Origin of the sequence: Bradyrhizobium sp. ISRA436 (assembly GCF_029910015.1) — a bacterium.
Taxonomy (GTDB): domain Bacteria; phylum Pseudomonadota; class Alphaproteobacteria; order Rhizobiales; family Xanthobacteraceae; genus Bradyrhizobium.
The window spans coordinates 3,514,885-3,571,821 of sequence record NZ_CP094519.1 but is presented as its reverse complement, the minus strand read 5'-3'; the positions used below and the strand labels follow the sequence as shown (position 1 = coordinate 3,571,821).

Here is a 56,937-nt window from a genome sequence, read left to right as displayed (position 1 = left end):
TTCGGATTGGCGAACAGCTGGTTGTAGATGCGGATCTCCGCCGGCTTCGACTGCGCGGCCGGGAGCCAATGCATCGTCGCCTTCACCTTGCGGCCGTCGGGTGCATTGCCACCCTTGGTCGCGGGATCGTAGGTGCAGCGCAATTCGACGATCTCGCCGGCGTCGTTCTTCACTACGCCCGTGCACTTGATGAAGTAGGCATAGCGCAGCCGCACCTCATTGCCGGGCGACAGACGGAAGAACTTCTTCGGCGGGTTCTCCATGAAGTCGTCGCGCTCGATATAGAGCTCGCGTCCGAACGCAATCTTGCGGGTGCCGGCCTCCGGATTGTCCGGATGGTTAATGGCCTCGATCTCCTCGACCTGCCCTTCCGGATAGTTCTCGATCACGACCTTCAGCGGCCGCAGCACCGCCATGCGGCGCAGCGCGGTGCGGTTTAGCTCCTCGCGGATACAGAATTCGAGCATGCCGACATCGACCACGCTGTTGGCCTTGGCGACCCCGATGCGCTTGATGAATTCGCGCACTGCGGCCGGCGGCACGCCGCGCCGCTTCAGGCCGGCGATGGTCGGCATGCGCGGGTCGTCCCACCCCGAGACATGGCCGTCGCGCACGAGCTGGGTCAGCACGCGCTTGGACAAGAGCGTGTAGGTCAGGTTCAGCCGCGCGAACTCATACTGATGCGGCTTCGACGGCACCGGCAGCTTGTCGAGCAGCCAATCGTAGAGCGGCCGGTGATCCTCGAACTCCAGCGTGCAGATCGAATGGGTGATGCCCTCGATCGCATCCGACTGGCCGTGCGCGTAGTCGTAGCTCGGATAGATCGACCATTTGTCGCCGGTGCGCGGATGGTGGGCGTGCAGGATGCGGTACAGCACGGGGTCGCGCAGGTTGATGTTGCCGGCGGCCATGTCGATCTTGGCGCGCAACACCCGGGTGCCGTTCGGAAACTCGCCGGCCTTCATGCGGCGGAACAGGTCGAGGTTCTCCTCCACCGAGCGGTCGCGGAACGGCGAGTTCTTGCCCGGCTCGGTCAGCGAGCCGCGCGAGGCACGGATCTCCTCCTGCGACTGGTCGTCGACATAGGCATAGCCGGCCTTGATCAGACCCTCGGCCCACTCATACAGCCGCTCGAAATAGTCGGAGGCAAAGAAGAGGTTGGTCCCCCAGTCGTAGCCAAGCCAATGGACGTCGGCCTGGATGGAGTCGATGTATTCCTGCTCCTCCTTGGTCGGATTGGTGTCGTCGAAGCGCAGGTTGCACTGGCCCCCGAACTCCTGGGCGATGCCGAAGTTGAGGGCAATCGACTTGGCGTGGCCGATGTGCAGGTAGCCGTTCGGCTCCGGCGGGAAGCGCGTCACAATCCGGCTGTGTTTGTGGGAGGAGAGATCGGCCTGGACGATGTCGCGGATGAAGTCGCGCCCTGCCTCTGCCGTCGCCGTATCAGTCGTCATCTATGGGTTCCCTGGAGGAGTCTGGCGGACCTTCTGCCAAATTCGCGCCGCCCGGCCAAGCCTGGTTTGGGCGGCCGGAGGCCCAACCTAGGCTTTAGTTATGTCCGGTTCCTGCTATACACCACCGCCGTTCACGCATACGCCTCGTCCGACCATGACCGAATCCGTCGTTACCCGCTTCGCCCCCTCGCCCACCGGCTTCCTCCACATCGGGGGTGCCCGCACCGCGCTGTTCAACTGGCTCTATGCCAAGAAGCGCGGCGGCAAGATGCTGCTCCGGATCGAGGACACCGACCGCGAACGCTCGACCAAGGAGGCGATCGACGCGATCCTGGACGGCTTGAGGTGGCTCGGGCTCGATTGGGACGGCGACGTCATCTACCAGTTCAGCCGCGCCGCCCGCCATCGTGAGGTCGCCGAGAGCCTGCTTGCCTCGGGCCGCGCCTATCACTGCTACGCCACCCCGGAGGAGCTGGCCGCGATGCGCGAGAAGGCGCGCGCCGAGGGCCGCACCCGCCTCTATGACGGCATGTGGCGCGACCGTGATCCTGCCACGGCGCCGGCAGGCATCAAGCCGACCATCCGCCTGAAGGCGCCGCAGACCGGCGAGACCGTGATCGAGGACCAGGTGCAGGGCCGCGTGGTCTGGCAGAACGAGAACCTCGACGACCTCGTGCTGCTGCGCGGTGACGGCACCCCGACCTACATGCTTGCGGTCGTGGTCGACGACCACGATATGGGCGTCACCCACGTGATCCGCGGCGACGATCACCTGATCAATGCCGCGCGTCAGAAGCAGATCTACGACGCGCTCGAATGGAACATCCCGAGCATGTCCCATATTCCGCTGATCCACGGTCCCGACGGCTCGAAGCTGTCGAAGCGCCATGGTGCGCTCGGCGTCGACGCCTATCGCGCCATGGGCTACCTGCCCGCCGCGTTGCGCAACTATCTGGTCCGGCTCGGCTGGAGCCACGGCGACCAGGAGATCTTCTCGACCCAGGAGATGATCGACGCGTTCGATCTTTCCGGCATCGGCCGTTCCGCCGCGCGGTTCGACTTCGCCAAGCTCGAGAACCTTAATGGCCACTATATCCGCCACAGCGACGACCAATCCCTCGTGACCCAGTTCGAGAGCGTGCTGGACTACGTGCCCGAAGGAGCCGCGCTGAAGGCCAAGCTCAACGACACCACGCGCGCGCAACTGTTGCGTGCGATGCCGAGCCTGAAGGAGCGCGCCAAGACGCTGATCGAACTGATCAGCGGCGCCTACTTCATCTTCGCCCCTCGCCCGCTCGCGATCGAGCCGAAAGCGGCCGCGCTACTGACGCCGGAAACACGGGCGTTGATCGGCCGGCTGCGCGCGGCGCTGGAAGCGGTGAACGACTGGACGGCGCAGACGACCGAGACCGCCATGCGGAATTTCGCCGAGCAGAACAATCTGAAACTCGGTGCCGTCGCCCAGCCGCTGCGAGTGGCGCTGACGGGCCGTACAACGTCACCGGGCATATTCGACGTTCTGGCCGTCCTGGGCCGTCAGGAGTGCCTTGCCCGCCTCGCCGATCAGGCGGCGTAATCCTGCATGGACCCCCTCCAGGGTCCATCTTGCAGCGCACATTGCAATAAGCTACCCATCTTCGGACGCTTTCTAGCCAAGCCGTCCCGCACCGCCATGCGCCGCAAAATTGCGACGGGGCAAGGTCGGATTATTCAACGAATTCATCGGGGATATCACGATGGACGCAAAATCCAGCAAGACAGCCACACTCACCATCGGCAACAAGACTTATGATTTCCCGATACTGAGCGGCACCGTCGGGCCTGATGTCATCGACATCGCCAAGCTCTATGGCCAGGCCGGGGTGTTTACCTACGATCCTGGTTTCACGTCGACCGGCAGCTGCCAGTCCAAGATCACCTACATCGACGGCGACGCCGGTGTCCTTGAATACCGCGGCTACCCGATCGAGCAGCTCGCCGAACATGGCGACTTCCTCGAGACCTGCTACCTCTTGCTCTACGGGGAGCTTCCGACCCCCGAGCAGAAGAAGAAGTTCGACTACACGGTCACGCACCACACCATGGTGCATGAACAGATGGCCCGCTTCTTCCAGGGCTTCCGCCGCGACGCTCATCCGATGGCGATCATGGTCGCAGCGGTCGGCGCGCTCGCCGCGTTCTATCACGACTCCACCGACATCAACGATCCGCAGCAGCGGATGGTCGCCTCGATCCGGATGATCGCCAAGATCCCGACGCTGGCGGCGATGGCCTACAAGTACACCGTCGGCCAGCCCTTCGTGTATCCGAAGAACCCGCTCTCGTTTGCCGAGAACTTCCTCAATATGTGCTTCGCGGTGCCCTGCGAGGAGTACAAGATCAATCCTGTCCTCGCCGACGCGCTCGACAAGATCTTCATCCTGCATGCCGACCACGAGCAGAACGCGTCGACCTCGACCGTGCGCATCGCGGGCTCCTCGGGTGCCAACCCGTTCGCCTGCATCGCGGCCGGCATCGCCTGCCTGTGGGGTCCGGCGCATGGCGGCGCCAACGAGGCCGCGCTGAACATGCTCTACAGCATCGGCAAGGTCGAAAACATTCCGGACTTCATCGCCAAGGTGAAGGACAAGAATAGCGAAGTCCGCCTGATGGGCTTCGGCCACCGCGTCTACAAGAACTACGACCCGCGCGCCAAGATCATGCAGAAGATGTGTCACGCGGTGCTCAAGGAGACCGGGCACGGCGACGATCCGATGCTCAAGGTCGCGATGGAGCTCGAGAAGATCGCGCTCAACGACCAGTACTTCATCGACCGCAAGCTGTACCCGAACGTCGACTTCTATTCGGGCATCACGCTCAAGGCGATGGGCTTCCCGGTCTCGATGTTCACGGTGCTGTTCGCAGTTGCCCGCACGGTCGGCTGGATCAGCCAGTGGAGCGAGATGATCGAGGATCCGCAGCAGAAGATCGGCCGTCCGCGCCAGCTCTACACCGGTGTCGCCCGCCGCGACTACGTGCCGATCGACAAGCGCAAATAAGCCTCCTCGCTCACGGTTCCAAGCGGCGCCATCATTCGCGATGGCGCCGTTTTCGTTTCCCCCGCGCGACTTCGGTCGCGAGCGCATCGAGGCGCGGCAGCCAGAACGCCCTCAACCTGTCGAGCAAGTCGTCGACCTCGCGCAGCCGTCCGGGACGACGATATCACCCGAACTGTGCTCACCGGTCGCGAGCAGTTCCAGGTCGAGAGATGCTCCAGTTCCAGGCGCGTTCCCTGGAGTGAGATGTTTCCTAGCCCGAGCGCTGGCTCATCGTCGCCAGCACGATATCGGCGGCGCGGACGCTTGGCGGCTGGTTGCCGGTCGACATTTTCGCATCCAGCGTCCCGAACGCCACGAGTTGCCGCAGCCGCTCCGGGGAATCCGCGAGCACGTCGCCGAGCGCTTGCGCGAGCTTCTCCGGAGTGCAGTTCTCCTGCAGGAATTCCGGGATGATCTCGCTGCCGATCACGAGATTGGCGAGGATCACCGACGACACCCGGATCGCGCGGCGCAGGATGAACGCCTCGGCGGCGCCGACACGATAGGCCGTCACCATGGGGATGCCCGACAGCGCAAGCTCCAGCGTCACGGTGCCCGACTTCGCCAGCGCGGCGCGCGCGATGCGGAACGCCGCGCGCTTCTCCGTTTCACCGACCGCGATCCTCGGCACGATCGGCCACGACGCCACGCCCTCGCGCACCATCGTCTCGAGATGCGGTATGGTCGGAAGCACGAGCTCGAATTTCAATCGCTCGCCGAGCTGACCAAGCGCCGCGCCGAACAGCGCGAGATGATGCCTGATCTCGCCGCGCCGGCTGCCCGGCAGAACCAGCAAGACCGGCGGCTGGGTCTCGCGCCGCTTTTGCTCCTCGGCGTTGGGCCGGAGCGAGGCCAATTGCTCGGTCAGGGGATGGCCGACATAGCTGCAGGGTGGTCCTTCCAGCTTGCGATATTCCTCGGGCTCGAACGGCAGCAATGCCAGCACATGATCGACATAGCTGCGCATCGCGCGCGCCCTGCCGGGTCGCCAGGCCCAGACCGACGGCGAGACGTAGTCGACAATCGGGATGTTCGGATTGCGCGCGCGGACGCGGCCGGCGACGCGATGGGTGAAATCGGGGCTGTCGATGATGACGAGCATGTCGGGCGCCTCATCGAGCACCGCATCCGCCGTGCGGCGGATCAATTGCAGAATCTTCGGCAATTGCTTCACGACCGCGGCAAAGCCCATGATCGACAGCTCTTCGATCGGGAACAGCGGGGCGATGCCTTCGCTGGTCATCTGCCGGCCGCCGACGCCGGAGAACCGCACGGTGTCGCCGAGGCGCTGGCGCAGCACCTTCATCAGCGCGGCGCCGAGCCGATCGCCGGATTCCTCGGTCGCGATGAGGAAGACCTTCCGGACAGTGGCGGGGTTGCTCGCCTGCATCGTCAGCCGGCCAGACCGACGACGAAAAGCCGCTTGGCGTCGGCGGTCTCGATGAGCGCCTGCGGCTCCGCGGCAAGCGTATTGCCGGCGACCACGGCGATCCCTGCGATGCCCGCCGCGGCCGCGCCCTCGACCGTCCGCGGGCCGATGGTCGGCAGATCGAAGCGCAGATCCTGCCTGCTCTTGGGCGCTTTCACCAGCACGCCGCGCCCTGGCTTGGCGCGGATGCGGCCCTCGGCGCGCAGGCGCGCCACGCGCGCCAGCAGCCCGTCGGTGCCCTCGATGTCCTCGACCGCAACCACGTGACCGTCGATCACGACAGCCGCCTGGCCGATGTCGAACGGACCGAGCGCGTCAAGCGCGCCGCGTCCCCGGGCAATGTCGGCAAGCGCGCTGCCGTCGGGAACCGCGCGCGTGATGGCGCCTTCCGGCATCAGCAGATCGGGCGCGACATCCTTGATTCCGACCATGCGAAATCCCTGCTGCTCGAGGATCCGGCCGACGCTCGACAACAGGTGATCGTCACCGCCGCGAAACGCGCGCACCACGTGGCCGAGCAGACGCAGCGTGCCCCAGTCGAGGCGGATCTCGGACAGCGCCGGCCGCACCAGGGTGCCGATGAAGATCAGGTCGCGGCAGCCCTCATCGCGGAACAGCCTGGTCGCCCGCCCCAACTGGCCGACCGAGATCCAGCGGTGACGAAACCGCTGGGCGCGCGCGGGGTCGCAGGCGCCACGCAGCGCGAACAGCACCGGCGTGATGCCGCGCGCGACCAGCGAGTCCGCCACCGCAAACGGCATGGCGCCGCCGCCGGCGATCACGCCGACCGGCGAGGAGAGCGAAGGCGCCGCTGACGTTATGCTGGCGGCCATGCCGTGCTCAGTTCGTGTTGGCGGGAAGGCAAAGCGCGCGGTGCTTGCCGCCGTCGATGAAGGCCAGGATCTCGGCGATCGCGGGATCCTCGCTGGCCAGCGGCTGCACCGACGCCAGCCGCTCGGCAAAGATGCCGGGGCCGTGGAACAGCTTTTGATAGAACCCGCGCACCGTCGCCAGCCGCTGCTTGGTGAACTGGCGGCGCTTCATGCCGATGATGTTGAGCCCCTCGAGCACGGCATACTGACCGTTGGCGAGCCCGAATGGGATGATGTCGCCGCGCACGCCGCAGACGCCGCCGATCATCACCTGCGGACCGACGCGCGTGAACTGGTGCACCGCCGACAGACCGCCGATATAGACGAAGTCGCCGATCTCACAGTGGCCGCCGAGCGTCGCCGAGGTGGCGAAGATCACGTTGTTGCCGACGATGCAGTCGTGACCGACATGGCTGTTGTTCATGAAGAAGCCGCGATCACCGACGCGCGTGAGCCCGCCACCCTTGACGGTGCCGATGTTCATGGTCACGCCCTCACGGATCGTGCAGGCCTCGCCGATCTCGAGGCGGGTCGGCTCGCCGCGATAGCTCAGGTCCTGCGGCGCACCGCCGAGCGCGGCAAACGGCGAGATGACGCAGCCGGCGCCAATGGTCGTATGCCCACTAACCGTGACATGCGCGATCAGCTTGCAGTCCGCGCCGATCACGACATTGGGGCCGATGATGCAGTATGGACCGATCTCGGTGCCGGCTCCGATCACGGCGCCATCCGCAATGCGCGCAGTGGGATCGATCATGCTCATGGAGGTCTGGTCCGGAATTCGTTAACGGCGCCAAGGCGCTAAAGTCTCGGGTTTCGCGGTCGTTAGCGCGACTTTGCCCACTCTGTCCAGTGACGTATCATCACCGGCTGTTGCAAAGCGACAGGAGCGCAGCCGATCCATGGTCCGTGCCGCCGCGCTGATCTTCAGCCTGCTCTCGGCGCCGATCGGCCCCGTGACGATCGACACTGGCAATGGCGCTACTCTCGATCTGTCGACGTTCGACTGTCGCGAGATCGATCGCAGCACGATCGTCCAGCGCGTCTGCTACGACGCGGCACAGCGTGCGCTGCTGGTCGCCGTCAGGGGCAGTTACCAACACTATTGCGGCGTCCCGCCGCGACGTTCGACGCGCTGATGAACGCGCCGTCGATGGGCCTGTACCTGTGAATCCTGTGTCCGGATCGCCGGAGCAGACGGCCGATACGCCTACAGAACGTAGCGAGCGCGCCGGCTCAGTCCGTCAACATGGCGCCGACATCGGCCTCGGCAACGACCTGCCCGTCGACCTTGGCATCACCGTGAAACCACCACATCGCCTTGCGCCGCCCGATCGAGCGCATGTGGTACTCGATGGTATCGCCGGGCAGCACCGGCTTCCTGAACTTGCACTTGTCGATGGTGAGGAAGTAGACCGCGCGCGGCTTCTCGGTGCCCTCGACCGACTTGATGCCGATCACGCCCGCGGTCTGCGCCATCGCCTCGATCATCATCACGCCGGGATAGACGGGACGCTCGGGGAAATGCCCCTGGAAAGCCGGCTCGTTGAAGGTGACGTTCTTGATGCCGATACCGCTGTAGTCGGTGCGGATCTTGATGACCCGGTCGATCAGCAACATCGGAAAACGGTGCGGCAGCGTCTTCAGGATATCGTTGATATCCACGAGCTCGAACCTGACCGGTGCCTCCTCCATCACTCCTTCCCCTCACCCTTCGTTTCGCTGTCGCGCACCAGGCGTTCAACCGCGATGATTTCCCTGAACCATTGCTTGGTCGGCTTGGCAAAGTGCCCGCCCCAGCGGCCGTTGGCCGGGATATCGTCCTTCACCGCGCTCATCGCCGTAACCTGGGCGCCGTCGCCGATCTTGAGATGGTTGTTGATGCCCACCTTGGCGCCGAGCGCGACATTGTCGCCGATCGTCAGACTGCCTGCGAGCCCGATCTGGGCCGCCAGCAGGCAATCACGGCCGATGGTCACATTGTGGCCGATCTGGACCTGGTTGTCGATTTTGGTGCCCTCGCCGATCACGGTGTCGCGGAGGGAACCGCGATCGATGGTCGAACCGGCGCCGACCTCGACATTGTTCTGGATCAGCACGCGGCCGGTCTGCGGCACCTTCACATGGCCCGCCGGCCCGAAGAATATGAACCCGTAACCGTCCTGGCCGATATTGCAGCCGGGGTGGATCAGGACATTGTTGCCGATCAGCGCGAACTGGATGGTGGTCTTGGCGCCCACATTGCAGTCCCGGCCGATCTTGACGTCGGCCCCGATCACCGCGCCGGCTCCGATCACGGTGCCCGAGCCGATCTCGACCCGGGGGCCGATCACGACCAGCGGATCGACGACGACGCCGTCTTCGAGCTGCGCGGTGGGATCGATGATGGCCGATGGCGCGATACCGTCGGTGCCGAACCAGGATTGCGGCCGCAGCGCGTCGGAATGCCATTCGCGCGCGATCTGGACAAAGGCATGGAACGGCTTGGCCGCACGCAGCACGGCAACCCCCTTGGGCACCTGCGCCTCGAAGCGCTGGCTCACCAGGCACGCACCGGCCTTGGTCGCGGCGAGCTGATCGACATACTTCAGGTTGTCGAAGAAGGCGAGATGCATCGGACCGGCCTCGTCGAGCGAAGCCAGCCCCTTGATCTGCTGCGCGCCCCTCGCGGGGTCGACCAAATGCGCCTTCGTCAGCGCGGCTATCTCAGCCAGCGTTGACGAAGGGGGAGTCTTGAAGAAGATCGGCTGCGCCATTCCATCCGTCGCAGTCCGGCCGGCAAACGATCTTAGAACGTTGTACCGCCACCAAACCGGAATTCTTGCACGCGGTCAAACTGCCCCTTGGTGAGCGGGACGGCGTAGTCGAAGCGCAGCGGACCGAACGGCGACTGCCAGATCAAGCCGACACCGACCGAGGTACGGACCACCTTGCTGTCGTCAAACTGCAGGCCAAGGCAGGTTCCCGGAGACGGCGGGTTCTGCGTCGGCTTGATACAGCCGGGCGTGTTGACTTCGCCAGTTGCCGCCCACGAAGTTGGCCCCTGGTAGTCGTAGAGGCCGCCAGCATCGGCATAGACCGCGCCCTTGAGGCCAACTTCCTTCGGCAGGAACCAGAACGGCATCTGCAGTTCCGCCGACACGCCCCAGTACTTGGTGCCGCCGATGGCATCCTGGGTGCCGAAGGGATTGATGTCACGCGGACCGATGCCGTTCGGCGCAAAGCCGCGGACCAGGTTCGGGCCCATCTGGAAGTGATCGAGCATGCGCAGATCCTGGCTGCCCATCTTGTTCAGGATGCCGCCCTGGGCGTGGATCACGCCGACGATGTCTGCAACCAGCGGCGTGTAGTACTTCGCATCGATCGCCGTCTTGATGTAGCTGACGTCGCCGCCGACTCCCGCGAAGTCCTGCTTGAAGTCGATCAGCAGGCCGTCGGTTGGGTTCTTGTTGTTGTCGAGGGTGTTGTAGTTCAGCGTGTAGCCGAGCGCCGAGGTCAGCGCCCTGCCACCCGCCAGTTCCTTGCGGACCGGCAGCGAAGCTTCACCGTCGCTAAAGCAGCCCAGGCCGTTCGTCGATACCAAGCTGATACCGTTAAGCGCTGCGAACGCAGGGCTTGGATTGAACGCGGGATTGGGCGTTCCATCCGGCAAGAACTGCTGGTTGTTACAGTTGTCGAGCGTCGAGGGCAGCGTGATTTCCTGCTGATAGATCGAGTAGCGCAGCTGCAGCGACAGATCTTCGCGGAGGCTGAAGCCGAGCCGCGGGCTGAAGCCCAGCGTCTTGGTGCCGTACGCGATGTACCTGTTGGATAGCTGCTGGCGCTGATACAGGTCGAGGCCGAGCGCGACGCGGTAGTCGAGCAGATAGGGCTCGACGAAGGACAGCGAATAGCCGCGCGCGTACTGGCCGTAGGTCACCGACGCTTTCGCGAACAGACCTCGCCCGAGCAGGTTGCGCTCGGAGACGCTGACTTCGGCCAGCGCACCGTCGGTGGTCGAGTAGCCGCCCGAGACCGAGAAGTCGCCGGTCGATTTTTCCTCGAGATCGACGACCAGGATGACGCGGTCGCTCGAGGATCCAGGTTCCGTGGTGATCTTCACGGTCTTGAAGAAGTCGAGGTTCTTCAGCCGGCGCTCGGCGCGGTCGACTAGCGCGCGGTTGTAGGCGTCGCCCTCGGAAATGTCGAACTCGCGGCGGATCACGTAGTCACGCGTGCGGGTGTTGCCGCGGATATTGATGCGCTCGATATAGGTGCGCGGTCCTTCGTCGACCGCGAAGGTGATCGACACCGTGTGATTCTCGAAATTGCGGTCACCACGCGGCCGGACGATCGCGAAGGCGTAGCCGCGGCGCGACGCCTCGATCTGCATCTCCTCGACCGACTTCTCCAGCGCCTCAGCGTTATAGAGCGAGCCGACGCTGACGCGCGAGAACGAGCTCAGCGAATTCGGATTGAGCGTTGCGATCGACGACGTGTAGTTCACCGATGCGACGCGGTACTGCTGGCCCTCCTCTATCTTGAAGGTAACCAGGAACCCCTTCTTCTCAGGGTCGTATTCGGTCAGCGCCGCCACCACCTGGACGTCGGCATAGCCATTCTTGAGATAGAACCGGCGCAGCAGGTCACGGTCCGCCTCGACACGGTCGGGGTCGTAGACGTCGTTGCCGCCCAAGAAGCTGAGGATGTTCGATTCACGCGTCTTGATGACGTCGCGCAGGCGCGACGCCGAGTACGCGTTATTGCCGATGAACTCGATCGACCGGACGCCCGTCTTGACGCCTTCATTGATCTCGAAGACCAGGTCGACGCGGTTGTTCGGCTGCTCGATGATCTCCGGATTTACCCGCACGTCGTAGCGGCCCGAACGGCGGTAGATTTCAGCGATTCGCAACGCATCCGACTGAACCATCGGACGCGAGAACGTGCCGCGCGGCTTGGACTGGACTTCGGCGGCCAGCTGCTCGTCCTTGATCTTCTTGTTGCCCTCGAAGGCAACGCGGCCGATCACCGGGTTTTCGACCACGACCACGACCAGATGCCCACCGCGCTGGTCGATATGGACGTCCTGGAACAGACCGGTCTCGATCAGGGCTTTCAGGCCATCGTCGATATCGGCCTGGCTCAGCCGGCCGCCCGGGCCGGCGTGGAAATAGGAGCGGATGGTCTCAACTTCGACGCGCCGGTTCCCCTCCACCGTGATCGAGTTGACATTCTGAGCGGCTGCAGGCGCAGACACAGCAACGGCCGCCAAGGTGGCAGCCACCGGCACGGCGAACATGACCAGGGCAGCGAACAAGCCCCCCCTCACTCGCATTCCAAACATCATGCGCAACGCGCCCTTATCCTTCCGATGCCGGGTCGTTCCCCAACGCCCCGACAGATTCCCAACCTTCCGCCCAGCTTGTAGCCAACTTTGCCATGGGGGCAAACTTACTACCGCAGTGCATTTCCATTTTCGTTCCAAGACGTTGCCCAATAGCAACGCCTCAAAAAAGCCTACTTCAGGACGCGGCCAGATGCAGGATGTCGTTGTAGGTAGCAAAGACCATCAGCATCAACACCAAACCCAGCCCGATTCGGAACCCCATTTCTTGAGCCCGCTCCGACAGCGGGCGGCCGCGGATGGCCTCGACGGAGTAAAACAAGAGGTGCCCGCCATCGAGGAGCGGAACCGGGAACAGGTTCAGAAGGCCGATGGAGATCGAAAGGACGGCTGCCAGGTGGATCAGGGCGGCCACGCCGATGGTGGCAACCTGCCCCGAGATCTGGGCGATTCGGAGCGGCCCACCGACCTGATCGGCCGCCTCCCGCCCGGTGAAGATACCGCCGATATAGGCCAGGGTTCGGTCGATCACGAACCAGGTTTCCTTGACGCCCAGCCCGAGCGCGGTCACCGGATCGACCTTCTCAGTCACGGCATCGCCAGGCGCAGTCGCCCGTGTGATGCCCATCACACCCATCCGGTGGGTATTGCCGAAGGGATCCTTCACCTCGCGCAGTTCCGGGGTACCGCGGAGCTGCACGGTTGAATTGCCCCGCTTGACCGTGAAGGTCAGCGCGTCGCCGGCATTGATGCTGACGATGCGCTGCATGTCCGAGAAGCTGTCGATCTTCGTGCCGTCGATTGCGGTGACGATGTCACCGATCTGGAACCCAGCGGCGGCGGCGGCGCTGTTGGCTTCCACCTTGTCGACCCGTGCCGACGTGCTCGGCTTGCCGAAAAAGGTGAACAGGCAGGTGAAGATCGCAATGGCCAGGATGAAGTTGGCAAACGGACCGGCCGCGACGATCGCGGCGCGCCGTCCGACACTCTTGTGATGGAAGCTGCCCTGCCGCTCCTCCGCGGTCATCGCGGCAAGCGTCGCCGCAGCAGGCGTCGACGCCTCGGTGTCGTCGCCGAAGAATTTCACGTAGCCGCCGAGCGGAACCGCGGAAATCTTCCAGCGCGTGCCGTGCCGGTCGTTGAAGCCCACGAGCTCCGGCCCGAACCCGAGCGAGAAGGTCAACACCTTCACGCCCGCCCAGCGCGCGACGAGGAAATGGCCCAGCTCGTGAAAGAAGACGACAATCGTCAGGACAAACAGGAAGGGGACGATGTAACCCACGAGCCCATGGCTCAACGTATTGAAACTATGCAGAAAAAACTCGGGCATTCGTTTCCCCTCGACAAGAGCGAAAGGCTCCGCCCCCAACCCTCTAGGTTGCCTTTAAGGCAATTTGAGGCAATAGGGCGGCAGCTCTATTTCGCGCAGTATGGTCAACGGAAATCGTCTCATCCGCCGATGCCAGCGGTGCCCGATTCCCTGACCGCATCCAATCATTGATGGTCGCCTCGACCAGACGCGCGATCGCGCCGAACTTGATCTTGCCCGCGATGAAGGCGGCCACCGCGACTTCATTGGCAGCGTTGAAGACGGTCGTCGCGCCCCGTCCGGTCCGCAGCGCCTGGTAGGCCAGCCGCAGCCCCGGGAAGCGCTCGAAATCCGGTGTCTCGAAGGTCAACTGTCCGATCTTCGCGAGATCGAGCTTCGCCGACGGGCCGACGATACGGTCGGGCCAACCCAGGCAATGCGCGATCGGGATACGCATGTCGGGCGTGCCGAGTTGCGCGACCACGGAGCGGTCCGAGAATTCGACCATGCCGTGGACGATCGATTGCGGATGCACCAGCACGTCGATCTCGTCGGGCGCCAGTCCGAACAGATAGGACGCTTCAATGACCTCGAGGCCCTTGTTCATCATCGACGCGGAATCGATGGTGATCTTCTGGCCCATGCTCCAATTGGGGTGCTTCAGCGCCTGCTCCAGCGTCGCCTGCTCGATATCGGCAGGCGCCCAGGTGCGGAACGGCCCGCCGGACGCGGTGATGATCACCCGCACCAGCTCTTCGCGGTTGCCGGAACTCAGCGCCTGGAACAGCGCATTATGCTCGGAATCCGCCGGCAAGATGCGAGCACCTGCCTTCGCCGCGCGTTCCATGAAGAAATCGCCGGCGCAGACGAGGCACTCCTTGTTGGCAAGCGCAACGGTCGCACCGCGATCGACCGCCGCGAGCGCAGGCTTCAGTCCGGCGGCGCCGCTGACCGCCGCCATCACCCAATCCGCGGGCCGCGCCGCCGCTTCTATGATCGCGCTCTCCCCGGCCCCGCATTCGATGCGCGTGCCGGCCAGTGCATCCTTCAGCTCGGACAACCGGGCCGGGTCGGCAATCGCGGCAAACCGCGCGCCGAACTCCTTCGCCAGCTTGGCGAGCCCGTGGACATTGCTGTTCGCGGTGAGCGCCTCGACCTGATAGCGGTCCCGAGCGCCGCGCAGGAGATCCATGGTGCTGTCGCCGATCGAGCCGGTGGCACCCAGAACGCTCACGGTCCGCACGGCTGACGCCGCGGCCTTGTTGTTACGCAACGGAACTGCGCTCATCTCATCACCAAACCATAAGACCGCGTCCGACGCCATCTGCACCGCCGCGAAGAAAGCCGAAAATTGCCGCCACAATGACGGCTGCGACAAATCCGTCCAGGCGGTCCAGAAGGCCGCCATGGCCGGGAATGATGTGGCTCGAATCCTTCACTCCGAACCGCCGTTTCACCGCCGATTCAAAGAGATCACCGAGCTGTGAAACCACCGACAGCGCGGCGCCGAGCAGCAGCAGCGGCCCGGTGGTGCCGATCTCGAAGGCGGCGAAACCGGCAGCGACAAGCAGGCTTGCCACAAAGCCGCCGATCGCGCCGGCCCAGGTCTTCTTCGGACTGACCCGCACCCAGAGCTTCGGCCCTCCGATGCTGCGGCCGGCAAAATAACCGCCGATGTCGGTGACCCAGACCACCAGCAGCACGAACATCAGCGCGGCGAAGCCCTTGGCCGGATCGAGGCGCACCAGGATCGCCGCGATCTCGGCGGCCCCCGCATAGATAAGGCCTGCGGTCGCCCAGTTGCGTCGCACGCCTGAGATCAGCGCGAGCGCGACGGCACCGACGACGAGAACGACCAACGCCGCCTCGCTCCGGCCCACAATCAGACAAAGACCGACGAGGAGGAGAACGACGACGCCCGGCGCCACGACACGAAACTTGCGCGCAAGGCCCGTGACCATCAGCCATTCCACGAACAGCCCGATCGCCGCCAGCGTCACCAGCAGGGACCACGCGATGCCGCCGGCATAGGCTAATGCGATTGCGACCGGCGCCAGCACCAAAGCCGCAACCACGCGCATCACCAGATTGCGCGACCCCTGCTCGCTTGGCGCCGCCGGCACGGCTTCGTCCTCAGTCACGAGCCGGTTTTCGCAGCGAGGCCGCCGAACCGGCGCTCGCGTCTGCCATATTCCGCGATCGCGCTCTCGAGCGCCGCCTTGTCGAAATCCGGCCAGTGAATCGGCACGAACACGAGTTCGCTGTAGGCGGCCTGCCACATCAGGAAATTCGACAGGCGTTGCTCGCCGCTGGTGCGGATGATCAGATCGGGATCGGGAATATCAGGTGCATCGAGATATTTGCCGAACGTGTCGGCATCGATCGTATCAGGCTCGCGCTTGCCCTCGGCGACCTCGCGCGCCAAGCGCCGCGCGGCCGATGCGATCTCCGCGCGCGAGCCGTAATTGAAGGCGACGACGAGGTTGAGCTTGGTGTTTGCCCTGGTCAGATCCTCGGCCTCGCTGAGCAGCGCGCAGATGTCGGGTTCGAGCCCGTCACGCTCGCCGATCACGCGCACCCTCACCCCGTCGCGATGCAGCGTCGCCAGATCGTTGCGAATGAAACGGCGCAACAGGCCAAACAAATCCCCGATCTCGGTCGCGGGCCGCGACCAGTTCTCCGAGCTGAACGAGAAGATCGTCAAATAGAGGATGCCGAGTTCATGCGCCGCACGGACGACGCGGCGGAGCGCCTCGACGCCGCGACGATGGCCCTCGGCCCGCGGCAGGCCGCGCGCGGCGGCCCAGCGCCCGTTGCCATCCATGATAACAGCCACATGCAACGGACCGCCGGAGCGATCCGGTATCTCAGTTGCTGGGGCGGCGGCTTTGGACATCGGCTGTTTTCCGTAGCGTCTTCAGGCGAAATGGATGCCAGCTCGCATGAAGCCAACGCGTCAAATCAAGGATCGCGTCAGACCGTCAGGATTTCCTTCTCCTTGGCGGCAAGCAGCTGATCGATCTCGGCGATCACGCCGTCGGTCGCCTTCTGCACTTCGTTCGACAGACGCTCCTGATCGTCCTCCGAGATCTCGTGATTCTTTTCGAGCTTCTTGATGATATCGAGACCGTCGCGGCGCACGTGGCGCACGGCAACCTTCGCCTGCTCAGCGTATTTGTGCGCGACCTTGACGAGCTCCTTGCGGCGCTCCGCGTTGAGTTCGGGAATCCGCAGCCGCAGCACCTGCCCTTCGGTCGCCGGCGACAGGCCGAGGTTGGAATCGACGATCGCCTTCTCCACCGCCTTCACCATGGACTTGTCCCAGACCTGCACCGAGAGCAGACGCGGCTCGGGCACGCTGATGGTCGCAACCTGGTTGAGCGGCATATGCGAGCCATACGCCTCGACCTGGACCGGCTCCAGCATGGAGGCCGCGGCCCGACCGGTGCGCAGACCGCCGAGCTCGTGCTTGAGCGACTGCGTGGCGCCCTGCATGCGGCGCTTCACTTCGTTGATGTCAAAACCTGGTGCGGCCATGACGTTCTCCCTTCTCAAGAAACCGGTTGTCGACGCCAAGAGGCGCTGCAATCAGCCGGCGACGACCGTGCCGTGTCCGGTACCGCGCAGAATCGCACCGATCGAACCGGGCTCTGCAATCGAGAACACGATGATAGGCAGCGACGTCTCGCGGGCAAGCGCGAAAGCGGTCGCGTCCATGACCTTGTAACCGCCCTCGATCGCCTGCGAATGGGTCAGGCGGTCAAAGCGCTTGGCTTTGGGATCCTTCTTCGGATCGGCGCTGTAGACGCCGTCGACATTGGTGGCCTTGAGCACCGCCTGCGCGCCGATCTCGGCCGCCCTCAGCACGGCGGTTGTATCGGTTGTGAAGAACGGATTGCCGGTTCCACCACCGAGCAGGACGATCCGTCCCTCGGAGAGGTATTTGTGCGCTGCACTGCGGGTGAACAGCTCTGAAATCTCCGGCATCACGAACGCCGACAGCGTCCGCGCCGGGGTACCCTTGCGCTCGATGGCAGCCTCCAGCGCGAGGCAGTTCATCATCGTGGCGAGCATGCCCATGGTATCGCCGGTCGGCCGGGACACGCCGCGTGAGGAGACCTCCACTCCGCGGACGATGTTGCCGCCGCCGATTACCACCGCGACCTCGACCCCGAGCTGGCGCGCCGCGATCAGGTCGTCGGCGACGCGCTCGACGGTCGGCTGATCGATACCGAAGGCGTGAGAACCGGCCAGATATTCGCCGGACAGCTTGACCACCACGCGACGATAGACCGGCTCAGCCATGATGCGATCGCTTCCTTGTCCCGCGCAGGTGGGCTTCCGGCACACACCGGAAGCCTGATGTCAGCGGTTACTTCTTGCCGCTGGCGGCCGCGACTTCGGCAGCGAAATCGCTTTCCTGCTTCTCGATTCCCTCGCCGAGAGCATAGTTCACAAAGCCGGTGATTTTGACCGGCGCGCCAACCTTACCCTCAGCTTCCTTGACCGCCTGGGCAACGGACTTGCCGCTGTCGTGGATAAAGGCCTGATCCAGCAGGCAGACCTCCTTGTAGTAGGTCTTCAGGCCGGAATCGACGATCTTCTCGATGACGTTCTCCGGCTTGCCCTGCTGGCGGTACTTGTCTGCCAGCACGTCCTTCTCGCGCTTGACCGTCTCCGGATCGAGCCCGGCCGCATCGAGCGCCAGCGGCTTGGCCGCCGCCACGTGCATGGCGAGCTGGCGGCCGAGCACCGCGAGCTCGTCGGCCTTGCCGGCAGACTCCAGCGCCACGATCACGCCGATCTTGCCGGCGCCATCGATGACGGCGTTGTGGACGTAGCTCGACACGACGCCCTTGCTCACCTCGAGCGAAGCGGCGCGACGCAGTGTCATGTTCTCGCCGATGGTCGCGATCGCATCCGAGATCGCCGTCTCGACGGTGACATCGCCGACCTTGGCGGCCTTGATCGTCTCGACGTCGGCGCCGTTGTGGAGCGCGACCTGCGCGATCATCTTCACGAGGCCCTGGAACTGCTCGTTGCGCGCGACGAAGTCGGTCTCCGAATTGACCTCGACCAGCACGCCCTTGGTGCCCGACGTCTGAGCACCGATCAGACCTTCTGCCGCGACGCGACCGGCCTTCTTGGCGGCCTTGGACAGGCCCTTCTTGCGCAGCCAATCCTGCGCAGCCTGCATGTCGCCGCCGGTCTCGGTCAGCGCCGCCTTGCAATCCATCATGCCCGCGCCGGTCGATTCGCGGAGATCCTTGACCATCGCTGCTGTGATCGTTGCCATGTTCAATGTCCTTCTTGCCTGTAGAGAAACCGCGGCGCCCGATGGCGCCGCCGTCAACGACAGGAAAATCGTTGTTCGTGGAGTACAGGCTGCGGCCGGGACCAGCCCGGCCGCGCCGCGTAACCGTTATTCCGCTTCGGCGAGCGTCTTGGCCTGGGCAACCCAGGCGTCGGCACGGCTCGGAAGACCGACCTCTTCGCCGATCTTGTGTGCGGTGCCGGGATCGAGCTCGGCAAGCTGCCAGTAATGGAAGATGCCGAGGTCGTTGAGCTTCTTCTCGATCGCACCGGACACGCCGGTGAGCTTCTTGAGATTGTCGGCGGTGCCGCGCGGACCGGCAAGGCCCTGGAAGCCTGCGGGGGCCGCTGCCGACGGCAGCTCTTCCCGCACCGGCTCGGCCGACGCACCGATATCGATCCCGGAATCGCCCTGCGCACGCGAGATGCCGTCGATGGCAGCACGCGCGACGAGGTCGCAGTACAGCGAGATCGCGCGACCCGCGTCGTCATTGCCCGGCACCACATAGGTGATGCCCTTCGGGTCGGAATTGGTGTCGACGATCGCGGCGACCGGAATGTTGAGCCGCTGCGCTTCCTGGATCGCGATGTCTTCCTTGTTGGTGTCGATCACGAAGATCATGTCGGGCAGACCGCCCATGTCCTTGATGCCGCCGAGCGATCGGTCGAGCTTGTCGCGCTCGCGCTGCAGCGTCAGCCGCTCCTTCTTGGTGTAGGAGTTGGCTTCGCCCGACGACAGCACCTCATCGAGGTGACGCAGTCGCTTGATCGAGGCGGAGATCGTCTTCCAGTTGGTGAGCGTGCCACCGAGCCAGCGCGAATTGACGAAGTACTGCGCCGAACGCTTCGCCGCGTCGGCGACGCCGTCCTGAGCCTGGCGCTTGGTGCCGACGAACAGGATGCGGCCGCCCTTGGCGACCGTGTCGCTCACCGCCTGAAGCGCGCGATGCAGCATCGGCACGGTCTGCGCGAGATCGATGATGTGGATGTTGTTGCGGGCGCCGAAGATGTAGTCGGCCATCTTCGGGTTCCAGCGGTGAGACTGGTGGCCAAAGTGAACGCCAGCTTCCAAGAGCTGACGCATATTGAATTCGGGCAGCGCCATAGGTCTAATTCTCCGGTTGGTTCCTCCGGAAACGTGTGAGCAAACGCGCCTGATTGGCCCGGTTGCCACCGGACGGCCTTGAGAGCCATGTTTCCGTGTGAGATGGCGCGCTATATAGCGCGATTTGCGCCAGAAGCAAGGAAATATGCCCGGCCAGGCCGCCCCGAAGGGCCGGATTCGGCCAAAAAGGCCCCTATTCGACCGGTCCGGGACCCTTTTTACAGCGTTTGCACGTCGACGACGCCGGCGACGGCCTTGATCGCTCCGGCGATCTGCGGCGAGACCTTGTAGCGGCCGGGCAGCTTCATCTCCACCTCGGTTTCGAGGTCGAGCATCATCACCAGCGAGACGTCGCCATCGGCACCAGCCGCGGGCGGCGGTGCCGGCTCCGGCTTTGCCGCCGTCACCTTTCCGGCGCCGCCAGCGGGCGGAGCGGCTTCCGGCATGTTGAGCCGGCGGGCGATCGAGTCGAGCGGCTTGGTGTCGCGGACGAAGATGCGCAAGCCCTTTTGCGTCTTGGCCGCCGCGTGATCCAGCGGTTCGGCGTGCAGCACCCTCGCCCGCACATCTTCGCCCTGCAGTTCGGCGCCCAGTTGCAGCAGCACCGCCGCTCCCGGCTCGAGCACATCGCGATATTGCGCGAGCCCCTCGGAGAACAGCACCGCCTCGAAATGGCCGGTTGGGTCCGACAGGCCCATGATTCCCATCTTGTTGCCGGTCTTGGTGCGGCGCTCCATGCGCGACACAACCGTCGCCGCCACCTTCCCCGCGGTCGCGCCGGTTTTGACCGCGCGCGAGAACTCCGCCCAGGACTGCACGCGAAGCCGCTTCAAGGCGGTGGCGTAATCGTCCAGCGGATGGCCCGAGAGGAAGAATCCGATCGCATCATATTCGCGGCGCAGCCGGTCCGCCGGCAGCCACGGCTCGACCTGCGGCAGAATGATGCTCGGCGCATCCGCCGCGCCGCCGAACATGTCGTTCTGTCCCGACGTCGCGGCTTCATGGGCGCGCTGGCAGGCGGCGAGAATCGCGTCCGCGCCGGCGAACACCCTGGCGCGGTTGGGTTCGAGCGTGTCGAAGGCGCCCGCGGCGGCGAGGCTCTCGATGATGCGCTTGTTGACCGCGCGCGGGCTCACGCGCGCGGCGAAATCGGCGAGCGAGGTGAACGCGCCCTTCTTGCGCTCCTCCACGATCTGCTCGACCGCCTGCAGGCCGACGCCTTTCAACGCGGCGAGCGCGTAATAGATCGTCTTGTCGCCAACCTCGAAGGTCGCGCCTGAGCGGTTGATATTGGGCGCCTCGACCTTGATGCCGAGGCGCTGCGCCTCGGAACGAAATTCGGAAAGCTTGTCGGTGTTGTTGAGTTCGAGCGTCATCGACGCGGCGAGGAACTCGACCGGGTAATGCGCCTTCATGTAGGCGGTGTGGTACGACACCAGCGCATAGGCCGCCGCGTGGCTCTTGTTGAAGCCGTAGTCGGCGAACTTGGCGAGCAGCTCGAAGATCGTCTCCGCCTGCGCCTTCGGCACGTTGTTCTTGGTCGCGCCGGCGACGAAGACGTCGCGCTGCTTGTCCATCTCGGCGCGGATTTTCTTGCCCATCGCGCGGCGCAGCAGGTCGGCCTGGCCGAGCGAATAGCCCGCCATCTGCTGCGCGATCTGCATCACCTGCTCCTGATAGATGATGACACCGAACGTCTCCTTCAGGATCGGCTCCAGGATCGGATGCAGATATTCCGGCTCCTCGTCGCCATGCTTGCGCGCACAATAGGTCGGGATGTTCGCCATCGGACCCGGACGGTACAGCGCCACCAGCGCGATAATGTCCTCGAAGCGGTCCGGCCGCATGTCGATCAGCGCGCGCCGCATGCCCTGGCTTTCCACCTGGAACACGCCGACCACGTCGCCCCGCGCCAGCATCTGGTAGCTTGCCGCGTCGTCGATCGGCAGGGTCGCAAGATCGACATGGATGTCGCGTTGCTTGAGCAGCTTCACCGCGACATCGAGCACGGTCAGCGTCTTCAGCCCGAGAAAGTCGAATTTCACCAGCCCCGCCGGTTCGACCCATTTCATGTTGAACTGGGTGACCGGCATGTCGGATTTCGGATCGCGGTAGAGCGGCACCAGCTCGCTGAGCGGCCGATCGCCGATCACGATACCGGCCGCGTGAGTCGAAGCGTGGCGGGTCAGGCCCTCGAGACGTTGCGCGATGTCGAAGGCGCGCGCCACGACCGGATCCTCGTCGCGGAACGCCTGCAGCTTGGGCTCGCCTTCGATCGCCTGCGCCAGCGTGACCGGAGCTGCGGGATTCTGCGGCACCAGCTTGGTCAGCTTGTCGACCTGACCGTAGGGCATCTGCAGCACGCGCCCGACGTCGCGCAGCACGCCGCGCGCCTGCAGCGTACCGAAGGTGATGATCTGCGCCACCTGATCGCGGCCGTAGCGCTCCTGCACATACTGAATCACCTCCCCACGACGGTCCTGACAGAAGTCGATGTCGAAGTCCGGCATCGAGACACGCTCGGGATTGAGGAAGCGCTCGAACAGCAGCGCAAAGCGCATCGGATCGAGGTCGGTGATGGTGAGCACCCACGCAACCAGCGAGCCTGCGCCGGAGCCGCGGCCCGGTCCGACCGGGATGCCCTGCGCCTTGGCCCATTTGATGAAGTCGGACACGATCAGGAAGTAGCCCGCGTATTTCATGCGGGTGATGACGTCGAGTTCGAAGGCGAGCCGCTTGTTGTAGTCCTCCTCGGTCATCCCCGGCGAGAGACCGTGCACCTTCAGGCGCCTCACCAGCCCCTCTTCCGCCTGCCGCTTCAGCTCGGCCGCCTCGTCGGCGGCGGCATCGGAACTCTGCGCAGCACCGACGGTGAAGAACGGCAGAATCGGCTTGCGCGTCTTCGGCCGGAACGAGCAGCGCTCGGCGATCTCCACCGTCGACGCCAGCGCTTCCGGAATGTCGGCGAACAGCACCGCCATTTCCGCACGGGTCTTGAAGCGGTGATCGGGGGTGAGCTGCACGCGATCGGTCTCGGCGATCAGATGACCGCCAGCGATGCACAGCAGCGCATCATGCGATTCGTAGTCATCGGTGGTCGCGAAATACGGCTCGTTGGTCGCGACCAGCGGCAGACCCTTCGCATAGGCGAGATCGATCAGGCCGCCCTCGGTCCGGCGCTCCCTGTCCACGCCGTGGCGCTGCAACTCGACGTAGAGCCGGTCACCAAACAGGCTGGCCAAACGGTCGCAGCGGGTGGCCGCCAGCGCGGCCTGATCGGCGCCGAGCGCCAGCGCAATCGGACCGTCAGGGCCGCCGGTCAGCGCAATCAGGTCCTCAGCATCGTCCGCGAGCCAGTCGAACTTGATGTGCGGGGTTTGGTTGACGGGCGTCTCCAGAAACGCCCGCGAATTCAGCCGCATCAGGCTGCGATAGCCGCGCTCGCGCGCCGCCAGCAGGACGATTCGCGCGGGCCCTGCCGCCAGCACGCTGCGCGCAGTGGGATCAACGTCGCCGAAATCCACCGCGAGCTCGCAGCCGACGATCGGCTGGATGCCGTAGCCCGCCATCTTGTCGGAGAATTCCAGCGCCCCGAACATGTTATCTGTGTCGGTCAACGCCAGCGCCGGCTGGCGATCGGCCTTCGCAAGCTCGCCGAGCTTGGCGATCTTGATCGCGCCCTTCAGCAGCGAATAGGCCGAATGGACGTGAAGATGAACGAATCCGGCATTCGACATGGCTGCTCAGGGATCACTGCGCCGGGGATGAAGCGAGCCGCCGGCCCCAGCGCCTGAATGCGTCAGGACCGACTCGCTGCGCCATCGTGACGCCTGCGTTCCGCCAAGTCCACGCGGAACACCGCATGGCGGCCTCTCCTCCTGCTTTTCCCCAAGGGCACTATGCCGCCGGTCCCGCTCGCCCATCTTCAGAACTGGGTGAAGAGCTGAGCCCAGACCGCGATCATTCCGACGAACAACGTGATCGATGCCAGTGCCGCCGCTTCTTCCACGAAAATCTTCAACATGGCCGCCTCCCGAACTGGAACGTATGAAGAACATTGTTCCTTTTTTGTTCTCAGAGTCAAGCCAACCCGGGAGAGGGTAGTGTCTCAGTTTCCGAAACTGAACTTTTTAGTTAACGGGCTTAGCCTTGGCGCGAGCGTCCCGCGCATCGATCAGAGCAACGATATCTTCCATGTTCCAGAGCTTGTCGCTCACGCCTGCGGCCATCGCTGGCGTTACGCGCAGCGTCTTATGGATGCGGCAGAAATTATAGAACATGAAGTAGAGCGACAGCGCGTGGCAATGGTTCTCAAACTTCTTGCTGAACGCGTTCGTAAGCCGGGTGAAGCGGCGCATACCCATCCTCATGTTGAGGTTCTGGCGTTCAACGTAGCTCGTTGAAATGTGCTGCGGATCAGGGTTGCCCTCGATTGGCTCTTTCTTCGCTCCAATGCATTCGCCGGGGCTGTATTTGCGTTCCTGGTCATTGCCCTGCGCGCCGCCATAGAGCTTCACCAGCATGGCGTAATCCACGTCAGCACCTAGCGTGCTTTCAACTGCCTCCAGATACGCCTTGTGGCCGTCCGTGGTGAGCTGGACGCGCGTCTTGAGGCGCGACCTCAGGTCCTCCATGAGCAGATAGGCGGCCTCAGCATCGCGGCGGCCGACGCACCAAGAAACGATCATCTTGGAGTCAGCATCCAAGGCGGTCCAAGTCCAAACGTCGCCCGCACCGTCTACCGGCGACTTAGCATCGCGGACGTTCTTGTTCTTGGCGTAGCAGAACGACCAGATTTCATCGCACTGGACGCGCTTGCTTTGCAGGCCCCTGACGTACTGGTCGTGATAGGCGGCGCAGACTTCGCCTGCGTCCACCAGAAGCTTCGAGACGGTGTTGATTGAGACGTCGCAGACCCGCGAGACGGATCGCATACTGGAACCCTCGCAAAGCATGCTGAGGATTTGAACGCGGGTTTGCTGGGGCAATTTGTTCACGCCCCTACTATCTGAACTTTTATGCTTAGCGTCAAGTATAATTTTCAAGTGTGACGGGGGCGTTTACCTACTCTAAGGTGAGACAGTTTGAATCAGAGGGGGTGGCATAAAGGCCAATTGACTTATATGTCAATCGAGGAAATAATTGGTTTTAGAGTTTCGGACGGAATGTTGTTTCCACTGATACCCAAGGCACGAGGCGCAACCGCAAGGCGTGCCATGTACGTTTCGGAGGATATTTGGGCTCTCCTCTCCACGACGCATGAGGACGAGGAGCTGGAAGAGCGACTAGGTATCCTTCAGGCGGATTTGGAATTGTTCGCAGATGGGCAGCCAATAGACCCGAAGTACCTTTTTCTTCTTTCGCCGATTAGGGATGCTGTGTGGGAAATCCGAAGTGTTAGACCTGAGCCATCGATCAGAGTGATGTGCTTGTTCGCAAAAAAGGACGTTCTTATAGCCACCAACATAGCTCTGAGGGAGAACCTTGGGGGATGGGATTCAAAGGCGTGGAAAGAAGCTAAGCGGCTCGCTAGGGCGCGCTGGAACGTTTTATTTCACACATATATTTGCCAATGACCTTCACGAGAGTGACGGACCTAGTAACAGGAGCGGTCAATGGAAAATACTTCAAAGCTTAACCAGATGGCTCGCCGAGATGTTGCGTATTATCGCCAGCGTCAGAAGAATCGCGTGTTCACCGAACTCGTTCAGTTTTTTGCTGAGGAAGCTGAGCACCGTGGGGTGACAAAGAAAGACTTGGCTGCAGCCCTGTCAAAAGATCCAGCGCAGATTACTCGCTGGCTCTCAGCCCCGTCTAACTTTGAATTGGATACGCTAAGCGACATCCTCCTAGCCCTAGGTGCGGAAATGGATCACAAGATTGTCCGTTTCTCCGAGCGACCCAAGACGAACTACATGCATCCATTGGTCGCTAAGCATGTTGGGGCAGAAATGACTGCTGCAAAGCTGATCACAGATAACCCCACATCGGCCCCTAAGCTAACCGCTAATGTGACACTCAAAAGCGTGCCACCGGAAATCAAGGTAAAAGTTCTAACAGCGGCCGAGTAAGAAATGATGCGGACAGAGGACCCGCCGGATTTTATAGGCACCGCGATTTTTTGCGACGACATCCGGCAAGAGATCGATCAAAAGGCATCGTACATTGGAATCTACACCAGTGGCGCCATGCTTGTTCGCGGGGATTTCCCCGTGACCTTAGCCAAATTCGGAATAGCAATAACGTTCGCTCAAAAGCGTGAACTATTTGTGCCGAACATTGGAATTCGAATATTTCTTCCCGGCGATACCGACGAAAAAGCATCGATCGAAGCGGATACTGGGCCAGGAGCCACTATCCCGGTTCTTGATGATGACATGCCAATGATCATGATGGGGGCTCAAATGATTTTTTCGCCACTTGTGATCAGTCAACCGGGGGTCATCAAGGTCCGGGTCTTGAGAGAGGGGTTGCTTCACCGCCTTGGCTCTCTAGATGTGAGGAAATTTACAACTCCAGACTCAATGGTTACGCCATCGAGCTAGCGCAGCTTTTTTGGCGATAGCTTTGCGCTGCTTGGAATTCATACCCTCCGCCCGCTTCTTGCCTCCCATGCTGCCCAGCGCTGCGGCAGCGGCATTCTTATTCTTATCCGCGGTCGAATCCTGAATCTCCCCCGTCGCGATCTTGGCGACCATGACGGCCGCGCCGATCACATCGGCTGGTCTTTTCTCGCCCCTTGGGCCTTTCGGCATCGCACAATCTCCGATTCCAACTGGAAGCCTACCATATCAACGTGGCTCTCGGATCGGCACCGTCAACCCTCGAAAATCGGTCATTTTTGACAAACTGAGACACTACCCGGGAGAGCCCACACCGCGATCGGGGCCGATGGTTAACCCGCCGGCCCCACGAAAAAGCCCCGGGCCAAGGCCCGGGGCTTTCGATCCCGCTTGAGTTTAAGCGAGCGATCAGTAGCGCGCGACGACCGGGCCGCCGAACTTGTAGTTCAGGCGAACGGTGACGAGATCGACATCCTGCTTGATGTCGTCGGTGCGGCTGTTGATGCCGGTCGGGGTGACCAGCGTGTAGCTGTTCTTGCCCATGAACAGGTGATCGTACTCGACGGCAGCCGACCAGCCCGGAGCGAAGGCGTATTCGAGACCGACACCGACGGTGCCGCCCCAACGGGTGTCGGACGCGCTGTCGACCAGCGCACCGGCCGTCAGACCTTCGTACTTGCTGTCGGTCACCGCAGCACCGCCCTTCACGTAGAGCAGGGTGGTGTTCCAGGCGTAGCCGATTTGACCGGTGAACAGGCCGAACGCGTCGATCTTGGTGCGGTTGTCCAGGAGCGCGAAAGCCGTGCTGGCGTTCGAGCCGCTGAAGTCAGCCCAGTTGCCCTGCGCTTCGAGGCCGAACACCCAGCCGCCAGCCTGCCAGCGGTAACCGATCTGACCACCGACCGTGCCACCGGAAGCGTCGTGGCTGCCTTCGCTAAGCGGTGCGAAGGGAACGCCACCAACCGCAGTGTTGGTCCAGCTGTTATGGCTGGTGCCCCAACCGCCGTTGATACCGATGTAGAAACCGGTCCAGTCATAGACGGCGGCGATCATCGGCGGAGCCTTGGTGTAAGGCCGAGCCGCGAGATCAGCCGCGGAGGCCGGCGCAACCGCGCCGAGCGCGATCAGGCTGGCCGTAACAAGCAAAACCTTTTTCATTTTTCCCGTTCCAACTTTTTCTAGTGGCCCCCAAGGCCTCAGAACATGCTCATACCAGCCTCGTGCAGAATTGCTGTAACTTCGCTGCAACAGGCAGGCCGAAACGACTTCGCTCAAATTGTAAGTTAACGTTGCGTTACAGGCATTTCTTGAACATTTCGACACACGATTGCCGCACAATTTTCACAATTGAGATCTGCGTGCGCAATTGCGCGCGAGACCGTGTTGACGGGAACCCGCTTGTCCGGTTTGGATCATCGCAACTGTTCACGTCATCGCACCCAGGAAATGCCCATGCGCAGACTGATTCTTGCGGCAGCGTCGGTCAGCGCGCTTGCAATCTTCACCGGAACTCCCGCGCATGCCGTCGGCGTCCGCTACCCCTTCTGCATTCAGGGCGATCGATATCCCGGTCTCAGCAACTGCGCTTACGAGTCGTATCAGCAGTGCCGGGCCACCGCGGATGGAATCGGACAGAACTGCGTCACCAATCCCTTCTATGCCGGCGACAACGACCCCCGCTCCTATCTCCACGTCCCGCCGCGCGAACGCCGCGAGGGCAATTTCTTCGAGCTTTTCATCCACTGACGCCGGTCCGCAATCGCGGCGCAGGAACGTGATTTGACGCCAGCCGGTGCCGGAAGGCCTGCTTCCGCGCGAATTTGATCAGCGAGAATTGCGGACGCCTGATCGGCAGGAGATTTCTGATGCGCAGCCTAACTCTGGCGCTATTCGTCGCAGCCGTCGTCGCAAGCGCGCCCGCGAGCGCCCAAAAATACGATTCGACCTCGCCGGTCTGCAAAACCAACTACCGATGGGGTGGCGAAGATACCAATTGTGGCTACACATCGATGGAGCAGTGCCGGGCAGCGGCCTCCGGCCTTCCGGCGATGTGCTTCAACAACCCCTACTATGTCGGACTTTCCGCCGATCGTCCGAGAGAGCCCGCCAAACGGCGCCGGCCGGCCTATTAAGAGCTAATCGAGCTCGACGACGTGTCCGTTCGACAATGACACCCGGCGGTCCATCCGTGCGGCCAGATCCATGTTGTGGGTGGCGATAAGCATCGCGACCCGCGTCGCCTTCACGAGTTGCATCAGCGCGTTGAAGACGTGATCGGCGGTGCTCGGATCGAGATTGCCGGTCGGCTCGTCTGCAAGCAGCGCTCGCGGCGCATTCGCGACCGCGCGCGCGATCGCCACGCGCTGCTGCTCACCGCCTGACAGTTCAGCCGGCCGGTGCGTGATGCGGTCGCCGAGGCCGAGATAGCCCAGGATCTCGGTCGCCCGCTTCACGGTCTCGGAGCGTTTGAGGCCGCGGATCATCTGCGGCAACATGACGTTCTCGAGCGCCGAGAACTCCGGCAGCAGGCGGTGCGACTGATAGACGAAGCCGATATCGGTGCGACGAATCTGGGTGCGGTCGACATCTGATAATTGCGAGGTCGGCGTCCCCGCGACATAGACCTCACCATCGTCAGGGCTCTCCAGCAGGCCTGCGATATGCAGCAAGGTCGATTTGCCCGATCCCGACGGCGCGACCAGCGCCACCGACTGGCCCGGCCACAGCGCGAGCTTCGCGCCGTTCAGGATCGTCAGAGTCGCTTCGCCCTGTTTGTACTCCCGCCTGATCTCGTGGAGATAGATGACCGGTACCTCTTCCGCCCCCTCCGTCATATGCGCCCTCACTCGTACCGGAGCGCATCGACCGGATCGAGGCGCGCGGCGCGCCACGACGGATAGAGCGTCGCCAGGAAAGACAGCGTCAGCGCCATGATCACCACGGCCAGCGTTTCGCCGAAATCGACCTCGGCCGGCAGCTTGGAGAGGAAATAGAGCTCCGGCGAGAACAGCTCGGTGTTGGTAAGCCATGACAGGAATTGCCTGATGGATTCGATATTCAGGCAGATCAGCATGCCGACGAAGAAGCCGGTCAGCGTACCGACCACGCCGATCGAGGCGCCGGTGATCAGGAAGATGCGCATGATCGAGCCTTGCGAGGCCCCCATGGTGCGCAGGATCGCGATGTCCTGCCCCTTGTCCTTCACCAGCATGATCAGGCCCGAGACGATGTTGAGCGCCGCGACAAGCACGATCATGGTCAGGATCAGGAACATCACGTTGCGCTCGACCTGCAGCGCGTTGAAGAAGGTCGAGTTGCGTTGCCGCCAGTCGACCAGGAACACCGGCCGTCCCGCGGCCTCGGTCACCAGCTTGCGGTAGGTGTCGATCTTGTCCGGGTTGGTGGTGAACACCTCGATCGACGACACGTCGTTGTTGCGGTTGAAATAGGCCTGCGCCTCGGCCAGTGGCATGAACACGAAGGTCGAATCGTATTCCGACATGCCGATCTCGAACACTGCGGTGATCTTGTAGGGCTTGATGCGCGGCGTGGTGCCCATCGGCGTCACCGCGCCCTTCGGCGAAACCAGCGTGATGCTGTCGCCGGCATGCAGCGACAGCTGGTCGGCGAGCCTGCGGCCGATCGCAACTCCCTGCCCCTCATCAAAACCTTCGAGCGAGCCCTGCTTGATGTTCTTGGCGATCGACGTGAGGTTGTTGAGATCGTCGGCGCGGATGCCACGGATGAAGACGCCGGCCGCGTTGAATGGCGATGAGCCGAGCCCCTGCCCGTCCACAACAGGCGCGGCCAGGCGGATACCCGGAACCTGGCTGATGCGGTCGGCGACGTCCTTCCAATCGGTCAGCGGCGATTCCAGCGGCTGCACCAGAAGGTGCCCGTTGAGACCGAGAATCTTGTCCAGCAGTTCCTTGCGGAAGCCGTTCATGACCGCCATCACGACGATCAGCGTGGCGACGCCGAGCATGATGCCCAGAAACGAAAAGCCGGCGATGACTGAAATGAACCCTTCCTTGCGGCGTGCGCGCAGGTAGCGTCCGGACAGCAGCCATTCGAATGGCGCAAAAGGCCGGGTACGGACTGGCTCGTTCATGGTCTCATCCATCTGTCGATAATCCCATGATTCGGGGCAAATGTGGCCGGATTACCCAGCGGGATCGAGCGAGGTGAATAAACTTTAACCCGCGAGTTTTGCGACCACGTCGGCAGGGCTCATGTTCTCGCGCGAACCGTCGCTGCGACGCTTCACCTCGACCCTGCCGTCCGCGAGGCCCTTGGGGCCGACGAGGATCTGCCAGGGAATGCCGATCAGATCAGCCGCGGCGAACTTCGCGCCGGCGCGCTGATCGGTGTCGTCGTACAGCACGTCGACGCCCTTCGCCGTCAGATCGCGGTAGAGCTGCTCGCAGGCGCCATCGACGGCGGCATCGCCCTGCTTGAGGTTGAGGATCGCAGCGCGGAACGGCGCAACCGCTTCGGGCCATTTGATGCCGGCGTCATCGTGACAGGCCTCGATGATCGCACCGACCAGGCGCGACACGCCAACGCCGTAGGAGCCGCCGTGGATCGGCATGTCGACGCCATCGGGACCGGCCACCAGCGCCTTCATGGTGTCGGAATATTTGGTGCCGAAATAGAAGATCTGGCCGACCTCGATGCCGCGGGTGTTCAAGCGCTTCGCTTCGGGCACCTCCTGCTCGAAACGCGCGGCATCGTGCACGTCCTCCGTTGCCGCGTAGACTGAGGTCCATTGCTTGAGGATCGGCGTCAGATCGCCATCATAATCGACGTCCGCTCCCGGCACCGGCAGGTCGAGCACGTCGCGATTGATGTAGACGCCGGACTCACCGGTCTCCGCGAGCACGATGAATTCATGACTGAGGTCACCGCCGATCGGACCAGTCTCGGCCCGCATCGGAATCGCCTTCAAGCCCATCCGTGCGAAGGTGCGCAAGTAGGCGACGAACATCTTGTTGTAGGAGCGGCGCGCGCCGGCCTCGTCGAGGTCGAACGAATACGCGTCCTTCATCAGGAACTCGCGGCCGCGCATCACGCCGAACCGCGGACGTTGCTCGTCGCGGAACTTCCACTGGATGTGATAGAGGTTGAGCGGCAGGTTCTTGTACGACTTGACGTAGGAGCGGAAGATCTCCGTGATCATCTCCTCGTTGGTCGGCCCGTACAGCAGCTCGCGCTTGTGGCGATCGACGATGCGCAGCATCTCCGGACCATAGGCGTCGTAGCGGCCGCTTTCCCGCCAGAGATCGGCGAGCTGCAGCGTCGGCATCAACAGCTCGAGCGCGCCGGCGCGATCCTGCTCCTCGCGGACGATCTGCTCGATCTTCTTCAGCACCCGGAAGCCGAGCGGCAGCCAGGCATAAATTCCGGCCGCCTCCTGCCGCATCATGCCCGCGCGCAGCATCAGCCGATGCGAGACGATCTCCGCCTCTTTCGGGTTCTCTTTCAGAATGGGCAGGAAAAACCGCGACAATCGCATGGGGTTACTCGGAGAATCAGGAAAGCGTGGGAAGAGCTGCAGTGAAACCGGATCGGATACGAAAACACAAGGCCAGCGATTGCGAAAAACCTGTCAAATCAGGCGATTTTCGGCCATTTGAGCGCATTGCGTCCTCCAAACGCAGTCCGTCATACCGAGGTCGCCTTTACCTCACCTCGAAATCGTCTTCCAGCCTCACTTTCTTGAAGTCGGTCACAAGAGCGTCGATCTGCATGTGCCAGCGGCCCGGGAACGGCAACGGCACCTTGCGGACGTGCCAATAGCCATCGGGTCCAAGAGCTGCGCTGCGTTCCATCGGCTCGATGCCGCGCTCAGGCAGACTCAGCGTCAGTGTCGCCTCCTTTGCGACAAGAGGGCTCGCATCGTCATTCATCAGCTGCAATACGAAGTCGTTCTGTCCGACCTTGCCGGGCCCGATCAGGACCTGGAACATGGCGGCATCGGCGTGGATATGGACCGCGAGCGGGACATCGGTCGACATCGCGAGCGCGCGCGGCGGCGGCGTGAAGCGCCAGCCTGCGGCCAGCGCGAAAATCGCGAGCGCGAGCACGCACTCTCCGATGAGCGATCGCAGCAGAGGCTTCGTCTTGCGGGGATCGGGCGCAACGGCCGGCGTGAACAGGAACCGGTTCAGCGCCGCCAGCACAAGCAGCAACAGAACCAGTCCGAGCTTGAGCGCAAGGATGTTGCCGTATCGCGTGTCGATCAGCGCGCCAACACTCTCGAGCTGGACGATTGCGAGCGCGAGCCCCGACAGCGCGATCACCCCGACCACCGGCGCCGCAACGTTGGAAAAGCGGCGGAGCGTCCACGGCAGTGTGTCGTCATTCCGCCGCCACACCATCGCCGCGATCGGCGCGAGGGCGCCGACCCAATAGGCCAGGCCGACGCCATGAACGAAGACCGCCGGCCGCGTCAGCCACTGCGGCGACGCCGTCGCCGCGTGACCGCTCGCAGCAAGTGTCAGACCAACGCCAATCATCGCGACCACGGTTCCGAGCCGCACCGCTCCGCTCGACGGACTTCGCCAGCCGATCGCGGCGATCAGCATCGCGGCGATCGCAACCAGCATCGAGGGACCAAAGGTGGTGGCGAGCGCGCTGGTCCACGGGGCGCGCGTGGCGAGCCCCGTGAGCGGCAGGTTCAACAGATCAAGGCCCTGAAGGCCGAGCGAGACGATCGCGCTGACGAGGCCGACGCCGAGCGATCCCAGGATCACCGCCCTGCCCGCACGCGCCTGCCCGATCCACGCGGCGAAGAACGCGCCGCCGACGCCGACGAACAGCCCCAGATAGACGCCGATCCGCGCCAGCCAGATCAGCGGATCGACCGCGCTGTCGCCGGACGGCGCGGCCGAGCCGGTCACGACACCGATCGAGAACAACAGCGAGCCGGCGACAGGATGACCATCCTGCGACACCACGCGATAGCTGACCACCTGCGTACCCTGCGGCAGGTCAGCCGGCAGCGTCACCAGCACGGATTGGTCGACGGCCTGGATCACAACGTCGCGCGGCTTGCCTGTGGCGTCGAGCAGGCTGACCGCGGTCGGCGCCACCGCCTCATTGAAGCGGAGCACCACCGTCTTCGGCGCCGCCGCCAGCACGCTGCCATCTGCCGGCTCGGCGCCGACCAGCACCGCGTGAGCATGGGCAGCGGTCGCAAGACACGCCGCCAGGAGCAGCGCAGCAAGCCTTGCGGCCAGCCGCATGGCGTTACGATTTCGGCAGCAGCTTGACGCCGGGCGCCGGCGTCTCGCTGCCATGGTCGTGACCATTCCCCTGACCTTCGGTCGGGATGTCGATCCAGCGGCTGACACCCTGCTCGCATTCCTGCACAACGGGGAAATACAGCGTGGTGTTCGGCTTCAAGGTATCGGTGAGGAAGGTCATCATCACGAACTCATCGTAGTTCTGGTCCGCGAGCTTGCCGCCGCTCCAGGCGACTTCCTTCACGCCCTCGGAAAACTTCCGTCCGTGATAATCATATTCGGTCGTATACTTGCCGCTGACGGACTCGACGTTCCAGCCGGGCTTCGGCATCGGCTTCACCGCGATCACGCCGTCCGGAATCTGGACGCGGATCTTGGTCGTCGCCGAGCCGGCGCAGCCGTGCGGCACTGCGAACACCGCCTTGTAGTACGAGCCGATCGCCGCCTGCTTTCCTTCGAGCGTGATATGGGCAAGGGCGGGCGACATCGCGAGCGCCGAGATGGCGCCCGCCAGAAGAACACGTCTCATTTCCGCCCTCACATCTTCTTCATGTCCATGTGACCGGAATGGTCGCCATGCCCGGAGTGATCACCGCCGGGACCCTGCGCACCGACGGCCTGCACATCCAGCGAGACCGTCACCTTGCCGGCCTTTTCGAATTCGAGCGTGACCGGTACCTTTTCGCCCTGCTTCAGCGGGCTCTTCAGGTCGAACATCATCAGATGGTAGCCGCCGGGCGCCAGCTTCACCGTCTTGCCAGGTTCGATGGTGAGGCCCTTGTCGATCGGGCGCATCTTCATCACGCCGTTGTTCATCGCCATCTCGTGGATTTCCATCTTGCCCGCGATGGCGCCGGAGCCGCCGATCAGACGATCGGGCGTGGTCCCCTTGTTCTCGATCGTCAGGTAACCGCCGCCGATCTTCGCACCGTTCGGGGTGGCGCGCGCCCAGGCCTGCGAGATGACGAGATCGCCAGCCCTGACGTCCTCGGCGGACGCAGGCGCGGCCAGCACGAGAGCAAAGATCGCGGCAAGTCCAGCCAGTGTTAGTTTCATCATGGAGCTCCTTTTGTTGTTGCCGATTGGCAGTCCGCTCAGAAAGTGTATTTCCCGGCTAGAACAAAAATTCTGCCGGGAAATGGGTGGAACAGGAAATATTGCTCGTTGAAGATGTTATCGATCCCGAAATCGAAGGCGAAATTCTTGGTCGCGTTGTAGTGGATCTTCATGTCGACGACGAAGAAGTTGTCGAACGCGCCGTAGACGTGGGGAATGATATCGGTGTTGTCGAGCGTCGAGTACTGCTTGCCGCTGTAGCGCGCCGCGACCGTGTAGGCCCAGCTTTCGTTCGGCCGGTAGGTCATGCCCAACCTTGCCCGCCAGTCCGGTACGTAGGGGACGCGCTTGCCGACGACGGTGGTCGGCAGGTTCGTCAGCGGGTTGATGCCGGCCCAGCTTGCGTCGGCCAGGATCCTTGAATCGACATAGGTTACGCTGCCGAACAACTGCAGCCCGGCGACAAACATGTTGTCCTTCTCGGCGGAGAGCTCGACACCCTGCATCTGGATGGCATCGACGTTGCTGACAACCGTGGTCGGCGTTTGCGCGCCCGTGGCTGGATTGGTCACGAGATTGGTCTGCGAGACGATCGCGTTGCTGGTCCGCTCGGAGAACAATGTCAGGCGGACCCGGCCATCGACCCATTTGCGCTCGATGTTCAGCTCGCCGGTGAAATCCTGCTCCGGCTTGAGGAAAGCATTGGCAAAGGTGGCGACACCGCCGACCGTGACGTTTTGGTAGAGCTCGGTCACGGTCGGATAGCGATAGGCCTCGCCGAAATTGGCGGTGATGTTCCAGTCCTTGTTCGGATCGAACGAGACCGACGCCTTCGGCGAGAAGTTGGTCGAGTTGAGGCCAGGCTGGTTGATCGCAGTGGTCGACGTGATGACCCCGGAGCCCGTTGTCGTGGTGTTGACGTTGAAACCGTCGAGGGCCTGCCAGCTCTCCAATCGGCCGCCCAGCGTCAGTTTGAGCGCCGGTGTCAGCTTCCAGGCATCCTGGAACCAGAGCGCGCCAGTGCGCGTCTCGCCAACGCCGGTCGAATAGAACGCTCCGGTGCCGGTCGATGACGTCGCATTCCATACTGAGGATGCGTAAACCGGATTTTCCAACTCGTAGCGATCGCCATGAACGCCGAAGCTGATCTCGTGCGGTCCGTCAAAGCCGAAGGGCCGCCAGATGCCCTTGGCGTCGACGTTCTGCCAGTTGGTGCCGTCCATCCGGGTGATCTTGCCGTTCGGCGAAAATCCCGTGCCCGATGCAGCGACCGTGAACGGATTGAGCTGCGTGTCCTGGAGATAGTTGTAGCTGGAAGCCGAGATGTCGAAGTCATAGACGCCCTTGGTGTCGCTCTTGAGCGAGACCGCGTTGCTCATATGCGTCTGGTCCCAGATATACTTGCCGGTGGCGAAGCCCGAGATCCCGGCGAAGGTCGGTGCGCCGGTGGCCGCCGAGCGCAAATAGGTCTGGGGATCGGAGACCTGGTGGTTGTTCCAGATGCCGAGCGAATAGGTCGCCTGCACCAGCGGCGTGACGTCATAGGCGAGACGAAGATTGGCTGATGTCTGCTGGGAGTGCGCCAGGATGCCGGCCCCGACCACATTGGCCGCAACGCCTTGCTTGTTGAGCGCGGGAAACGCGCGCGTGGTGCCCCCCGGGATCGTTGAGCTCGTCGTGTAGGTCAGTGGCTGCTGGTAGCTGTCGAGGTAGTTCGCGCTGACCAGCCAGGATACCTTCCCATCCCTGTTTCCGGCCGCGGCGCTGGTCTGGCTGGTGGCGTAGGTGTCCTTGGTGCCGTATTGGCTCCACGGCATCACCGAGACCGTCTCCTTGGCCACCGCGAAGGGCTTGTCGGGCATCTTCGAGGAGATCAGCAGCACGCCGCCGATCGAGTTGCCCGGATAGGCGGCCGCGAACGGACCATTGAGGAAGTCGATCCGACCGATCGCTTCCGGCGAGATCAGGTTCCACTTCGGCGAAGCGTTGGTGTTGTTGTTGCCGATCAGCGCCGAGATCAGAAGATCGTCGTAATAGATCAGCGTGCGCGCGCTCGAATTGACGCCCCAGCTCCGGGTCGCCAGCACCGCCATGTTGTCGCCGTCGTTGCGTTTGCGCACGAACAGGCTCGCCATGTATTTGACCGCGTCCTCGGGGTCCTTGAGATTGATGGTCTCGTCGATCTGCTTCGACGTGATGCTGTACGACTTCTGCGGCAGCTGGAACCTTTCGACCGCGGGCGGGCTCCCGAGCGAGGCGTTGGCACCTGCTCCCTCGGCATTGACGACCACGATTGGCCTGTGCTGCGCCGCCGCGGCAGGCGCCGTCCGCGGCCGGCTGGCGGCCGCCCGATGGACCGGCTTACGTGCGGCCTGCCGTGGCGATGGGCGCGGCGCTTCGACGGTGACAGCCGGGAGCACCTTCTGCTCACCGCTCTGCGCATGGGCCAGCTCAGCAGACGCCAGCAGTGCCGCTTGGACGGCGACAACGCCCGCGCCACCGCGGGCATGATGACGAAACATGGATGAATCCTGACACCGGCGCATTGGCCGGTTTGCTCAAGGGCATTTCACCGGCGCGCAAAACGCACCGGTCGCGAGAACGTCGTCAGGACAGAAATGGAGGCGCGCGCGCCTGCGCGTGCGAACCGATGCGAGAGCGAACCAGCACGGACGCGAGATCGTGCCAGGCGACCTGGCTCGCCGCGCGTTCGGCGGGCGAAGCGGATACTTGCGGGGTATCGATGGGAGCCCCGGTCTGCAGCACGCTGCACACCGCGCAACAGCCGTCATGGGCGTGCTGACCAGCCTGGTCGCCCTGCCCGCCCCCTGAGCTCGGGTCGACATGGCAGATGCCGGGAGCGGACAGCGGGTCCGACGCGGCAAGGCTCGCGGCCCAGCAGGCCCCGATCGGTGCGAAAATCTGCACCAGCAGGGCAACCAGAACTATGGGCAGAAAATTCTTCAGCCGCCGGCGCATCGCGAAACCCATCCGCGAGGGACCTAACCACCACGGAACCTGGAAGTCGAGACCGCAGTCGGCCGCCGTCTATTCCAACGGCAGGAAATGACTAGCCATGACGATTGCGCCCCGGGGTGCTTCGCACCCGCCGTATCCCCTTACCCCATCACGCGTTTTCTGGCCCGCCCTGCAACCGGCAGTAGCACCATATCAATCATTTCGCAAAATGCTCGAAATTTGAACAATCGTTGCCGAAAATGGTGACAAGCCTGAAAAGATGGTCTACCTATTCGGCCCTAGGCCAGCCGCAAGGTTAGTCTTGGTGGTCCAAGTCTCGGGAGGAACCCGACGCGCACAAGCAGCGTCACCCCATCAATCAACATCAAATCGCATTTTTGGGGCAAATAGGGTCGACACAATTTTTGGAGCAGGGCTTGGAGCCCTGCTCTTTTTTGTGTGGTGATCGCAATCGGCAATGACGTCATCGACAAACCCGATCGAGCATAGCTTCGAGCTCGCCGCGGCGGCTTGCGACGATCTCACGCCGCTGGTCTATCGCCGCCTGTTCCGCGAACACCCCGAGGCGCAGGCGATGTTTCGCACCGAAGGCAGCGATCCGGTGAAGGGCTCGATGCTGTCGCTCACGATCGAGGCCATCCTCGATTTTGCCGGCGAGCGCACCGGACATTTCCGGCTGATCGAATGCGAGGTGTCCTCGCATGACGCCTACGGCACGCCGCGCGAGCTGTTCATCGCGTTCTTCAGCGTGATCGCCGCAACCCTGCGCGAGCTTCTCGGGGAGCAATGGTCGAGCGACATCGATGCTGCGTGGCACAAGCTGCTGCACGACCTCGAGACCGTCGTTTGGCAGCACGCGGGTTAGCAACATCGCGTCACCGCGAGGGCGTAGCGGAGCTGTTCCGATTGTGACACACTCGCTTTATCCGCGGCGCGTGCAACTGACGCCGACGGCCAGAAAAATGAAGAGGGAGCAAACACCAATGCCAGGGATGGATAAAACTGCGACGTCACGACGCGATCTTCTGCAAATGGCGGCAGCCGGCGGAGCGGCAGCAGCGTTGTTCGGCGGGATGAGCGTCAACCCCGCGCTCGCAGCCGAAATGGGCCGCTCGGAAAAGCCGCTGAAGGCCGCATTCTCCAACGCGGGACTGCAGGCGACGTGGTGCGCGCAGGGCAAGAAGGCGGCCGAGTTCTGGGGCAAGCTGTTCAACGTCGAGGTCACATGGTTTGACGGCCAGCTTGACGCCGTCAAGCAACGCGCCGCGATCGACAATATGGCGTCGCAGAAATGGGATTTCGTCGCGATCCAGGCGTTCGGCATCGGCACCCTCACCCAACCCGTACAGAAGATGATCGACGCCGGCATTCCCGTGATCGACATGGATACGCTGATCGCGCCGCTCGACCAGATCAACGTCCACTCCTTCCTCGCTCCCGACAACGAGTTCATGGGCGCGTCGGTGACGCAGGCGCTCTGCAACGCGATCGGCGGCAAGGGCAAGATCATCATGACCCAGGGTGCGCTCGGCCACACCGGTGCGCAGGGCCGCGCCAAGGGCTTCAACTCGGTGGTGAAGCAATTTCCGAACATCGAGGTGCTGGACACCCAGCCCGCCGACTGGGACGTCTCCAAGACCGCCCGCCTCTGGGAGACCTATCTGACGAAGTACCCGCAGATCGACGCGGCCTTCTTCCACAATGACGACATGGCGCTCGCCGCCTACAACATCATGAAGGCGCACAACCGCACCAACATCCTGATCGGCGGCGTCGACGCCATGCCGCCGGCGATCCAGGCAGTGAGCGAAGGCCGCATGTACGCGACCGTCCGCAACCCGTCCTGCCGTATCCATGGCGGCGCCATCATCGCGGGCGTGGCCGCCGTGGTCGCCGGCGAGAAGAGCGGCAAGGGCATCCCGAAGAACGTCGTGACCGACGGCCCCGTGGTGACCAAGGCCAACGCCCCTGGCATGCAGTGGATGGAGGATCACTTCCTGATCTGAGCGGCCCTCATGTCGCAGGGACGTTCCCCGATCCTCGAGTTGAACCAGATCACGAAGGCCTTCGGCGGTGTCGAAGCCCTTCGTGGGGTCGACTTTTCGCTCTATGCCGGCGAGATCCATGGTCTCGTCGGCGAAAACGGCGCGGGAAAAAGCACGCTGATGAAGATCATCGCCGGCGTGCACCCGGAGTTTTCCGGCCGGTTCATGCTCGATGGCAAGGAGACCCGCTTCCGCTCGGCCCGCGACGCGCACGCGGCCGGCATCGGCATGGTGCACCAGGAGCTCAGCGTCGCCCCCGACCTGACGGTCGCCGAGAACGTCTTCCTCGGCAACCAGCCGACCAATCGGCTTGGGCTGGTGCAGTGGCGGCGGATGGCACGCGAGGCCGGCGAGCAGCTCGCCCGCTTCGGCATCGACGTCGATCCGATGAGCAGGCTCGGCGACCTGCCGATCGGCCTGCAGCAACTGATCGAGATCGCCCGCGTGCTGTTCTCCGGCGCGCGCATCATCATCCTGGACGAGCCGACCTCGGCGCTCTCGCCGCCGGAGGTCGAGCGTCTGTTTGCGACGCTGCGCAAGCTGCGCGACGAAGGCACCAGCATCGTCTTCATCTCGCATTTCATCGAAGACATCCTGCGTGTCTCCGACACCGTGACCGTGTTCCGGAACGGGCGGAAAGTTGCGGAGACCGCGTCCGCCGCCACCACCAAGGGCGCTCTGATCGAGGCCATGATCGGCCGCGGCGGCGAAGTGCTGGAACACAGCTACACCGACGATCTCTTGCTGCCACAGTCGGCCAACGGCGCCGTGATCCTGAAGGTCGACCAGCTCTCGCTCGGTCGCAGCCTGCAGGACGTCTCGTTCGAGGCCCGCGCCGGAGAGGTGCTCGGGATCTACGGCTTCATGGGCTGCGGACAGCTTGAATTGTCGCGCATCCTGTTCGGCAAGCTGAAACCGGACGGCGGAACGCTGGCGGTCGACGGCTCCGCCAAGACATTCCGCAGCACCGCGGCGGCGCGGCGTGCGGGTGTCGCGCTGGTGCCCGAGAGCCGGCGCGCCATGCTGTTCCACCAGGAACCAGTCTACAAGAACGTCTCGATCAGCATCCTCGACCGGATCTCCGGCCTGCTGCTCAAGCCGGTCCGGGAGCGCGCGATCGCGCAGCGGCAGGTCGAGCAATTGCAGATCCGGCCGCCGGTCGTCGGCCTCGACCTCGGCATGCTCTCCGGCGGCAACCAGCAGAAGGTGGCGCTGGCGAAATGGCTGACCTACCCTCCGCGTCTTTTGGTGTTGTGCGAGCCGACCCGCGGCATGGATGTCGGCGCCAAGAACGACGTGATCAACATCGTCCGCGACCTCCGCGCCAAGGGACTGGCGATCATCGTGCTCTCGACGGAACCGGAAACGGTGCTGTCGCTGGCCGACCGGATCCTGGTGCTGAAGCGCGGCGCGGTGGTGCGTGAATTCGCCGGCGAGGCGGTGAGCAAGGATCGCCTGCTGGAGGCGGCTTGATGGGGATACATGATGGCAAGCAGTGACAGCGCGACAGCGCGAGCGGATCACAAGCGGTCGCGCGGGCTGGCGCCCTTCCTGCGCTCGCAGATGCGCAACATCGCGCCGTTCCTGACGCTCATTTTCCTCAGCGCCTTCTTCGCCATCGCGAGCCCGTCGTTTGCGACCCTCGACAATGTCGGCAACATCCTCACGCAAGTGTCGGTCACCGGCATCATCGCCGTCGGCCTCACCTTCGTCATCCTGTGCGCCGAGATCGACCTCTCGATCGCCAGCATCGCCAACGTGACCGGCATCGCGGTTGCCTACTTCACGCTGCAGGAATCCTACGTCAACATCGCCAACGTGCCGATGCCCGGCTGGGCCGCGATCGTGCTGGCGCTGGCGCTGTGCGCGCTGCTCGGCGTCGTCAACGCGCTGGGACTGACCATGATTGGCATCCCCTCCTTCATCATGACCCTCGCCATGATGCAGATCGCCGCCGGCATCTCCGCGCTGCTGGTGCGCGGCCAGATCGCCTACAAGGTGCCGGACCTGATCACGACGCTCGGATCCGGCTCGATCGGCGGCATCCCCTGGATCGTGATCGTCGCCGCCGTGATGCTGCTCGGCGGCCATCTGGTGCTGACCTACACGCGGTTCGGCCGCTACGTCTATATGGTCGGCGGCAATCGTGAGGCCGCGGAGTTTTCCGGCCTCAACGTCAAGCTGATCCTCGGCAGCGTGATGGTGATCTCGGCGGTCTGCTCGGGGATCGGCGGCATGCTCGGAGTGGCGCATTTCGGCAGCGCCCAGCAGAACGAGTTCGATACCTATCTCCTGGATTCCATCGCGGCCGTGGTGGTCGGCGGCACCAGCCTGTTCGGCGGCCGCGGCGGCATTGGCAACACCATCGTCGGCCTGTTCGTGCTCGGCGTGCTCAACAACGGCCTCGACCACGTCAATATCGACAGCTTCCTGAAGATCCTGATCCGCGGCCTGATCCTGCTCGCCGCGCTGATCATCAACGTCTACGCGCAGCGGCTGCGTGAACAGGCGGCGGAGTGAGATTGCTGAGGCCACTTGCGAGACCTGCTCGCCTTGATGGTGATGGGTTGTGCACTGCTCTCGCTCGATGTCTCACGCCGTCATTGCGAGGAGCTCGCGACAAAATTGCTAAGCAATTTTGCGCTGAAGCGACGACTTGTCAGCCGAGGCCTCGGCGAAGGCGGAAGCAATCCATCGCTCCGCCGTCATACCCCGCGCATGCGGGGTATCCAGTACGCTACGGCCTGTCGATTCAATCACTGCTGCCTCTGGAATACTGGATCGCCCGCTTTCGCGGGCGATGACTGTCGTTGAGATGTGGCATTGCGTTCTCGCGGCACGATGTGTCCGAGGTTTTCGTCAATCTTCGCCCTCCTCTCGCAGAGGGCGCAGGGAAAGCCGGGTGCCGATCGCACCCATGGGTCCCGAGCAAATGGAAAGCTCGGGAGGTAGGACCACAGGTGAAACCGGAGCAATCCCGGCTTTCCCTGCGCGATGGTTTACGGCTTACTTCGTGCTCTCCCCGGCGAGACTTGGCTTTTTTGTCACCGTCTTCGCAAAGACGCGTTCGCGTGCTTAGCAAGGAGACACCTGCCACTGGGGCGTCGGAACCACACGACTTCACCGTCCGCTTCATGCGCACTCGTCCGTTGCGCACTCCGCGTCCACCGCATCCCGACCCAACACTCGTGACGATCGCGCAGCGCCCCTCAAGTGGGTGAGACGGGCGGATTCGTGCCACTGATTTGCCCGACGGCGGAAGTGTTCATTTGCCCGTCGGGTTAATTTGCCGCACCGCCCCGAAACGGCAGTGATCGCATTCCCCTGCTCACCGCTACCGAACAAACTCCGGCTGCCAGTTGCGGACCTCGCGCGCCGCCCCGGTCACCGCGCCGATCGTCGTGAACGACGGCGCCTCCAGCATCATCCGGCGTGCCAGCCTGAGGCTGCGCGCCTCGCAGATCGCGCGCTGCTTCTCGTCCGCGATCCACTCGAAATCGATGTTGTGCGCGAGGCCGAGGATGCGGCGGATGATCTTGGCCGCGGCGAAGCCGACCGTGTCCTGAAACAGCCGGGCCATGTAATCCTGCCGCTCCGCTTCCAGCCGCGCGGCACCCGCCTCGCCTGCAAACAGCGACACCGGATAGCCGTCGCCCCTGGCCTCGTTGCGCCACAGCGCAAGAAACTTCCGGGAGAACTCGGTCCAGACGCCCTCGATCGTCTCCAACAGCCAGGCCTCGAACGAGGCGCGCTCGCCGAGCGTGCGCTCGTGCCCTGCCGAGGCGAGATAGGCCATGATCAGATTGCCGATGACGGCTCCGATATCGAACCCCATCGGGCCGTAGAACGCGAATTCGGGGTCGATCACCCGAGTCTCGCGCTCGGTGACCATGATCGAGCCGGTGTGCAGGTCGCCATGGATCAGCGCCTCGGGGCTCGCCATGAACTTCAGCTTGAGCCTTGAGATCGCGACATGCAGTTCGAAATCCTCGCGGAAGGCAGCCGCGGTCGCATCGAGGTAAGGCGCGGTCCAGCGGTTCTGCTCGGCGATGCGATAAGGATCGGTGAAGATCAGATCCTCGGTGATCTTGCAGAGCGCATGGTTACCGGCGAACGCCGCGACTCCCTCCTTCTTCTCCGCGGCCGAGAGCGCAAGGTCCGACGAGAAGAACAGCGTCTGGGCCAGGAAGGTCGAGATGTCCTCGACGAAGCGCGGGTAGCGCGTGGCGTCGATCAGCCCCTTGCGCATGATGATATGGGGCTCGAGCAGCTCCATTGCGGTCAGCGCGAGCGGGCCGTCGTGATGCAGCACTGCCGGCACCAGCTTCGGCGCCAACCGCGCCTGATGCACCAGCGCCAGATGCTCGTAATGGGCGCGCGAGAGCGGCAGCGGCCAGCTCTCGCCGACCAGGCGCACATAAGGCAGCGCCTGCTTGACGGCGATGCCGCCGCTCGTGCCCTTGACGATGAAGACGAGGTTCAGATTGCCGTCGCCGACCTCGCTGATCGACCAGTCGGCCGGCGCTCCGCCGAGGTGCGCGACGATCGCGGGCAGGCCCGCGAGATAATCCCGCAGATCGGACTCGCGCAGGATTCGGTATTGGCTCTGCCCGGAGCCCGGTTGCGCCTGCAGGTTCATCTTGGTCGCCTCCTCCTGATGTGCAGGGCGAGGTTGATCCTCGCTCCCGCTTCGGGCCGATCCGGCCTTTTCTTGTCAGTTGTGGAACGCCGGCATCCCCATCAGTCTCGACAACCGCTCGATCGAGAGATAGCCGGCGTAATACGCCCACATCCCGATCGCAAAGATCACGGCCGAGAGCAGCGTGGTCCAGAGCAGCTTGCGTCCCATCTGCGCCAGGACCGGCGCACCGGGATCGGTGCCGGGCGCAGCAACGCCGTCCTCTTGCTGGCTGCGCACGCCGAACGGCAGCGTCAGGAACAGCACGATCCACCAAAGGACGAAGTAAATAGCAAGCCCGGTTGAAATCTGGTACGCCATGCGGCCTCAGGCCTGTTCGATCTCGACCAAGGCGCCGGAGAAATCCTTGGGGTGGAAGAACAGCACCGGCTTGCCGTGGGCGCCGATCTTCGGCTGGCCGTCGCCAAGCACGCGCGCGCCCTCGGCGACCAGGCGGTCGCGGGCGGCGATGATGTCGGGTACGTCATAACAGACATGGTGGATGCCGCCGTCGGCATTGCGCTCGACGAACTTCGCGATCGGCGAGGCCTCGCCCAGCGGCTCGATGAACTCGATCTTGGTGTTCGGCAGCGTCACGAACACGGTGACGACGCCGTGCTCCGGCAGCGGCACGGCGTCGGAAATCTCGGCGTTGAAGGCCGTGCCGTAGATCTTTGCCGCCTTCTTGGCGTCCTTGACCGCAATCGCGACGTGATTGAGCCGGCCCAGCATGTCTCTCTCCCTTGTCGTTGCGCGCCCGCTAGGTGCGCGTCAGACCGTCAGAACGTGCACGAGGCAGATCGGCTTCTTGCCCCATTGCTCGTTCAACAATGCCCGCACCGCACGGCGCACCGATTCCGCCAGCGCATCCGGATCGCGCCGCCGCGGCCGCGGCAAGCCCTCGACCGTCGAGACCACGACCTCAAACACGATGTCGTCGAGCATTTCGCCGGCGGCATTCTTCTCCGGCATGCCGACGAGATCAACCTCGGGATCGTCGGCAAGCTCGCCCTGCTCGGTCATGGCGATGGCGACGAAGGCGCAGCCGGCAAACCCCATCCGCCGCCGTTCCACCACCGCGCGCGACTTGGCGTCCTCCAGGATGGTTCCGTCCTTGTAGAGCCGGCCGGCCGGCAGTTCGTCGATGATGCCGGGATCGCCCGGTCCGAGCTTGACCAGGTCACCGTTGCGGCAGGTGAGAACCTTCGGCACGCCGGCGGCGCGCGCCAGCTTGGCGTGCTCGGCCAGATGCAGGGCCTCGCCATGCACGGGAATCAGGAGTTGCGGCCGCACCCAGGAGATCATGTCGCGGAGCTCGTCGCGGCGCGGATGGCCGGAGACATGCACCAGATGATCGCGGTCGGTGATCACCTCCACGCCCTGCTCGACCAGCCCGTTGATGATGCTGCCGACTGCCTTCTCGTTGCCGGGGATGGTACGGGAGGAGAAGATCACGGTGTCGCCCTTGTTCAGGGTGATCTGCGGATGATCGTCATTGGCGATCCGCGCCAGCGCCGCGCGGGGCTCGCCCTGGCTGCCGGTGCACAGCGCCAGCACCTTGTCGGGCGGGAAATGCCCGTAGACCTCGGTGCTGCGGAAGTTCTGCACGCCGTTGAGATAGCCGCATTCGCGCGCCACTTGCACCGCCCGCTCCATGGCGCGGCCGACCACGACGACTTCGCGGTCCGCTGCCCTGGCAGCGTCGGCGACCGCTTTCATGCGCGCGACGTTGGAGGCGAAGGTGGTGACGGCCACCCGCCCCTTCGCCTTCTTCACGAGCTCGGCGATGGTCTTCGCGACCTCGGCTTCCGACGGCGAACGGCCGTCGCGCACGGCATTGGTGGAATCGCCGACCAGCGCCAGCACGCCTTCGTCGCCGAGTTCGCGCAGCCGCCGTTCGTCGGTTGGCAGCCCGAGGATCGGGGTCGGGTCGATCTTCCAGTCGCCGGTGTGCAGCACGGTGCCGACTTCGGTCCTGATCGCCAGCGCGTGCGACTCCGGAATCGAATGCGCGACCGGGATGAACTCGACATTGAACGGGCCGATGTCGACCCGGCCGCCCGACGGGATCACCGTGACGGGGATCTTCGGCGGATTGCGCTCGGCGGCGCATTTGGCCTCGAACAGCGACGCGCTGAACTGCGTCGCGTAGATCTTGCACCCGAGCTTGGGCCAGAGATCGATGATGGCGCCGAAATGGTCCTCATGGGCGTGCGTGAGCACTAGGCCCATCAGATTGTTGCGCTCCTTCTCCAGGAAGCGGATGTCCGGCATGATCAGGTCGATGCCGGGCAGATGCTCCTCGTCGCCGAAGGAGACGCCGAGATCGACGGCGAGCCATGCGCGTTGATGGCGATTGCCGAGGCCGTAAATCGACAGGTTCATGCCGATCTCGCCGACGCCGCCGAGCGGCGCAAAGGTCAGTTCGTCCGGGCGCGCCATCAGCTGGCCCTCACCGAGGCTGCATTGCCGAAATAGACCTCGCCGGCAGTCACGGGCATCCGCTGGCCGTCAGCGGTACGGACGATCAGGCAACCGGTGTCATCGATGGTGTCGAAAGTCCCCTCCAGCGCCGCGGTCCCGGTCTGGATCGCCACCTTGCCGCCGAGTCCGGCGGCGCGCTCCAGCCACAGGCGGCGGATCTCGGCAAAGCCCCGGCCATTGTCCCAGATGCCGCGGAACTCGACCCACGCATCCGACAATGCTGCGAACAGCTCTTCCGCCCCGATCTGGACGCCGAGCGCGGCGAGCGACACGGCCGGCGTCGGGGTGCCCTCGGGCGCCGCCACGACGTTGGTGCCGATCCCGACCACGACCGCAAGGTAATCGCCGACACCTTCGGCCTCCAGCAGGATGCCCGACAGTTTCCTGCCGTCAGCCAGCACGTCGTTCGGCCATTTCAGGGTGTATGCCGGGCTCCGCCCGAGCCGCAGCGCCGCTTCGATGCTGACCTTCTGCAAGGCCGCCTCGAGCGACAGCCCGGCGGCGAAGCCGAGCGTCGCCGCGACCGCCGGCTGAACGTCCATCACCTCGAGGACGCTGCTGGCGAGATTGCCGCGCGGCGCGACCCAGGCCCGCTGCCGCCGACCGCGCCCTGCGGTCTGCTCCGGGGTCACGAACCACATCGGCCCGCGCTCGCCGTCGCGGGCGCGCCGGAGCGCCTCGGCATTGGTCGAGTCGATCTGGTCGAAAGCGGCGAGCTTGTAGCCCGCCGCAATGGCCAGGGGTCCGAGCGTGAAGGTCATTTTGACGTTTTGCACATGATCATCTCCGAAAGCCGGTCTCCACGTTTCGGGATCATGCGCGTCAGAACAGCGACTTCGCCGCCGCCGTTGCCATGCTGACCAGCGGCCCTGGATAGGCGAAGAAGAAGATGTTGAAGAGGCCCGCGACCGCCAGCACCGTGCGCAACTCGACGCGCACCGGATCGAGCTTGCCGACCGGCTGGTCGAAATACATCACCTTGACGATCGACAGGTAGTAGAACGCGCCCACCACGCTGGTCAGCACGCCTATCACCGCGAGCGTGAACAGGTTTGCCTTGATCGCGGCGACGAACACATACCACTTGGCGAAGAAGCCGGCGAGCGGCGGGATGCCGGCGAGCGAGAACAGCAGCATCGCGAAGAAGAAGGCGAGCAGCGGATTGGTGCGCGACAGGCCGGCGAAATCGCTGATCTGCTCGACCGCCTGACCGTTGCGCTTCATCGCGATGATGATCGCGAAGGAACCGAGCGTCATCGCGACATAGATCGCGATATAGACGAGCACGCCCTGCGCGCCCTCGACCGTGCCGGAAGCGAGGCCGACCAGGGCAAAGCCCATGTGGCCGATCGACGAATAGGCCATCAGCCGCTTGATGTTGGTCTGGCCGATCGCCGCGAACGAGCCCAGCGCCATCGAGGCGATCGACACGAACACCAGGATCTGCTGCCACTCGGTGACGATGCCGGGGAACGCGGTGAGCGTCGCCCGCGTGAACACCGCGAGCGCGGCGACCTTCGGCGCGGACGCAAAGAACGCCGTCACCGGCGTCGGGGCGCCCTCATAAACGTCAGGCGTCCACATATGGAACGGCACCGCCGACACCTTGAAGCAGAGGCCGGCCAGCAGGAAGACGAGGCCGAACACGATGCCGAGGCTGCCCGTGGTCGCAGCCGCCGCGATGCCGGCGAAGCTGACCGTGCCGGTGAAGCCATAGATCAGCGACGCGCCGTAGAGCAGCATGCCCGACGACAGCGCACCGAGCACGAAGTACTTCAGGCCGGCCTCGCTCGACTTGGCGTTGTCGCGCTGGCTCGCGGCGACGACGTAGAGCGCCAGACTCATCAGCTCGAGGCCGAGATAGAGCGAGATCAGATCGCCGGCGGAGATCAGCACCATCATGCCGAGCGTCGACAGCAGCACCAGGATGGAGAACTCGAAGGTCCGGCGCGAGGGGTCCGACAGGAACTCGGTCGCCAGGATCAGGGTCGCGGCCGAGCCGATCAGCGCCAGGATTTTCAGGAACCGGGCGAAGTCGTCGACGATGAAGCTGCCGCCGAAGGTGACGAGCTTGCCGGCCGGCAGCCACACTTCCAGCAGGCCGGTCAGAACCAGCAGGCACACTGCAAGCGCCGTGACGAGCCGCGTCGTCCCCTGCCCGCGATAGGCTCCGATCATCAACAGCACCATGGCGCCGACCGCGAGCACCAGCTCCGGCAGCACCGGCTGCAACTGATAACCTGCACTGGAAAAGCTCATGGCGGCAGCCTTATTTGACGACCAGCGAGGCTGCCTTCACGGCAGTCACGGCGGTATTGTAATTGTTGACGAGTTGCTGGACCGAAGCGGCCGACATGTCGAGCACCGGCTTCGGATAGACGCCGAACAGGATGGTCAGCGCGATCAGCGGGAACAGCGTCAGGCATTCACGGAAGGTGAGATCCTTGATCGACATCAGCGTCGGCTTGACCAGCGCGCCGAACACCACCTTGCGGTAGAGCCAGAGCGCATAGGCCGCCGACAGGATCACGCCCGTGGTGGCGAAGAACGCCGTCGGCAGCGAGACCTTGAAGGTGCCGAGCAGCGTCATGAACTCGCCGACGAAACCCGACGTGCCGGGCAGGCCGACATTGGCCATGGTGAAGATCATGAACGTCATCGCGTAGAGCGGCATCCGGTTCACCAGGCCGCCATAGGTCGCGATCTCGCGCGAATGCATGCGGTCGTAGACTATGCCGACGCAAAGGAAGAGCGCGCCGGAGACGATGCCGTGCGAGACCATCTGGAACATGCCGCCGGCGACGCCCTGCGTCGTGACCGCGAAGATGCCCATGGTGACGAAGCCCATATGCGCGACCGAGGAGTACGCGATCAGCTTCTTCATGTCTTCCTGCATCAGCGCCACCAGCGAGGTGTAGACGATGGCGATGACGGACAGCGTGAACACGAATGGCGCGAAGTCATGCGAGGCCAGCGGGAACATCGGCAGCGAGAAGCGCAGGAAGCCGTAGCCGCCCATCTTCAGGAGGATCGCCGCCAGCACCACCGAGCCCGCCGTCGGCGCCTCGACGTGCGCATCCGGCAACCAGGTGTGTACCGGCCACATCGGCATCTTCACCGCGAACGAGGCGAAGAAGGCAAGCCACGCCCAGGTCTGCATGCCGCGCGGCACCGCGGTGTGCATCAGGGTCGGAATGTCAGTCGTGCCGGCGTTCCAGTACAGCGCCATGATGGCAAGCAGCATCAGGACCGAGCCGAGCAACGTGTACAGGAAGAACTTGAACGACGCGTAGACCCGGCGCGGACCGCCCCAGACGCCGATGATCAGGAACATCGGGATCAGGCCGCCTTCGAAGAACAGGTAGAACAGCACGAGATCGAGCGCCGAGAAGGTGCCGACCATCAGCGTTTCCAGGATCAGGAACGCCATCATGTATTCGCCGACCCGGCTCGTGATCGCCCGCCAGCTCGCGATGATGCACAGCGGCATGATCGCCGTGGTGAGGATCAGCAGCGGCAGCGAAATGCCGTCGACACCCATGTGGTAGGTGATGCCGGTGGCGAGCCAGGACGCCTTCTCGACGAACTGGAAGTCGGTCTGCGCCGGATCGAAGCGCGCCGCCAGGATCAGCGAGATCACGAAGGTGATCACCGTCGTCCACAGCGCGATCCAGCGCGCGGTGCGGTTGGCGGTCTCGTCCCCGCCCCGCGCCAGCAGATAAACCAGGATCGCGCCGACGGTCGGCAGGAAGGTCGTGACGGAAAGGATTGGCCAGGTTGTCATTTACTGGCCTCCCAAGCCGAACATGAACCAGGTGATCAATCCGGCAGCCCCGATCAGCATCGCAAAGGCGTAGTGATAGAGGTAACCGGTCTGCAGTTTGACGACGTTGCGGGTGACGTCGAGCACGCGGGCCGAGACCCCGTCGGGACCGAAGCCGTCGATGATGAAGCCGTCGCCCTTCTTCCAGAGCGTGTAGCCGATCCACTTCGCCGTGCGCACGAAGATCAGGTCGTACACCTCGTCAAAGTACCATTTGTTGAGCAGGAACTGGTACAGCATCGGCTGCTGGTTCGCGAGCTCGACCGGCAGGTACGGCCTGCGGATGTAGAACATGTAGGAGATGAACAGGCCGATCGCCATCATGACGGTGGGCAGCGGCGCGAGCCACGCCGGGATCTGCTCCATGTCCTCGAGGATATGCGGGTTCATCTTCACGGACTCGCGGAAGAACTCCTCGACGCCGTGTGGGCTCGCGAACAGCTCCTTGAACGGGAGGCCCGCGAGGATCGAGCCGGCGGCGAGCACGCCGATCGGGACCAGCATCCACATCGGGCTCTCATGCGCCGCCTCGTAGTGCTTCTGGTCGTGCGGCTCGCCGAAGAAGGTCTTGAAGATCAGACGCCAGGAATAGAACGAGGTCAGGCCGGCGGCCGCGACCGTCAGCAGATAGGCGTAGACTGCGAACGGATTGTGCGCCGCATAGGCCGCCTCGATGATCGCGTCCTTGGAGAAGTAGCCGGCGAACAGCGGGAAGCCGGTCAGCGCCAGCGTGCCGATGCACATCACCGCGAAGGTGTACGGGATCTTGCGCCACAGGCCGCCCATGTTGCGGATGTCCTGCTCGTGATGCATCGCGTAGATCACCGAGCCGGAGCCCAGGAACAGCAGCGCCTTGAAGAAGGCGTGCGTGAACAGGTGGAACATGCCGACCGAATAGGCCCCTGCCCCCATCGCCACGAACATGTACCCGAGCTGCGAACAGGTCGAGTACGCGACGATGCGCTTGATGTCGTTCTGCACCAGGCCCACGGTCGCGGCGAAGAACGCCGTGGTCGCGCCGAAGAACATCACCACCGCCTGCGCGGTCGGCGACAGCTCGAACAGCGGCGACAGGCGGGCCACCATGAAGACGCCGGCGGTGACCATGGTCGCGGCATGGATCAGCGCCGACACCGGGGTCGGGCCTTCCATCGCGTCCGGCAACCAGGTGTGCAGCAGGAACTGCGCCGACTTGCCCATCGCGCCCATGAACAGCAGCAGGCAGGTCAGCGTCAGCGCATCGGCATGCCAGCCGAAGAAGTCGATGGTCTTGCCGGTCAGCCCGGGCGCCGCATGGAAGATGGTCTCGAAATCGGTCGAGCCCACCAGCGCGAAGATCGCGAAGATGCCGAGCGCGAAGCCGAAATCGCCGACGCGGTTGACCACGAAGGCCTTGATCGCCGCGGCGTTCGCCGACGGCTTCTGGTACCAGAAGCCGATCAAGAGGTAGCTCGCCAGACCGACGCCCTCCCAGCCGAAGAACAGCTGCACGAGGTTGTCCGAGGTCACCAGCATCAGCATCGCGAAGGTGAACAGGCTGAGATAGCCGAAGAAGCGCGGCCGGTTCGGGTCCTCGTCCATGTAGCCGATGGAATAGAGGTGAACGAGCGCGGACACCGTGTTGACCACGACCAGCATCACCGCCGTCAGCGTGTCGACCCGCAGCGTCCAGGCCACCTGCAGGTCGCCCGAGGTGATCCAGGGCAGCAGCACGACGCGCGCGTCATGGTGCATGAAGCCGACATCGACCAGCGCGAACCACGACAGCGCCGCCGATACGAACAAGAGACCGGTGGTGATCAGCTCTGCCAGCCGCGATCCGGCGGCCGACGGCTCCGAGACATGGTGATCGTCGTGGCCGTGGTCGTCATGACCGTGATCATCATGGGCCGCCGCGGCATGGGCGTCGCCATGCGCATCGTCGTGATGCTCGACGATGTCGCCGCTCGGATTGCGCGCATGCGCACCGACCAGCGAAATGATCCCTGCGAGGATGGCGCCCAGCAGCGGCAGGAATACGATTGCCTGTATCATTGGACGTTCTCTTTGCGCATGATCTCGGAACAAACCAATTGGTTTGTTCGGGAAAACCGGCCTCCACTTTTCCGGATCATGCGTTAGCCCTTCATCAGATTGACGTCTTCAACCGCGATCGAACCGCGGTTGCGGAAATACACCACCAGCACGGCGAGGCCGATCGCGGCCTCGGCCGCCGCCACCGTCAGCACCAGGAGCGCGAACACCTGGCCGACGATGTCGCCGAGGAAGGTCGAGAACGCCACCAGATTGATGTTGACCGAGAGCAGGATCAGCTCGATCGACATCAGGATGACGATGATGTTCTTGCGATTGAGGAAGATACCGAGGATCCCGAGCGTAAACAGGATCGCGCCGACCGCGAGATAGTGCCCGAGCCCGATCGTCATTTCACCCACTCCGCCGCGTCGGCGTCCTGCAGTCCCTGCCCCGACGATACCTTGCGCAGCGCCATCGCCATGTCCGGCGTGCGCGCGTTCTGCACGTTGATGTTCTGCCGCTTGACGTTCGCCTTGTGGCGCAGCGTCAGCACGATGGCGCCGATCATCGCGACCAGGAGCACCATGCCGGCGAGCTGGAAGTAATGGATGTACTTCGTGTAGAGCACGAGGCCCAGCGCCTCGGTGTTGCTCACATTGGTCGGGATCGCCGCGGTGATCGTCCTGGTCACGGCCGGGTTGATCGCCCAGGCGCCGACCACCAGCAACAGCTCGAACATGAAGATGCCGCCGATCACGATGCCGATCGGCAGATACTGGATGAAGCCCTCGCGCAGCTCCACGAAGTCGACGTCGAGCATCATGATCACGAACAGGAACAGCACCGCGACGGCGCCGACATAGACGACGATCAGGATCATCCCGAGGAACTCGGCCCCCATCAGGATGAACAGGCCGGCCGCGTTGACGAACGCCAGTATCAGGAACAGTACGGAGTGCACGGGATTGCGCGAGACAATCACCATGACGGCCGACGCCACGCAGACGGCGGCAAACAGATAGAAGAACAACGCCGGAAGGATCATGCCCTCACCTCACCGGTACGGCGCGTCGAGTGCGATCGACTTCGCAATCTCGCGCTCCCAGCGGTCGCCATTGGCGAGCAGCTTGGCCTTGTCATAGTAGAGTTCCTCGCGGGTCTCGGTCGCGAATTCGAAGTTCGGCCCCTCGACGATGGCGTCCACCGGGCATGCCTCCTGGCACAGGCCACAATAGATGCACTTCACCATGTCGATGTCGTAACGGACCGTGCGGCGGGTGCCGTCGTTGCGGCGCGGGCCGGCCTCGATCGTGATCGCCTGCGCCGGGCAGATCGCCTCGCACAGCTTGCAGGCGATGCAGCGTTCCTCGCCGTTGGGATAGCGGCGCAGCGCGTGCTCGCCGCGGAAGCGCGGCGAGATCGGGCCCTTCTCGAAGGGATAGTTCAGCGTCGGCTTCGGCTGGAAGAAATAGCGCATGGCGAGGAAGAACGCCGAGACGAATTCCGACAGCAGAAGCGAGCGGGCTGTTGCGTTGACGTTAACACTCATGACGGCCTCACTTCGGCGCGATGCCGGCGAACTGCAGCACAGCGGCCACGATCACCACCATCGCCAGCGACAGCGGCAGGAACACCTTCCAGCCGAGCCGCATCAGTTGATCGTAGCGGTAGCGCGGCACGATCGCCTTCGCCATCGCGAACAGGAAGAACATGAAGAACAGCTTCAGCGCGAACCACACGATCCCCGGAATCCAGGTGAACGGCGGTAGCGCCACCGGCGGCAGCCAGCCGCCCAGGAACAGGATCGTCGCCATCGCGCACATCGTGGTGATCGCGACGTACTCGCCGAGCATGAACAGCAGGTACGGCGTCGAGCCATATTCGACCATGAAGCCGGCGACCAGCTCGGACTCCGCCTCGACCAGGTCGAACGGCGGACGGTTGGTTTCCGCGAGCGACGAGACGTAGAATACCACGAACATCGGGAACAGCGGCCACACATACCAGTTCAGGATGGTGAGCTGCGGCAGGCCGATCAGGCTGGCGAGCCCGCGGGTGTTCTGCGCCTCCACCACCGCCGAGAGGTTCAGCGAGCCGGCGCAGAGCAGCACGGTGATGATCACAAAGCCGATCGAGACCTCGTAGGACACCATCTGCGCCGCCGAGCGCAGCGCGGCCAGGAACGGATATTTCGAGTTCGACGACCAGCCGGCCATGATGATGCCGTAGATCGACAGCGACGAGATCGCGAAGATGTAGAGGATGCCGACATTGATGTCGGAGATCACCCAGCCGAAATCCATCGGGATCACCGCCCAGGCGGCGAGCGCCAGGACACAGGAGACCAGCGGCGCCAGCAGGAACACGCCCTTGTTGGCGCTGGCCGGGATCGTCGGCTCCTTCAGCACGAACTTCAGCAGGTCGGCGAAGGATTGCAGCAGTCCGAACGGACCGACCACGTTGGGGCCGCGCCGGATTTGCACCGCCGCCCAGATCTTGCGGTCGGCGAGCAGGATGTAGGCGATCGCGATCAGGAGCACGACGAGCAGCAACAGGCTCTCCGCGACCATGATGATCAGCGGCCAGAGGAAGCCGGTCCAGAACGAGCTTGCGAAGAATTCAGCCATCAGATCACGCTCACTCCGCTGCCGCCAGCATTCGACCCGACGCCAGGCGCGAGCATTCCGCCATCACGGCAGAGGCCCGGGCGATCGGGTTGGTCAGATAGAAATCCTCGACGGTCGGCTTGAAGGCCGCCTTGTCGACGCTGCCGCCCTTGCCCGCCAGCGCCTTGACGTCGTCCGCCTTGCCGGCCTCGATCTGGTCGAGCCGCATCAGGTGCGGATAGGCCTTGAACATCGCCTGGCGCAGCGCCTGCATCGAGTCGAACGGCAGCTTCTTGCCGAGCGCGTCGGACAGCGCGCGGATGATCGCCCAATCCTCACGGGCCTCGCCCGGCGGGAACGCGGCGCGGTTGGCCATCTGCACGCGGCCCTCGGTATTGACGTAGATGCCGGACTTCTCGGTGTAGGCCGCCGCCGGCAGGATGACGTCGGCGCGATGCGCGCCGCGGTCGCCATGGGTGCCGATATAGACGACGAAAGTACCGTCCGGCGCGCTGATCTCGTCGGCGCCGAGCAGGAACAGCACGTCGAGCGTGCCGAAGGTCGTCATCTGCGCCGCGGTCAGGCCGCCGGCCGCCGGCGAGAAGCCGATATCGAGCGCGCCTGCGCGCGACGCCGTGTCCTGCAACACCGCAAAGCCGTTCCAGCCGTCCTTGAGTGCGCCGACGTCGACGGCGAGCTTGGCGGCCTGCGCCAGCACCGAAGCGCCGTCATGCCTGGTATAGGCGCCGGCACCGACCAGGATGATCGGATTCTTGGCGTTCTTCAGCACGTCGGCAAAGGAGTGCTTGCCGGCCACGAGATCGGCGAGCGTCTCGATGCCCGCGCCGAGATATTCGAGGTCATAGGTGAAATCGGCCTTGGCGCCGATCATGCCGACCTTGAGCCCGCCGGTGCGCCAACGCTTGCGGATCCGCGCGTTCAGCACGGCGGCCTCCTTGCGCGGGTGCGAGCCGATGATCAGCAGGGCGTCGGCCTTGTCGATGCCGGCGATGGTCGGGTTGAAGATATACGAGCCGCGACCGGCCTTGGCGGCGAATGCGTCGCCGCCCTGCACCGCGAGATTGACCGAGCCGAACTTAGCCAGCAGCTCCTTCAGTGCGAACATCTCCTCGACTGCGGCAAGGTCGCCCGCGATGGCCCCGATCCGCTTGCCGTCGCTGCGGCCGGCCTTGGCCGCGATCGCCGCGAAGGCTTCCTGCCAGGTCGCCGGCCTGAGCTGGCCGTTCTCCCGCACATAGGGACGGTCGAGGCGCTGGGTGCGCAGGCCGTCGACAATGTGGCGGGTCTTGTCAGAGATCCACTCCTCATTCACCGCCTCATTGATGCGCGGCAGGATGCGCATCACCTCGCGGCCGCGGGTGTCGACGCGGATCGCCGAGCCGAGGCCGTCCATGACGTCGATCGACTGCGTCTTGCCGAGCTCCCAGGGCCGCGCCGCGAATGCATAGGGCTTCGAGGTCAGCGCGCCCACCGGGCAGATGTCGACGAGGTTACCCTGCAGCTCGGAGCTCAGCGCGGACTCCAGATAGGTGGT

52 protein-coding genes (2 of these 52 cut by a window edge) are annotated in these 56,937 nt (G+C 63.8%); 12 read left to right on the top strand and 40 right to left on the bottom strand.

Annotation, left to right across the window (positions count from 1 at the left end; translation table 11 throughout):
• On the bottom strand, positions 1-1,454 hold the 5' portion of the coding sequence (locus MTX23_RS16935) for a glutamine--tRNA ligase/YqeY domain fusion protein (protein ID WP_280977804.1). The gene continues 229 nt to the left of window position 1, outside the view; only the first 1,454 of its 1,683 coding nucleotides appear in the window; its start codon is at positions 1,452-1,454; its stop codon lies beyond the left edge, outside the window.
• 154 nt (positions 1,455-1,608) lie between these two features.
• On the opposite strand from MTX23_RS16935, the gene gltX reads away from it, so the two are divergent.
• Complete coding sequence (gene gltX, locus MTX23_RS16930; protein WP_280977803.1) at positions 1,609-3,030, top strand: glutamate--tRNA ligase; 1,422 nt, start codon at positions 1,609-1,611, stop codon at positions 3,028-3,030.
• Positions 3,031-3,190: 160 nt separating this feature from the next.
• A complete protein-coding gene (gene gltA / locus MTX23_RS16925; RefSeq protein ID WP_280977802.1) occupies positions 3,191-4,492 on the top strand; it encodes a citrate synthase in 1,302 nt (433 codons plus the stop codon).
• 250 nt (positions 4,493-4,742) lie between these two features.
• On the opposite strand, the gene lpxB is transcribed toward gltA, so the two are convergent.
• Genes lpxB through lpxA form a run of 3 tightly spaced genes read right to left on the bottom strand, consistent with a single transcriptional unit; the run spans position 4,743 to position 7,595 of the window.
• Entirely contained in the window at positions 4,743-5,921 is a 1,179-nt protein-coding gene (lpxB, locus tag MTX23_RS16920; protein WP_280977801.1) for a lipid-A-disaccharide synthase, read from the bottom strand.
• A 2-nt stretch (positions 5,922-5,923) separates the two neighbouring features.
• Entirely contained in the window at positions 5,924-6,793 is an 870-nt protein-coding gene (gene lpxI, locus MTX23_RS16915; protein WP_280977800.1) for a UDP-2,3-diacylglucosamine diphosphatase LpxI, read from the bottom strand.
• A gap of 7 nt (positions 6,794-6,800) precedes the next feature.
• Positions 6,801-7,595, bottom strand: coding sequence for an acyl-ACP--UDP-N-acetylglucosamine O-acyltransferase (lpxA, locus tag MTX23_RS16910; RefSeq protein WP_280977799.1), 795 nt, complete (start codon positions 7,593-7,595; stop codon positions 6,801-6,803).
• Between the two features lie 139 nt (positions 7,596-7,734).
• Here lpxA and MTX23_RS16905 point away from each other — a divergent pair, with 139 nt between their 5' ends.
• Positions 7,735-7,971: a KTSC domain-containing protein gene (locus MTX23_RS16905; RefSeq protein ID WP_280977798.1), complete on the top strand. Its 237-nt coding sequence runs from the start codon at positions 7,735-7,737 to the stop codon at positions 7,969-7,971.
• A gap of 97 nt (positions 7,972-8,068) precedes the next feature.
• Here the strand turns inward: MTX23_RS16905 and fabZ are convergent, their stop codons facing one another.
• The 13 genes from fabZ to MTX23_RS16840 all read right to left on the bottom strand — a co-directional run bounded on the left by fabZ (position 8,069) and on the right by MTX23_RS16840 (position 24,882).
• Positions 8,069-8,527 (bottom strand): 3-hydroxyacyl-ACP dehydratase FabZ, encoded by a 459-nt coding sequence (gene fabZ / locus MTX23_RS16900; protein ID WP_280977797.1) that lies wholly within the window; start codon positions 8,525-8,527, stop codon positions 8,069-8,071.
• Positions 8,527-9,588 (bottom strand): UDP-3-O-(3-hydroxymyristoyl)glucosamine N-acyltransferase, encoded by a 1,062-nt coding sequence (gene lpxD, locus MTX23_RS16895; protein WP_280977796.1) that lies wholly within the window; start codon positions 9,586-9,588, stop codon positions 8,527-8,529. The genes fabZ and lpxD overlap by 1 nt, the downstream gene beginning before the upstream one ends.
• Before the next feature lie 32 nt (positions 9,589-9,620).
• Positions 9,621-12,161 carry an outer membrane protein assembly factor BamA gene (bamA, locus tag MTX23_RS16890; RefSeq protein WP_280978100.1) on the bottom strand — a complete coding sequence of 847 codons (2,541 nt, stop codon included), beginning with the start codon at positions 12,159-12,161 and terminating at the stop codon, positions 9,621-9,623.
• 175 nt (positions 12,162-12,336) lie between these two features.
• Positions 12,337-13,488 carry an RIP metalloprotease RseP gene (gene rseP / locus MTX23_RS16885; protein WP_280977795.1) on the bottom strand — a complete coding sequence of 384 codons (1,152 nt, stop codon included), beginning with the start codon at positions 13,486-13,488 and terminating at the stop codon, positions 12,337-12,339.
• A 43-nt stretch (positions 13,489-13,531) separates the two neighbouring features.
• Positions 13,532-14,755: a 1-deoxy-D-xylulose-5-phosphate reductoisomerase gene (gene dxr / locus MTX23_RS16880; RefSeq protein ID WP_280977794.1), complete on the bottom strand. Its 1,224-nt coding sequence runs from the start codon at positions 14,753-14,755 to the stop codon at positions 13,532-13,534.
• A gap of 4 nt (positions 14,756-14,759) precedes the next feature.
• The gene (locus tag MTX23_RS16875; RefSeq protein ID WP_280977793.1) at positions 14,760-15,608 is read right to left on the bottom strand and encodes a phosphatidate cytidylyltransferase; all 849 of its coding nucleotides are present in this window, start codon (positions 15,606-15,608) and stop codon (positions 14,760-14,762) included.
• Positions 15,605-16,363 (bottom strand): isoprenyl transferase, encoded by a 759-nt coding sequence (locus MTX23_RS16870; protein ID WP_280977792.1) that lies wholly within the window; start codon positions 16,361-16,363, stop codon positions 15,605-15,607. The genes MTX23_RS16875 and MTX23_RS16870 overlap by 4 nt, the downstream gene beginning before the upstream one ends.
• Positions 16,364-16,440: 77 nt before the next feature.
• Complete coding sequence (gene frr, locus MTX23_RS16865; protein WP_280977791.1) at positions 16,441-17,004, bottom strand: ribosome recycling factor; 564 nt, start codon at positions 17,002-17,004, stop codon at positions 16,441-16,443.
• A 51-nt stretch (positions 17,005-17,055) separates the two neighbouring features.
• A complete protein-coding gene (gene pyrH, locus MTX23_RS16860; RefSeq protein WP_280977790.1) occupies positions 17,056-17,772 on the bottom strand; it encodes a UMP kinase in 717 nt (238 codons plus the stop codon).
• A gap of 67 nt (positions 17,773-17,839) precedes the next feature.
• The gene (tsf, locus tag MTX23_RS16855) at positions 17,840-18,763 is read right to left on the bottom strand and encodes a translation elongation factor Ts (protein ID WP_280977789.1); all 924 of its coding nucleotides are present in this window, start codon (positions 18,761-18,763) and stop codon (positions 17,840-17,842) included.
• Between the two features lie 126 nt (positions 18,764-18,889).
• Positions 18,890-19,885 (bottom strand): 30S ribosomal protein S2, encoded by a 996-nt coding sequence (locus MTX23_RS16850; RefSeq protein ID WP_280977788.1) that lies wholly within the window; start codon positions 19,883-19,885, stop codon positions 18,890-18,892.
• Between the two features lie 218 nt (positions 19,886-20,103).
• The gene (gene dnaE, locus MTX23_RS16845; RefSeq protein ID WP_280977787.1) at positions 20,104-23,622 is read right to left on the bottom strand and encodes a DNA polymerase III subunit alpha; all 3,519 of its coding nucleotides are present in this window, start codon (positions 23,620-23,622) and stop codon (positions 20,104-20,106) included.
• 393 nt (positions 23,623-24,015) lie between these two features.
• A complete protein-coding gene (locus MTX23_RS16840; protein ID WP_280977786.1) occupies positions 24,016-24,882 on the bottom strand; it encodes a DDE-type integrase/transposase/recombinase in 867 nt (288 codons plus the stop codon).
• Positions 24,883-25,008: 126 nt separating this feature from the next.
• Between MTX23_RS16840 and MTX23_RS16835 the strand changes: the two genes are divergently transcribed.
• The 3 genes from MTX23_RS16835 to MTX23_RS16825 are packed head-to-tail and all read left to right on the top strand — an operon-like array spanning position 25,009 to position 26,430.
• Positions 25,009-25,461 (top strand): hypothetical protein, encoded by a 453-nt coding sequence (locus MTX23_RS16835; RefSeq protein ID WP_280977785.1) that lies wholly within the window; start codon positions 25,009-25,011, stop codon positions 25,459-25,461.
• A gap of 39 nt (positions 25,462-25,500) precedes the next feature.
• Positions 25,501-25,956: a helix-turn-helix transcriptional regulator gene (locus tag MTX23_RS16830; protein WP_280977784.1), complete on the top strand. Its 456-nt coding sequence runs from the start codon at positions 25,501-25,503 to the stop codon at positions 25,954-25,956.
• A 3-nt stretch (positions 25,957-25,959) separates the two neighbouring features.
• Positions 25,960-26,430, top strand: a complete 471-nt coding sequence (locus MTX23_RS16825) for a hypothetical protein (protein WP_280977783.1) — start codon at positions 25,960-25,962, stop codon at positions 26,428-26,430.
• On the opposite strand, the gene MTX23_RS16820 is transcribed toward MTX23_RS16825, so the two are convergent.
• Both MTX23_RS16820 and MTX23_RS16815 read right to left on the bottom strand, forming a co-directional pair.
• Entirely contained in the window at positions 26,407-26,640 is a 234-nt protein-coding gene (locus tag MTX23_RS16820) for an RNA-binding protein (RefSeq protein ID WP_280977782.1), read from the bottom strand. The two genes, MTX23_RS16825 and MTX23_RS16820, sit on opposite strands and share 24 nt — an antisense overlap.
• Before the next feature lie 216 nt (positions 26,641-26,856).
• Positions 26,857-27,606 (bottom strand): outer membrane beta-barrel protein, encoded by a 750-nt coding sequence (locus MTX23_RS16815; protein ID WP_280977781.1) that lies wholly within the window; start codon positions 27,604-27,606, stop codon positions 26,857-26,859.
• A gap of 294 nt (positions 27,607-27,900) precedes the next feature.
• Between MTX23_RS16815 and MTX23_RS16810 the strand changes: the two genes are divergently transcribed.
• Both MTX23_RS16810 and MTX23_RS16805 read left to right on the top strand, forming a co-directional pair.
• Positions 27,901-28,194: a DUF3551 domain-containing protein gene (locus MTX23_RS16810; RefSeq protein WP_280977780.1), complete on the top strand. Its 294-nt coding sequence runs from the start codon at positions 27,901-27,903 to the stop codon at positions 28,192-28,194.
• 119 nt (positions 28,195-28,313) lie between these two features.
• On the top strand, positions 28,314-28,580 hold the full coding sequence (locus tag MTX23_RS16805; RefSeq protein WP_280977779.1) for a DUF3551 domain-containing protein: 267 nt from the start codon (positions 28,314-28,316) through the stop codon (positions 28,578-28,580).
• Between the two features lie 3 nt (positions 28,581-28,583).
• Here the strand turns inward: MTX23_RS16805 and MTX23_RS16800 are convergent, their stop codons facing one another.
• From MTX23_RS16800 to MTX23_RS16765, 8 genes are all read right to left on the bottom strand, one after another.
• Positions 28,584-29,282, bottom strand: coding sequence for an ABC transporter ATP-binding protein (locus MTX23_RS16800; RefSeq protein WP_280977778.1), 699 nt, complete (start codon positions 29,280-29,282; stop codon positions 28,584-28,586).
• Positions 29,283-29,290: 8 nt separating this feature from the next.
• The gene (locus tag MTX23_RS16795; protein ID WP_280977777.1) at positions 29,291-30,571 is read right to left on the bottom strand and encodes a lipoprotein-releasing ABC transporter permease subunit; all 1,281 of its coding nucleotides are present in this window, start codon (positions 30,569-30,571) and stop codon (positions 29,291-29,293) included.
• Positions 30,572-30,643: 72 nt separating this feature from the next.
• Positions 30,644-31,963, bottom strand: a complete 1,320-nt coding sequence (gene proS / locus MTX23_RS16790; RefSeq protein WP_280977776.1) for a proline--tRNA ligase — start codon at positions 31,961-31,963, stop codon at positions 30,644-30,646.
• A 166-nt stretch (positions 31,964-32,129) separates the two neighbouring features.
• Entirely contained in the window at positions 32,130-33,695 is a 1,566-nt protein-coding gene (locus MTX23_RS16785) for a copper resistance protein CopC (protein ID WP_280977775.1), read from the bottom strand.
• Between the two features lie 4 nt (positions 33,696-33,699).
• The gene (locus tag MTX23_RS16780; RefSeq protein WP_280977774.1) at positions 33,700-34,224 is read right to left on the bottom strand and encodes a DUF1775 domain-containing protein; all 525 of its coding nucleotides are present in this window, start codon (positions 34,222-34,224) and stop codon (positions 33,700-33,702) included.
• An 8-nt stretch (positions 34,225-34,232) separates the two neighbouring features.
• Positions 34,233-34,754 carry a copper chaperone PCu(A)C gene (locus tag MTX23_RS16775; RefSeq protein ID WP_280977773.1) on the bottom strand — a complete coding sequence of 174 codons (522 nt, stop codon included), beginning with the start codon at positions 34,752-34,754 and terminating at the stop codon, positions 34,233-34,235.
• A 35-nt stretch (positions 34,755-34,789) separates the two neighbouring features.
• Positions 34,790-37,273, bottom strand: coding sequence for a TonB-dependent receptor (locus MTX23_RS16770; RefSeq protein ID WP_280977772.1), 2,484 nt, complete (start codon positions 37,271-37,273; stop codon positions 34,790-34,792).
• Positions 37,274-37,358: 85 nt separating this feature from the next.
• Positions 37,359-37,742, bottom strand: a complete 384-nt coding sequence (locus tag MTX23_RS16765) for a DUF2946 family protein (protein ID WP_280977771.1) — start codon at positions 37,740-37,742, stop codon at positions 37,359-37,361.
• A gap of 445 nt (positions 37,743-38,187) precedes the next feature.
• On the opposite strand from MTX23_RS16765, the gene MTX23_RS16760 reads away from it, so the two are divergent.
• The 4 genes from MTX23_RS16760 (at position 38,188) to MTX23_RS16745 (ending at position 42,295) form a co-directional block, all read left to right on the top strand.
• Positions 38,188-38,595, top strand: coding sequence for a globin (locus MTX23_RS16760; protein WP_280977770.1), 408 nt, complete (start codon positions 38,188-38,190; stop codon positions 38,593-38,595).
• Between the two features lie 127 nt (positions 38,596-38,722).
• Positions 38,723-39,736, top strand: a complete 1,014-nt coding sequence (locus MTX23_RS16755) for a sugar ABC transporter substrate-binding protein (RefSeq protein WP_280978098.1) — start codon at positions 38,723-38,725, stop codon at positions 39,734-39,736.
• A 9-nt stretch (positions 39,737-39,745) separates the two neighbouring features.
• Positions 39,746-41,248: a sugar ABC transporter ATP-binding protein gene (locus tag MTX23_RS16750; RefSeq protein ID WP_280977769.1), complete on the top strand. Its 1,503-nt coding sequence runs from the start codon at positions 39,746-39,748 to the stop codon at positions 41,246-41,248.
• A 12-nt stretch (positions 41,249-41,260) separates the two neighbouring features.
• Positions 41,261-42,295, top strand: coding sequence for an ABC transporter permease (locus tag MTX23_RS16745; protein ID WP_280977768.1), 1,035 nt, complete (start codon positions 41,261-41,263; stop codon positions 42,293-42,295).
• A gap of 814 nt (positions 42,296-43,109) precedes the next feature.
• On the opposite strand, the gene mtnK is transcribed toward MTX23_RS16745, so the two are convergent.
• From mtnK to nuoG, 13 genes are all read right to left on the bottom strand, one after another.
• Positions 43,110-44,414, bottom strand: coding sequence for an S-methyl-5-thioribose kinase (mtnK, locus tag MTX23_RS16740; RefSeq protein WP_280977767.1), 1,305 nt, complete (start codon positions 44,412-44,414; stop codon positions 43,110-43,112).
• A 75-nt stretch (positions 44,415-44,489) separates the two neighbouring features.
• Positions 44,490-44,774 (bottom strand): DUF1467 family protein, encoded by a 285-nt coding sequence (locus MTX23_RS16735; protein WP_280977766.1) that lies wholly within the window; start codon positions 44,772-44,774, stop codon positions 44,490-44,492.
• Positions 44,775-44,780: 6 nt separating this feature from the next.
• Complete coding sequence (gene mce, locus MTX23_RS16730; protein WP_280977765.1) at positions 44,781-45,185, bottom strand: methylmalonyl-CoA epimerase; 405 nt, start codon at positions 45,183-45,185, stop codon at positions 44,781-44,783.
• Positions 45,186-45,224: 39 nt separating this feature from the next.
• Complete coding sequence (locus MTX23_RS16725; RefSeq protein WP_280977764.1) at positions 45,225-46,895, bottom strand: ribonuclease J; 1,671 nt, start codon at positions 46,893-46,895, stop codon at positions 45,225-45,227.
• Positions 46,895-47,698, bottom strand: a complete 804-nt coding sequence (locus MTX23_RS16720) for a biotin--[acetyl-CoA-carboxylase] ligase (RefSeq protein ID WP_280978097.1) — start codon at positions 47,696-47,698, stop codon at positions 46,895-46,897. Before MTX23_RS16720 ends, MTX23_RS16725 begins: the two co-directional genes overlap by 1 nt.
• 61 nt (positions 47,699-47,759) lie before the next feature.
• Positions 47,760-49,196: an NADH-quinone oxidoreductase subunit NuoN gene (nuoN, locus tag MTX23_RS16715; protein WP_280977763.1), complete on the bottom strand. Its 1,437-nt coding sequence runs from the start codon at positions 49,194-49,196 to the stop codon at positions 47,760-47,762.
• A 10-nt stretch (positions 49,197-49,206) separates the two neighbouring features.
• A complete protein-coding gene (locus MTX23_RS16710; protein WP_280977762.1) occupies positions 49,207-50,721 on the bottom strand; it encodes an NADH-quinone oxidoreductase subunit M in 1,515 nt (504 codons plus the stop codon).
• Positions 50,722-52,794, bottom strand: coding sequence for an NADH-quinone oxidoreductase subunit L (gene nuoL / locus MTX23_RS16705; RefSeq protein WP_280977761.1), 2,073 nt, complete (start codon positions 52,792-52,794; stop codon positions 50,722-50,724).
• Positions 52,795-52,877: 83 nt separating this feature from the next.
• A complete protein-coding gene (gene nuoK / locus MTX23_RS16700) occupies positions 52,878-53,186 on the bottom strand; it encodes an NADH-quinone oxidoreductase subunit NuoK (RefSeq protein ID WP_027537255.1) in 309 nt (102 codons plus the stop codon).
• Positions 53,183-53,821: an NADH-quinone oxidoreductase subunit J gene (locus tag MTX23_RS16695; RefSeq protein ID WP_280977760.1), complete on the bottom strand. Its 639-nt coding sequence runs from the start codon at positions 53,819-53,821 to the stop codon at positions 53,183-53,185. The genes nuoK and MTX23_RS16695 overlap by 4 nt, the downstream gene beginning before the upstream one ends.
• A 9-nt stretch (positions 53,822-53,830) precedes the next feature.
• Positions 53,831-54,325, bottom strand: a complete 495-nt coding sequence (gene nuoI, locus MTX23_RS16690) for an NADH-quinone oxidoreductase subunit NuoI (protein WP_018271854.1) — start codon at positions 54,323-54,325, stop codon at positions 53,831-53,833.
• Positions 54,326-54,332: 7 nt separating this feature from the next.
• Positions 54,333-55,403, bottom strand: coding sequence for an NADH-quinone oxidoreductase subunit NuoH (gene nuoH, locus MTX23_RS16685; RefSeq protein ID WP_280977759.1), 1,071 nt, complete (start codon positions 55,401-55,403; stop codon positions 54,333-54,335).
• Positions 55,404-55,413: 10 nt separating this feature from the next.
• On the bottom strand, positions 55,414-56,937 hold the 3' portion of the coding sequence (nuoG, locus tag MTX23_RS16680; protein ID WP_280977758.1) for an NADH-quinone oxidoreductase subunit NuoG. Its footprint extends 552 nt past the window's final position; only the last 1,524 of its 2,076 coding nucleotides appear in the window; its start codon lies beyond the right edge, outside the window — the gene reads right to left on this strand; the stop codon is at positions 55,414-55,416.

Coding starts and splice junctions, on each gene's coding strand:
- MTX23_RS16760 (WP_280977770.1), top strand. CDS start 38,188: ATGACGTCATCGACAAACCCGATCGAGCATAGCTTCGAGCTCGCCGCG.
- mce (WP_280977765.1), bottom strand. CDS start 45,185: ATGCTGGGCCGGCTCAATCACGTCGCGATTGCGGTCAAGGACGCCAAG.
- MTX23_RS16835 (WP_280977785.1), top strand. CDS start 25,009: ATGTCAATCGAGGAAATAATTGGTTTTAGAGTTTCGGACGGAATGTTG.
- MTX23_RS16775 (WP_280977773.1), bottom strand. CDS start 34,754: ATGATGAAACTAACACTGGCTGGACTTGCCGCGATCTTTGCTCTCGTG.
- lpxD (WP_280977796.1), bottom strand. CDS start 9,588: ATGGCGCAGCCGATCTTCTTCAAGACTCCCCCTTCGTCAACGCTGGCT.
- bamA (WP_280978100.1), bottom strand. CDS start 12,161: ATGATGTTTGGAATGCGAGTGAGGGGGGGCTTGTTCGCTGCCCTGGTC.
- dxr (WP_280977794.1), bottom strand. CDS start 14,755: ATGAGCGCAGTTCCGTTGCGTAACAACAAGGCCGCGGCGTCAGCCGTG.
- MTX23_RS16805 (WP_280977779.1), top strand. CDS start 28,314: ATGCGCAGCCTAACTCTGGCGCTATTCGTCGCAGCCGTCGTCGCAAGC.
- MTX23_RS16750 (WP_280977769.1), top strand. CDS start 39,746: ATGTCGCAGGGACGTTCCCCGATCCTCGAGTTGAACCAGATCACGAAG.
- MTX23_RS16725 (WP_280977764.1), bottom strand. CDS start 46,895: ATGGCGCGCCCGGACGAACTGACCTTTGCGCCGCTCGGCGGCGTCGGC.
- fabZ (WP_280977797.1), bottom strand. CDS start 8,527: ATGGAGGAGGCACCGGTCAGGTTCGAGCTCGTGGATATCAACGATATC.
- lpxI (WP_280977800.1), bottom strand. CDS start 6,793: ATGGCCGCCAGCATAACGTCAGCGGCGCCTTCGCTCTCCTCGCCGGTC.
- MTX23_RS16830 (WP_280977784.1), top strand. CDS start 25,501: ATGGAAAATACTTCAAAGCTTAACCAGATGGCTCGCCGAGATGTTGCG.
- nuoL (WP_280977761.1), bottom strand. CDS start 52,794: ATGATACAGGCAATCGTATTCCTGCCGCTGCTGGGCGCCATCCTCGCA.
- MTX23_RS16720 (WP_280978097.1), bottom strand. CDS start 47,698: ATGACCTTCACGCTCGGACCCCTGGCCATTGCGGCGGGCTACAAGCTC.
- MTX23_RS16810 (WP_280977780.1), top strand. CDS start 27,901: ATGCGCAGACTGATTCTTGCGGCAGCGTCGGTCAGCGCGCTTGCAATC.
- gltA (WP_280977802.1), top strand. CDS start 3,191: ATGGACGCAAAATCCAGCAAGACAGCCACACTCACCATCGGCAACAAG.
- MTX23_RS16850 (WP_280977788.1), bottom strand. CDS start 19,885: ATGGCGCTGCCCGAATTCAATATGCGTCAGCTCTTGGAAGCTGGCGTT.
- MTX23_RS16820 (WP_280977782.1), bottom strand. CDS start 26,640: ATGCCGAAAGGCCCAAGGGGCGAGAAAAGACCAGCCGATGTGATCGGC.
- proS (WP_280977776.1), bottom strand. CDS start 31,963: ATGCGATTGTCGCGGTTTTTCCTGCCCATTCTGAAAGAGAACCCGAAA.
- nuoK (WP_027537255.1), bottom strand. CDS start 53,186: ATGACGATCGGGCTCGGGCACTATCTCGCGGTCGGCGCGATCCTGTTT.
- nuoI (WP_018271854.1), bottom strand. CDS start 54,325: ATGAGTGTTAACGTCAACGCAACAGCCCGCTCGCTTCTGCTGTCGGAA.
- lpxB (WP_280977801.1), bottom strand. CDS start 5,921: ATGCAGGCGAGCAACCCCGCCACTGTCCGGAAGGTCTTCCTCATCGCG.
- MTX23_RS16745 (WP_280977768.1), top strand. CDS start 41,261: ATGGCAAGCAGTGACAGCGCGACAGCGCGAGCGGATCACAAGCGGTCG.
- gltX (WP_280977803.1), top strand. CDS start 1,609: ATGACCGAATCCGTCGTTACCCGCTTCGCCCCCTCGCCCACCGGCTTC.
- frr (WP_280977791.1), bottom strand. CDS start 17,004: ATGGCCGCACCAGGTTTTGACATCAACGAAGTGAAGCGCCGCATGCAG.
- MTX23_RS16755 (WP_280978098.1), top strand. CDS start 38,723: ATGGATAAAACTGCGACGTCACGACGCGATCTTCTGCAAATGGCGGCA.
- MTX23_RS16795 (WP_280977777.1), bottom strand. CDS start 30,571: ATGGATGAGACCATGAACGAGCCAGTCCGTACCCGGCCTTTTGCGCCA.
- dnaE (WP_280977787.1), bottom strand. CDS start 23,622: ATGTCGAATGCCGGATTCGTTCATCTTCACGTCCATTCGGCCTATTCG.
- MTX23_RS16735 (WP_280977766.1), bottom strand. CDS start 44,774: ATGGCGTACCAGATTTCAACCGGGCTTGCTATTTACTTCGTCCTTTGG.
- rseP (WP_280977795.1), bottom strand. CDS start 13,488: ATGCCCGAGTTTTTTCTGCATAGTTTCAATACGTTGAGCCATGGGCTC.
- MTX23_RS16765 (WP_280977771.1), bottom strand. CDS start 37,742: ATGGGTTTCGCGATGCGCCGGCGGCTGAAGAATTTTCTGCCCATAGTT.
- nuoH (WP_280977759.1), bottom strand. CDS start 55,403: ATGGCTGAATTCTTCGCAAGCTCGTTCTGGACCGGCTTCCTCTGGCCG.
- MTX23_RS16710 (WP_280977762.1), bottom strand. CDS start 50,721: ATGACAACCTGGCCAATCCTTTCCGTCACGACCTTCCTGCCGACCGTC.
- MTX23_RS16770 (WP_280977772.1), bottom strand. CDS start 37,273: ATGTTTCGTCATCATGCCCGCGGTGGCGCGGGCGTTGTCGCCGTCCAA.
- mtnK (WP_280977767.1), bottom strand. CDS start 44,414: ATGAACCTGCAGGCGCAACCGGGCTCCGGGCAGAGCCAATACCGAATC.
- tsf (WP_280977789.1), bottom strand. CDS start 18,763: ATGGCAACGATCACAGCAGCGATGGTCAAGGATCTCCGCGAATCGACC.
- pyrH (WP_280977790.1), bottom strand. CDS start 17,772: ATGGCTGAGCCGGTCTATCGTCGCGTGGTGGTCAAGCTGTCCGGCGAA.
- MTX23_RS16870 (WP_280977792.1), bottom strand. CDS start 16,363: ATGTCCAAAGCCGCCGCCCCAGCAACTGAGATACCGGATCGCTCCGGC.
- MTX23_RS16695 (WP_280977760.1), bottom strand. CDS start 53,821: ATGATCCTTCCGGCGTTGTTCTTCTATCTGTTTGCCGCCGTCTGCGTG.
- MTX23_RS16800 (WP_280977778.1), bottom strand. CDS start 29,282: ATGACGGAGGGGGCGGAAGAGGTACCGGTCATCTATCTCCACGAGATC.
- nuoN (WP_280977763.1), bottom strand. CDS start 49,196: ATGAGCTTTTCCAGTGCAGGTTATCAGTTGCAGCCGGTGCTGCCGGAG.
- MTX23_RS16825 (WP_280977783.1), top strand. CDS start 25,960: ATGATGCGGACAGAGGACCCGCCGGATTTTATAGGCACCGCGATTTTT.
- MTX23_RS16815 (WP_280977781.1), bottom strand. CDS start 27,606: ATGAAAAAGGTTTTGCTTGTTACGGCCAGCCTGATCGCGCTCGGCGCG.
- MTX23_RS16905 (WP_280977798.1), top strand. CDS start 7,735: ATGGTCCGTGCCGCCGCGCTGATCTTCAGCCTGCTCTCGGCGCCGATC.
- MTX23_RS16785 (WP_280977775.1), bottom strand. CDS start 33,695: ATGCGGCTGGCCGCAAGGCTTGCTGCGCTGCTCCTGGCGGCGTGTCTT.
- lpxA (WP_280977799.1), bottom strand. CDS start 7,595: ATGAGCATGATCGATCCCACTGCGCGCATTGCGGATGGCGCCGTGATC.
- MTX23_RS16780 (WP_280977774.1), bottom strand. CDS start 34,224: ATGAGACGTGTTCTTCTGGCGGGCGCCATCTCGGCGCTCGCGATGTCG.